The sequence below is a fragment of the Arthrobacter sp. Bi83 genome, assembly GCF_918698095.1.
Lineage (GTDB): Bacteria > Actinomycetota > Actinomycetes > Actinomycetales > Micrococcaceae > Arthrobacter.
Map to the genome: position 1 here is coordinate 1 of NZ_CAKKLY010000025.1, position 57671 is coordinate 57671.

General features: G+C 63.7%; 43 protein-coding genes and 2 tRNA genes (1 of these 45 running past the window's edge). 26 read left to right on the top strand and 19 right to left on the bottom strand.

Going from position 1 to position 57671, the window contains the following annotated elements; all coding sequences use genetic code 11:
* Nucleotide 1: 1 nt before the first annotated feature.
* Nucleotides 2-880, bottom strand: coding sequence for a rhomboid family intramembrane serine protease (locus LQ144_RS12925; protein WP_230119112.1), 879 nt, complete (start codon nt 878-880; stop codon nt 2-4).
* A gap of 7 nt (nt 881-887) precedes the next feature.
* Nucleotides 888-1433: a peptidylprolyl isomerase gene (locus tag LQ144_RS12930; protein ID WP_230119113.1), complete on the bottom strand. Its 546-nt coding sequence runs from the start codon at nt 1431-1433 to the stop codon at nt 888-890.
* A gap of 156 nt (nt 1434-1589) precedes the next feature.
* On the opposite strand from LQ144_RS12930, the gene LQ144_RS12935 reads away from it, so the two are divergent.
* Together LQ144_RS12935 and LQ144_RS12940 are read left to right on the top strand one after the other, a co-directional pair.
* Nucleotides 1590-2546: a hypothetical protein gene (locus tag LQ144_RS12935; RefSeq protein ID WP_230119114.1), complete on the top strand. Its 957-nt coding sequence runs from the start codon at nt 1590-1592 to the stop codon at nt 2544-2546.
* A gap of 159 nt (nt 2547-2705) precedes the next feature.
* A complete protein-coding gene (locus LQ144_RS12940) occupies nt 2706-3578 on the top strand; it encodes a glycosyltransferase family 2 protein (RefSeq protein ID WP_230119115.1) in 873 nt (290 codons plus the stop codon).
* 94 nt (nt 3579-3672) lie between these two features.
* Here LQ144_RS12940 and LQ144_RS12945 read toward each other — a convergent pair whose 3' ends face one another.
* The 12 genes from LQ144_RS12945 to dnaA all read right to left on the bottom strand — a co-directional run bounded on the left by LQ144_RS12945 (nt 3673) and on the right by dnaA (nt 17071).
* On the bottom strand, nt 3673-4596 hold the full coding sequence (locus LQ144_RS12945; protein ID WP_230119116.1) for a DMT family transporter: 924 nt from the start codon (nt 4594-4596) through the stop codon (nt 3673-3675).
* Nucleotides 4597-4767: 171 nt separating this feature from the next.
* Nucleotides 4768-4843: transfer RNA gene (locus LQ144_RS12950), tRNA-Ala, on the bottom strand.
* A gap of 72 nt (nt 4844-4915) precedes the next feature.
* Nucleotides 4916-5038: a DLW-39 family protein gene (locus tag LQ144_RS12955; RefSeq protein WP_354962153.1), complete on the bottom strand. Its 123-nt coding sequence runs from the start codon at nt 5036-5038 to the stop codon at nt 4916-4918.
* Between the two features lie 52 nt (nt 5039-5090).
* A tRNA-Ile gene (locus LQ144_RS12960) sits at nt 5091-5164 on the bottom strand.
* A gap of 99 nt (nt 5165-5263) precedes the next feature.
* Nucleotides 5264-5962 carry a DUF3566 domain-containing protein gene (locus LQ144_RS12965; protein ID WP_230119118.1) on the bottom strand — a complete coding sequence of 233 codons (699 nt, stop codon included), beginning with the start codon at nt 5960-5962 and terminating at the stop codon, nt 5264-5266.
* Entirely contained in the window at nt 5959-8640 is a 2682-nt protein-coding gene (gyrA, locus tag LQ144_RS12970; protein WP_230119119.1) for a DNA gyrase subunit A, read from the bottom strand. Before gyrA ends, LQ144_RS12965 begins: the two co-directional genes overlap by 4 nt.
* A 59-nt stretch (nt 8641-8699) precedes the next feature.
* Nucleotides 8700-10787, bottom strand: coding sequence for a DNA topoisomerase (ATP-hydrolyzing) subunit B (gene gyrB / locus LQ144_RS12975; protein ID WP_290369765.1), 2088 nt, complete (start codon nt 10785-10787; stop codon nt 8700-8702).
* Between the two features lie 407 nt (nt 10788-11194).
* Nucleotides 11195-11755, bottom strand: a complete 561-nt coding sequence (locus tag LQ144_RS12980; RefSeq protein WP_230119120.1) for a DciA family protein — start codon at nt 11753-11755, stop codon at nt 11195-11197.
* Entirely contained in the window at nt 11742-12944 is a 1203-nt protein-coding gene (gene recF / locus LQ144_RS12985; protein ID WP_230119121.1) for a DNA replication/repair protein RecF, read from the bottom strand. The genes LQ144_RS12980 and recF overlap by 14 nt, the downstream gene beginning before the upstream one ends.
* Before the next feature lie 57 nt (nt 12945-13001).
* Nucleotides 13002-13886: a phosphogluconate dehydrogenase (NAD(+)-dependent, decarboxylating) gene (gene gnd / locus LQ144_RS12990; RefSeq protein WP_230119122.1), complete on the bottom strand. Its 885-nt coding sequence runs from the start codon at nt 13884-13886 to the stop codon at nt 13002-13004.
* Nucleotides 13887-13999: 113 nt separating this feature from the next.
* A complete protein-coding gene (gene dnaN / locus LQ144_RS12995) occupies nt 14000-15124 on the bottom strand; it encodes a DNA polymerase III subunit beta (protein ID WP_230119123.1) in 1125 nt (374 codons plus the stop codon).
* A 525-nt stretch (nt 15125-15649) separates the two neighbouring features.
* Nucleotides 15650-17071, bottom strand: a complete 1422-nt coding sequence (gene dnaA, locus LQ144_RS13000) for a chromosomal replication initiator protein DnaA (protein WP_230119124.1) — start codon at nt 17069-17071, stop codon at nt 15650-15652.
* Nucleotides 17072-17539: 468 nt separating this feature from the next.
* Here dnaA and rpmH point away from each other — a divergent pair, with 468 nt between their 5' ends.
* From rpmH to LQ144_RS13040, 8 genes are all read left to right on the top strand, one after another.
* Entirely contained in the window at nt 17540-17677 is a 138-nt protein-coding gene (gene rpmH / locus LQ144_RS13005) for a 50S ribosomal protein L34 (protein WP_011776797.1), read from the top strand.
* A gap of 40 nt (nt 17678-17717) precedes the next feature.
* Nucleotides 17718-18128, top strand: a complete 411-nt coding sequence (gene rnpA / locus LQ144_RS13010; RefSeq protein WP_230119125.1) for a ribonuclease P protein component — start codon at nt 17718-17720, stop codon at nt 18126-18128.
* Nucleotides 18121-18516 carry a membrane protein insertion efficiency factor YidD gene (gene yidD, locus LQ144_RS13015; protein ID WP_230119126.1) on the top strand — a complete coding sequence of 132 codons (396 nt, stop codon included), beginning with the start codon at nt 18121-18123 and terminating at the stop codon, nt 18514-18516. Before rnpA ends, yidD begins: the two co-directional genes overlap by 8 nt.
* 16 nt (nt 18517-18532) lie before the next feature.
* Nucleotides 18533-19510 carry a membrane protein insertase YidC gene (gene yidC / locus LQ144_RS13020; protein ID WP_230119127.1) on the top strand — a complete coding sequence of 326 codons (978 nt, stop codon included), beginning with the start codon at nt 18533-18535 and terminating at the stop codon, nt 19508-19510.
* A complete protein-coding gene (locus tag LQ144_RS13025; protein WP_230119128.1) occupies nt 19510-20103 on the top strand; it encodes a R3H domain-containing nucleic acid-binding protein in 594 nt (197 codons plus the stop codon). Before yidC ends, LQ144_RS13025 begins: the two co-directional genes overlap by 1 nt.
* Nucleotides 20104-20122: 19 nt before the next feature.
* Nucleotides 20123-20773: a 16S rRNA (guanine(527)-N(7))-methyltransferase RsmG gene (gene rsmG, locus LQ144_RS13030; protein ID WP_230119129.1), complete on the top strand. Its 651-nt coding sequence runs from the start codon at nt 20123-20125 to the stop codon at nt 20771-20773.
* A gap of 86 nt (nt 20774-20859) precedes the next feature.
* Nucleotides 20860-21912, top strand: a complete 1053-nt coding sequence (locus LQ144_RS13035; protein ID WP_230119130.1) for a ParA family protein — start codon at nt 20860-20862, stop codon at nt 21910-21912.
* A gap of 67 nt (nt 21913-21979) precedes the next feature.
* Nucleotides 21980-23320: a ParB/RepB/Spo0J family partition protein gene (locus LQ144_RS13040; RefSeq protein WP_230119131.1), complete on the top strand. Its 1341-nt coding sequence runs from the start codon at nt 21980-21982 to the stop codon at nt 23318-23320.
* A 6956-nt stretch (nt 23321-30276) separates the two neighbouring features.
* Here the strand turns inward: LQ144_RS13040 and trxA are convergent.
* The 5 genes from trxA to LQ144_RS13065 form a co-directional block, all read right to left on the bottom strand.
* Nucleotides 30277-30603: a thioredoxin gene (gene trxA / locus LQ144_RS13045; protein WP_230119132.1), complete on the bottom strand. Its 327-nt coding sequence runs from the start codon at nt 30601-30603 to the stop codon at nt 30277-30279.
* Nucleotides 30604-30641: 38 nt separating this feature from the next.
* Entirely contained in the window at nt 30642-31598 is a 957-nt protein-coding gene (gene trxB / locus LQ144_RS13050) for a thioredoxin-disulfide reductase (protein WP_230119133.1), read from the bottom strand.
* 301 nt (nt 31599-31899) lie between these two features.
* On the bottom strand, nt 31900-33678 hold the full coding sequence (locus LQ144_RS13055) for an ABC transporter substrate-binding protein (RefSeq protein WP_230119134.1): 1779 nt from the start codon (nt 33676-33678) through the stop codon (nt 31900-31902).
* 173 nt (nt 33679-33851) lie between these two features.
* A complete protein-coding gene (gene murJ / locus LQ144_RS13060) occupies nt 33852-36002 on the bottom strand; it encodes a murein biosynthesis integral membrane protein MurJ (RefSeq protein ID WP_230119135.1) in 2151 nt (716 codons plus the stop codon).
* 71 nt (nt 36003-36073) lie between these two features.
* Nucleotides 36074-36574: an NUDIX hydrolase gene (locus LQ144_RS13065; protein WP_230119167.1), complete on the bottom strand. Its 501-nt coding sequence runs from the start codon at nt 36572-36574 to the stop codon at nt 36074-36076.
* A 196-nt stretch (nt 36575-36770) separates the two neighbouring features.
* Here LQ144_RS13065 and LQ144_RS13070 point away from each other — a divergent pair, with 196 nt between their 5' ends.
* From LQ144_RS13070 to LQ144_RS13145, 16 genes are all read left to right on the top strand, one after another.
* Nucleotides 36771-38291: a CCA tRNA nucleotidyltransferase gene (locus LQ144_RS13070; RefSeq protein WP_230119136.1), complete on the top strand. Its 1521-nt coding sequence runs from the start codon at nt 36771-36773 to the stop codon at nt 38289-38291.
* Entirely contained in the window at nt 38292-38873 is a 582-nt protein-coding gene (locus LQ144_RS13075; RefSeq protein WP_230119137.1) for a histidine phosphatase family protein, read from the top strand.
* A 742-nt stretch (nt 38874-39615) separates the two neighbouring features.
* Nucleotides 39616-39753: a hypothetical protein gene (locus tag LQ144_RS13080; RefSeq protein WP_230119138.1), complete on the top strand. Its 138-nt coding sequence runs from the start codon at nt 39616-39618 to the stop codon at nt 39751-39753.
* Nucleotides 39754-39930: 177 nt separating this feature from the next.
* Nucleotides 39931-41400, top strand: a complete 1470-nt coding sequence (locus LQ144_RS13085; protein ID WP_230119139.1) for a glycosyltransferase 87 family protein — start codon at nt 39931-39933, stop codon at nt 41398-41400.
* The gene (locus tag LQ144_RS13090; RefSeq protein ID WP_230119140.1) at nt 41393-42832 is read left to right on the top strand and encodes an NAD(P)/FAD-dependent oxidoreductase; all 1440 of its coding nucleotides are present in this window, start codon (nt 41393-41395) and stop codon (nt 42830-42832) included. Before LQ144_RS13085 ends, LQ144_RS13090 begins: the two co-directional genes overlap by 8 nt.
* A 112-nt stretch (nt 42833-42944) precedes the next feature.
* A complete protein-coding gene (locus LQ144_RS13095) occupies nt 42945-44948 on the top strand; it encodes a penicillin-binding transpeptidase domain-containing protein (RefSeq protein WP_230119141.1) in 2004 nt (667 codons plus the stop codon).
* Between the two features lie 124 nt (nt 44949-45072).
* A complete protein-coding gene (locus LQ144_RS13100) occupies nt 45073-46755 on the top strand; it encodes an ATP-binding cassette domain-containing protein (RefSeq protein WP_230119142.1) in 1683 nt (560 codons plus the stop codon).
* Between the two features lie 298 nt (nt 46756-47053).
* Nucleotides 47054-48250, top strand: a complete 1197-nt coding sequence (locus LQ144_RS13105; RefSeq protein WP_230119143.1) for an MFS transporter — start codon at nt 47054-47056, stop codon at nt 48248-48250.
* Between the two features lie 71 nt (nt 48251-48321).
* Nucleotides 48322-49824 carry a bifunctional phosphatase PAP2/diacylglycerol kinase family protein gene (locus LQ144_RS13110; RefSeq protein ID WP_230119144.1) on the top strand — a complete coding sequence of 501 codons (1503 nt, stop codon included), beginning with the start codon at nt 48322-48324 and terminating at the stop codon, nt 49822-49824.
* 141 nt (nt 49825-49965) lie between these two features.
* Entirely contained in the window at nt 49966-50910 is a 945-nt protein-coding gene (locus tag LQ144_RS13115; RefSeq protein ID WP_230119145.1) for an ATP-binding cassette domain-containing protein, read from the top strand.
* Between the two features lie 4 nt (nt 50911-50914).
* Nucleotides 50915-51802, top strand: coding sequence for an ABC transporter permease (locus LQ144_RS13120; RefSeq protein ID WP_230119146.1), 888 nt, complete (start codon nt 50915-50917; stop codon nt 51800-51802).
* 22 nt (nt 51803-51824) lie between these two features.
* A complete protein-coding gene (locus LQ144_RS13125) occupies nt 51825-53120 on the top strand; it encodes a sensor histidine kinase (RefSeq protein WP_230119147.1) in 1296 nt (431 codons plus the stop codon).
* Nucleotides 53117-53824, top strand: a complete 708-nt coding sequence (locus LQ144_RS13130) for a response regulator transcription factor (protein ID WP_230119148.1) — start codon at nt 53117-53119, stop codon at nt 53822-53824. Before LQ144_RS13125 ends, LQ144_RS13130 begins: the two co-directional genes overlap by 4 nt.
* A 95-nt stretch (nt 53825-53919) precedes the next feature.
* Complete coding sequence (locus tag LQ144_RS13135; RefSeq protein ID WP_230119149.1) at nt 53920-54870, top strand: intradiol ring-cleavage dioxygenase; 951 nt, start codon at nt 53920-53922, stop codon at nt 54868-54870.
* A 21-nt stretch (nt 54871-54891) separates the two neighbouring features.
* The gene (locus tag LQ144_RS13140; RefSeq protein ID WP_230119150.1) at nt 54892-56214 is read left to right on the top strand and encodes a M18 family aminopeptidase; all 1323 of its coding nucleotides are present in this window, start codon (nt 54892-54894) and stop codon (nt 56212-56214) included.
* Nucleotides 56215-56472: 258 nt separating this feature from the next.
* Nucleotides 56473-57671 carry the 5' portion of an amino acid permease gene (locus LQ144_RS13145; protein ID WP_230119151.1) on the top strand. Its footprint extends 223 nt past the window's final position, so 1199 of the gene's 1422 nt are visible here — the first part of the coding sequence; its start codon is at nt 56473-56475; the stop codon falls past the right edge of the window.

The following is a 57671-nucleotide window of genomic DNA, read 5'->3' on the forward strand; positions in this document are numbered from 1 at the left end:
GTCAGGCGGTGATGACGCGGTACCAGGAGACCGCTACCAGGAGTGCCAGAACAATGGCCAGCCCGGCCAACTGGATGAGGTGCTGGCGGGGTCCGCGGGGTGCGTAGGCGATGACAGCCGCGCACAGCGCACCGGTGATCAGGCCGCCAAGGTGGGCCTGCCAGGCGATCTGCGGGACCATGAATCCGATAACGCCGTTGATGGCGATGAGCACCCAGAGTTGCCTGGTGTCGCCGCCGCGGTGGCGCTGCACCACGAGCATGGCGCCGAAGAGCCCGAAGATGGCCCCCGAAGCACCCACGACCCCCACCGGGCCGCCCTCCGGAAGAATAGGCGTCAGGAGCAGGTACCCCACGGATCCACCGAGTGCGGAGAGGAGATAGACAGCGAGGAACCGGATCCTGCCCAGCAATGGTTCGAGGGCCTGGCCAAAGATCCATAGCGTGTACATGTTCAGCAGGATGTGGAGCAGGAAGCCCTGGGAATGCAAAAAGGCCGACGTGATCATTCGCCACGGCTGGAATACGCCAAACTCGGGGGTGGCATAGACGGAGGCGTAGGCAAGCGTCCGGAACACGGCGCTTCCCGGAATCACCCACTGCAGGACGTACAGCAGCGCGCACACGGCGATTATCCCGAACGTCACCACCGGTTTCCCGGTGGCCACGGCGCCGCCGTAGACCGTCCGGACTGCCGGCGTCGTACGTTTTGTTTCGTTGACGCAGTCAACGCACTGGAATCCGACGGCGGCCGCCCGCTGGCACTCTGGGCATGCGGGACGCCCGCAGCGCTGGCAGCTCACATAGGAGGGCCGGTCCGGGTGCCTGGGGCACACGGGTACCTGCGCGGACGGCTCTGCCGACGGAATTCCGTAACTCATGGTGGGGTTAGAGCTGCTCGATATCGATGCTGTTGATCTTTACGTCTTCAACCGGGCGGTCGCCCATACCGGTGCGGACAGCCTCAATGGCGTCCACCACCTTCCGGGACTCGTCGTCTGCAACTTCGCCGAAGATGCTGTGCTTGCCCTGCAGCCAGTCAGTGGGGATGGTGGTGATGAAGAACTGGGAGCCGTTGGTGCCCTTGCCCATCTGCAGGCCGGCGTTGGCCATGGCCAGCTTGTAGGGGGCGTTGAAGCTCAACTCGGGGTGGATCTCGTCGTCAAACCGGTAGCCGGGTCCGCCGGTGCCGCGGCCCAGGGGATCGCCCGCCTGGATCATGAAGTCCTTGATGATGCGGTGGAAAATGGTGCCGTCGTACAGCGGCGTGCCGGACTTGTCTTCGCCGCTCTCCGGGTGCGTCCACGGCTGTTCGCCCGTGGCCAGTCCAATGAAGTTCTTAACAGTCTTCGGCGCGTGGTTGCCGAAGAGGTTCACGACGATGTCGCCGAGGCTTGTGTGGATGGTTGCTTTTGCAGTTGCTGTGGCAGTCATACGGTCATTCTTTCACGGCGGGTCAACGCGGGACGGGGCCTGAAACGCAGTTCCGCGCTGGGTGAAATCCGCTCTGAATCCGCCTGAACGATAGCAGGGCAGCTCATCCGCAACGTAGGCTAACTGCAGAACCGTCACATTAATCGGGAGGTAGTTGTGAAGAAATCGGATCGTATTGCCCGTGAACTGGAATTGTCGGTCAGTTCCGCAGTAGAGAACGCAAAAGACCGGATGGAAGCTGCAGTGGACTGGGCTGTACCCCGGCTGCAGCATGGCATCGACACCGCTTCCCCCAAGATCCAGGAAGGGCTCAAGTCGGCAGCCCACAACCTGGCTGGCGGAGTTGCCACCGTGACGCCCCGCCTCCAGGACGGACTGTCGCAGCTGGCGCCCAGGATTCACGACGCCGTTGAGGGCGCGACGCCGAGGCTGCACGAGGCCCTGGACCGGGCCACGCCTGTTATCAACCAGGCCCGTGACCGCGTGGTAGTGGAATACCTTCCGCGTCTCTCGGACCAGATCGGCACGGCGTCGGAAGTGGTCCACCGGACGCTGGAGGGCGCACCGGCCCGGGTGGACGCCGTAGCACAGAGGCTTGGCGACGTCGGTATCATCCACTCCCTCCAGGAGCAGGCACAGGTTGCCGGCAGCCAGTTGAAGTCGGCAGCCTCCGAGGCAAGCCGGGCAGTGACCGGCAAGCCGCTGATCCAGCCGGAGAAGCCCAAAAAGCGCGGTCTCCTGATCGTCGGTGTGATCGCAGCTGCGGTCGCAGCCGGTGTCGCGGCGTGGAAGGCTTCCAAACCGGTGGAGGACCCGTGGAAGACCCCGGCCCCCGTTACACCGGCACCGTCCACCACAGCGCCTTCCGCCCCTGTGGCCGAGACGCCGGCGCCCGTAGCCGCCGCCACGGTGAACGAATCGGCACCCGGATCCGACGCCGCACCGCTGGCCCCTGCCTCCGCAGAGGACAGCGACAACGCAGCTGACAAGGCCAAGCACGTGGCCGAGGATGCAGACGCCGACGCCGGTGCTGTCGCCTCCGATGCGAAGACGGCCGTCAAGAACATTGCGGCCAACATCGACAACGGCGCGGACAAACCGGCCGACAAGTAAACAATCTCCACGCCCACCGGGCGTGCGGTTAGAGGGGTTCCGCCTGGTGCGGGGCCCCTCCAGTCATTTATGGCCAGGTTGCTTGGACCGCTGGAACCTTTTGTGGGTCCGGCTGCGTAGGCCGCGGAAAGAAAATCGATCGGTGCTAAGTTTGAGGTGATGTCACCCGATAGATCCGCCGAGGATTCCTTGCACGACGCTCAGCTGCCGGGCGTATCAATCGTCATACCGGCATATAACGAGGAAAGCGTCATCCGGCAGTGCCTCATCGCGGCCGTTTACCAGTCCGTTCCGGCGCACGAGATTATCGTGGTGGACAACATGTCCAAGGACCGGACTGCGGACATCGTCCTGCAGATGCAGCAGGAATACCCGGAGAGCCCCATCATCCTGCTTCGTCAGGACGCGAGCCAGGGCCTCATCCCCACACGGAACTTCGGCCTCGACCACGCCACCGGTGAAATCCTGGGCCGGATCGATGCCGACTCGGTGGTGGAACCGGACTGGGTGGAGCAGGTCCAGAAAGCGTTCGCGGACCAGTCCACGCAGGCTGCCACGGGACCGGTCGTCTACTACGACATGCCCATGCGGCGTTTCGGCCTCAAGGCCGATGACAAGATGCGCCAACTGATGCTCAAGCTGGCAAAGCACCAATACCACTTTCTGTTTGGCTCCAACATGGCGCTGCGGCGTTCTGCCTGGGAGATCATCCGCGGCGAGACCTGCCGGGATGAGAAGGACGAGATGCATGAAGACATTGATCTCTCCCTCCACCTGGCCGACCACGACCTGCGGGTCCAGTACTGGCCGCAGATGGTCTCTGGAATGTCCGCCCGGCGGCTCGAGGACTCACCCCGTGACTACCGCTACTACGTGACCCGCTTTGACCGCACATATAAGGCCCACAACGTCAAGAAAATGGCCCTCAAGGCCCCTATGGTGGTCTTCTTCTCCGTGTACTTCCCTGCGAAGCTCCTGCGAGCCATTCACACGGTCAACACCAGCCAGCCAGCCCGCCGCGGCGGACAGTAGTCTCAGCGCTGGAAGCCGGCCCTTAGCGCCGGCCCAGGCGCCGCGGCTCCGTCAAACAGCTTCAGCGCCTGCCGGGGGCGGGAAACTTTCCCCCTCAGTCCGTCCCCAGCTCCGCCAAGGGCCGCTCCTGCGGTGTTTTGCCCCGCCCGGCTTTGCCGGTGCGCTGACCTGTGACGACGACGGCGAGCCCCACCAGGATCAGTGCAAGGCCGCCATACGTACCGGCGGGCAGGGTCTCGTTCAGAAAGATGGCCGCAAGCAGTGCTGCGCCGGGAATCTCAAGCAGGATGATCATTGAGACGAGCAGTGGACTCATGGTTGCCAGCAGGTAGTTGAAGGCGGTGTGCCCCACCAGCTGCGCACAAACGGTGATGGCTACGATCCCCAGCCAGCCGCCGGCGTCGAACCCCAGGAGCGGCTGCCTGGTGATGAGCGCCAGCAGCGCCACCAGCGCCGCGCACATGCCGTAGCAGAGCGTGGTGTAGGTTCCCGTTGTCATGCTCTGCCGGGCACGGCCCCCGGCCAGCGTATAAACCCCTGCGAGGAGCCCGCCAGCTACCGCCAGGAGGTCGCCGAGCAGCGCCTCGGGCGATGCGCCCATGTCAAAGCCCGTAATGGCGACGACGCCGCCGAAAGCGATGCCGAGCCCCACGAGGACCTGCCACCGGTGCCTCACGCCGCGGAGCATCTGTATGACGGCGATCCAGGCGGACTGGAGGCAGACCAAGGCGGTTGCCGCAGCAACCGATGTCAGCTGCAGGGAGGTAATGAAGCAGGCGAAATGCAACGCGAGGGCCGAAGCCGCCACGAGCGACCAGCGGAACTCCCGGCCCGTGATGTGGCCGAACTGCCGCGGTTCCCTGATCAGGGTGGGTGTGGCCACGACCGCAGCACCTATCGCGTTGCGCCAGAAGGCGATAGCGAGGGCACTGACCGTGGTTGCACCGAGTGTCGCAGCGATGAGGGGCCCGGAGGAGGCCACCCCCAGTACGCCCAGGGCCGCGAGGAAGAAGTTCACGACTCCACAGTAGTGTGCCCGGGCGGCCCTCCGATTCGGCCAATACGGGCCGCTCGCCGCCCTGTGGCAAGGTCCGAAGGGCCAGATCCCTGTGGCAAGGTCCGCCGGGCGGGGCTACGGCAACCCGCTAAACAAAAAAGTCCCGGCCATCTCTGGCCGGGACTTTCCTTATGGTGGAGGCACGGGGACTCGAACCCCGAACCCCCTGCTTGCAAAGCAGGTGCGCTACCAATTGCGCCATGCCCCCATAAGAAGCAACCCGTCAATCATACCCTAGTTCCGGAGGCCGTCTGACCAGCCTCCGTACCGGGGATCCGGACTATTCAACCGTATCGGTTGACTTACTCCAGACCGTTTTCCGGGCCTCGGATTCCTGCACTTTCCTGTAGAGCAGGACGCCTGCGATCGCAGCTGCAAATGCCAGCAACTTCTTCACACGCACCCCGTTCCGGTCAGTCTTACCTGATCCTTTACTTGAACCTGTGCAGGTTCCGTGGGCGTACCAGGACTTGAACCTGGGACCTCTTCGTTATCAGCGAAGCGCTCTAACCGCCTGAGCTATACGCCCCGATGCCTCATCGGGCCGAGACATGACTTTACAGCACATCCCGGCCCGATCTCAAATCGAGGCATTCCGCGGTGCTAATTCCGCGGAATCACGGGTTTTTTAGTCGTCCGTCAGCGTGACGCCGATGCCGCCCACGAGGGTGGCGGAGATGTTGTACAGCACGGCGGACAGCATGGACAGGGCCGTCAGCAGCACAACGTTGACTACGGCGATGATGACGGCAAAGGATGCCACCTGGCCGAGCGACGCAACCTTCTTCAGTTCAAAACCGCCACCCTCGGAGCCCGCGAGGGTGCCAAGGAGGCTATCCACCTGGTCGAAGATGCCTGTCAGGTCCAGGACGGTCCACAGCACAATGGCCGCAACCACGGTGACGATGCCGAGTGCCACGGAGAGCAGGAACGCCATCTTCAGGACGGACCAGGGGTCCACCTTGCTTACCAGCAGGCGCGCACGGCGGACCTTGGCCTTCGGGGCCGGCTTCACCAGTCCCGGGGCACTCTGGCCCGGCCGCTGGCCGGGTGCCGCGGGCCTCTGGCCCGGGGCCTGGGGCCGCTGCCCCTGGACGGGGCGCTGTCCCGGCGCCGCCGGGCGCTGGCCCTGGGAGGGCAGTCCCGGGGTTGACTGTCCAGGCAGTGACTGTCCTGGCGCCGCGGGGCGTTGCCCCGGAATGCCCGACGCCGTGCCCGGACTCTGCTGCGGACGCACCGGGGCATTCACTCGTGGAGCGGTTGCCGGCTGCCGCATCCCGCCGGGACCATTACTGCTCGGCTTGGGAAATGAGTCGGAATTACTCACTCGTTACCTCCGGTGTTGTCTTCGTTCAGCTCGGTGTCGCTGTCGGCATCCTCGGATGCCGCGGGCATCGCCGGCTCTGCCTCTGCTGTTTCTGCCTCTGCGGACCCGTCTACGGATCCCGTATCTTCAGCCAACGTTACGTCATCCTCCGGAGATTCCTCTCCCTCAAGGCCACGTTCGCTGTTCCGCGCCACCTCAATGATGCGGTCGTTCTTGTCAGGTTTTGCGAAGATGACGCCCATGGTGTCCCTGCCCTTGGCGGGAACCCCTGCCACGGACGAGCGGACCACCTTGCCGCCCTCCATGACCACCAGGACTTCATCCTCTTCCTGGACGATCAGGGCGCCAACCAGGTCACCGCGTTCCTCGGCGAGCTTAGCCACCTTGATGCCCAGCCCGCCGCGGCCCTGGAGACGGTACTCCTCGACGGCGGTCCGCTTGGCGTAGCCGCCTTCGGTGACGATGAACACGAATGATCCGTCGGTGACCACGTTCGCGGCGAGGAGCTCATCATCCTCGCGGAACTTCATGCCCGTCACGCCTGAGGTGGCCCGACCCATGGGGCGGAGTGCATCATCAGTCGCGGTGAATCGGATGGACTGGCCCTTCCGGGATACCAGCATGAGATCGTCTGTCTCGGATACCAGCTGGGCGGAAACAAGCTCATCCTCGTCGCGAAGGTTTATCGCGATGACGCCGGCGGAGCGGTTGGTGTCGTAGTCCTCCAGCCGCGTCTTCTTGACCAGCCCGCGCTTCGTGGCCAACACAAGGTACGGCGAGTGCTGATAGTCCCTGAGGTCCAGCACCTGGGCGATGTGTTCGTCCGGCTGGAAGGCCAGCAGGTTGGCCACGTGCTGTCCCTTGGCGTCCCGGCCGGCCTCAGCCAGTTCATAGGCCTTGGCCCGGTAGACGCGTCCGAGGTTGGTAAAGAAGAGGAGCCAGTGGTGTGTGGTGGTAACGAAGAAGTGTTCCACGACGTCGTCGCCGCGCAGCTGGGCGCCCTTTATGCCCTTACCGCCGCGCTGCTGGGAGCGGTAGTTGTCACTCCTTGTCCGCTTGACGTACCCGCCGCGGGTAATGGTAACCACCATTTCCTCTTCGGGGATCAGGTCCTCCATGGACATGTCACCGTCGTAGCCCATGAGGATCTTGGTTCGCCGGTCATCCCCGTGCTTGGCAACGATTTCCGCCAGCTCGGTGCTGATGATCTCACGCTGGCGCTCCTCCGAGGCAAGGATCGCGTTGAACTCTGCGATCATCGCTTCGAGTTCGGCGTGGCGGTCCTGGATCTTCTGGCGTTCCAGGGCTGCCAGGCGACGGAGCTGCATGTCCAGGATCGCCCTTGCCTGAAGCTCGTCGATATCCAGCAGTTCCATTAGGCCATCGCGTGCGGCTTCGGTGGTGTTGGACGCACGGATGAGGGCGATGACCTCATCCAGCATGTCCAGGGCCTTCAGGAGCGCGCGCAGGATGTGCGCTTCCTCCTCGGCCTTGCGCAGGCGGTAACGGGTACGCCGCGCGATGACGTCCATCTGGTGCGTCACCCAGTGGCGGATGAAGGCGTCTAGGCTGAGTGTGCGCGGCACACCGTCCACGATCGCCAGCATGTTGGCGCCGAAGTTTTCCTGCAGCTGGGTGTGCTTGTAAAGGTTGTTCAGCACCACCTTTGCCACGGCGTCCCGCTTAAGGACAATCACCAGGCGCTGGCCGGTGCGTCCCGAAGTTTCATCACGGAGATCGGCGATGCCCTGGACCTTGCCGTCCTTGACGAGCTCGGCAATCTTGATGGCGAGGTTGTCCGGGTTGGCCTGATAGGGCAGTTCGGTGACCACCAGGCACGTGCGGCCCTGGAGTTCCTCAACGTTGACCACGGCGCGCATGGTGATGGAGCCGCGGCCGGTGCGGTACGCGTCCTCAATCCCCTTGTGGCCCAGGATGGTGGCGCCAGTGGGGAAATCCGGTCCCTTGATGCGGAGCAGCAGCTCTTCGAGGAGCTGCTCGCGGCTGGCGGTGGGGTTGGACAGGTACCACTGGACACCGTCGGCAACCTCGCGGAGGTTGTGCGGCGGAATGTTGGTGGCCATGCCGACGGCGATGCCCGAGGAGCCGTTGACCAGCAGGTTCGGGAACCGGGCCGGCAGGATGGTGGGTTCCTGGTTCTTGCCGTCGTAGTTGTCCTGGAAGTCGACGGTTTCCTCGTCGATGTCCCGCACCATCTCCATGGCGAGGGGAGCCATCTTGGTTTCGGTGTACCGCGGTGCTGCTGCGCCGTCGTTGCCCGGGGAGCCGAAGTTTCCCTGCCCGAGTGCCAGCGGGTAGCGCATGGTCCAGTCCTGGATCAGGCGCACCAGCGCATCGTAAATGGCGGTGTCACCGTGAGGGTGGTACTGGCCCATTACCTCGCCCACGACGCGCGCGCACTTGTTGAACGAACGGTCCGGGCGGTAGCCGCCATCGAACATTGCGTACAGCACGCGGCGGTGCACGGGCTTCAGACCATCCCGGACGTCGGGCAGCGCGCGGCCCACAATAACGGCCATGGCGTAGTCGAGGTAGGACCGCTGCATCTCCGTCTGGAGGTCGACCTGCTCCACGCGGTCAATCAGCAGATCGCCCTCCAACACCGGCTCGGGGAGATCTCCGGAGTCCGCGGGAACCTCAGGGGTTTCGTCACTCATAGTGTGTATTTTCCGTTTCAGGTATATGTCGGCTCGGGAATATCAGTGCGGTAAACCGCTTAGATATCGAGGAACCTGACGTCCTTGGCGTTCTGCTGGATGAAGTTGCGGCGTGATTCGACGTCCTCGCCCATCAGCACGTTGAAGATCTGATCCGCGGCGGCGGCGTCTTCCATGGTGACCTGGAGCAGTGTCCGGTGGTCCGGGTCCATGGTGGTGTCCCACAGTTCCGTGTAGTCCATCTCGCCGAGTCCCTTGTAGCGCTGGATGCCGTTGTCCTTGGGGATGCGTCGGCCCGCAGCCTGTCCGGACACCAGCCTGGAGTCGCGCTCACGGTCGCTGTACACGTAATCATGCGGGGCGTTGGACCATTTGATCCTGTACAGGGGAGGCTGTGCCAGGTATACGTAGCCATTTTCGATCAGCGGGCGCATGTAGCGGAACAGGAGCGTCATGAGCAGCGTGGTGATGTGCTGGCCGTCAACGTCGGCATCGGCCATGAGGACGATCTTGTGGTACCGCAGCTTGCTGAGGTCGAAGTCCTCACCAATTCCCGTGCCGAAGGCGGTGATCATGGACTGGACCTCGTTGTTGCCGAGGGCCTTGTCCAGCCGGGCCCGTTCCACGTTCAGGATCTTGCCGCGCAGCGGCAGGATGGCCTGCGTTTCCGGGTTGCGCCCGCGCTTGGCCGAACCGCCGGCGGAGTCGCCCTCCACGATGTAGACCTCGCACTTCGAAGGATCCTTGGAGGAGCAGTCGGAGAGCTTGCCGGGCATGCCGAAGGATTCCAGCGGGCTCTTGCGGCGGGCGTTGTCACGTGCCTTGCGGGCGGCCATGCGAGCCTGGGCAGCCGAAATGGCCTTGCGGATCACGTCCCTTGCCGGTCCGGGGTTGCGTTCGAGCCAGTCTCCGAGCTGGTCAGTGACCACGCGCTGGACGAATCCCTTGACCTCCGAGTTGCCCAGTTTGGTTTTGGTCTGGCCTTCGAACTGCGGCTCGGCGAGCTTCACCGAGATGACGGCCGTGAGGCCCTCACGGATGTCGTCGCCGGTAAGGTTCTCTTCCTTTTCCTTGATGATGCTCTTCTCCCGCGCGTAGCGGTTGATGAGTGAGGTCATCGCGGCCCGGAACCCCTCTTCGTGGGTTCCGCCTTCATGGGTGTTGATGGTGTTGGCGTAGGTGTGGACGCTCTCTGAATACGCGCTGGTCCACTGCATGGCCATTTCCACCGCAATCTTGCGTTCGGTGTCCTCGGTTTCGAAGGCGATGACGTCCTCGTGGACCACATCGACTTTTTTGCCGGAATTCAGGTGCTTGACGTAATCCAGCAGCCCGTCGTTGTACTGGTAGACAACGGTGCGGTGGTCCGCGTTGACTTCGCCTTCGGTGGCGACGCTGTCAAGGTCCAGATCATCGTTCTCGCCGGAAGCGGTAGTGACGCGCTCGTCGGTGAGGGTGATGCGCAGGCCCTTGTTGAGGAAGGCCATCTGCTGGAAGCGGGCGCGCAGCGTCTCGAAGTCGAATTCAACCGACTCGAAAATGCCGGTATCGGGGTAGAACGTCTGGGTGGTGCCGGTGGTGTCGGTTTCCTCGCCCTTGTCCAGCCCGCCCTGGGGCTTGCCGCCGTCGGCGAAGGACATCCGCCAGACGTGGCCCTGCCTGCGCACCTCGGTGTTTACCCTGCTGGAGAGTGCGTTGACCACCGAAATGCCCACACCGTGGAGGCCTCCGGAGACGGCGTATCCGCCGCCGCCAAACTTTCCGCCGGCGTGCAGGATAGTCATGACCACCTCAACGGTGGGCTTGCCCTCACTCGGGTGAATGTCGACGGGGATGCCGCGGCCGTCGTCCACCACTTTGACGCCGCCGTCGGCCTGCAGGACGATTTCAATATGTGTGCAGTATCCGGCCAGGGCCTCGTCAACGGAGTTGTCCACCACTTCGTACACGAGGTGGTGCAGGCCGCGGAGGCCGGTGGATCCGATGTACATGCCGGGCCGTTTACGCACAGCCTCAAGACCCTCAAGGACGGTGATGTCACTGGCGCCGTATTCCCGTTTGGTCACCGCTTCAGCCGGCGTGTCAGGCGTCGGGGCATCCTCCATTGCGGGTTCCACTGCCTGGATATCTGCATTGTCGTTAGCCACAGGCGCTTTCGACTCCTCTGTAATTGATAGTGGCTGGCCGATGCCGTCTCCCAGGGGAAAGGCGCCCGCCAACAGGCGCGTCACTGATAACGCCGTCTACTTGGTTGGCTTGCGGAACCGTCTTCCGGCCGCTGGAAAAGCGTCGGAAAACGGACTCAGTCAACGTTTCACCGGCGCCCAGTTATCTACAGAGATTCTATCGTGAAAGAGGACCGATCCCCGCATTCCAGGGCGGCGAACGGCGAGCAGTGTGCCTCTCGCAGGCCATTGGCCCCGCCTGCAAGGCCCCAGCGGTACCGTCTTCGGGTTCCTATACGGCTCACGGCGGTTTGAACGCCCTACACGCCGTTTGTGCATTTTTCAATAGATCCGGCCGCGGGCTGGCCGCTGCCACTTGCGGACGGGCTCTATCCGTAGGTGTCCCGGGGCCCGCGGCCATTGACGGTGCGGCCCCCCTTGCGCCAGCTTGGCGCGGCCGGACCCAGCACCTGGATGCTGGTGACGACGCCGTCGCCAAGTTCAGTGCGGAACTTCTCCAGCAGGCTGATGCTCAGCAGCCGAAGCTGCGTGGCCCAGGCCGTGGAGTCGCACCTCACGTGCAGCGTGGTGTCCGTAAAGCTTTCGGGTGTGCAGTGTGCAGCGATCTCCGGCCCCACCAGCGTGCCCCACTCGGCCATGACCGATCCGACCGCCACGGGTGAGGTCCAGCCACGTTCGGCAACAAGGCGACCCACCACCTTTCCCAGTCCCAAGGGATCGCGTCCGGTGGCATGGAACTGGCTGAATCCGCGAGTGTTCCGCGCCGCGGTGCGCTGTTTTTGGGCGCTGCTTCCGGCGCGGGGCGCCGCCCGGCGCACCTCGCCGCGGGCAGCCGCAGCGTCGCGCATCCTGTTCAACGCGGCCTGGGCGGCATCGATCTCATCAGGGTCACGGCCTGGCTGGAGGCCGCCGTCCTTATCCCTGTTCATCGATTCCTCCCGGGATAACCTTCACCCGCCGCCCGGTCAGTTCCTCAGGAATGTCGGCGTCAACAGCGGCGGTTACGAGGACCTGTTCGGCGCCGGCTACTATTGCGGCCAGTTTACGCCGCCGCTGCACATCAAGCTCGGCAAAAACGTCGTCCAGGATCAGGATGGGTGCCGAACCGCCGGTGCGCGCGTCATCGAGCATGACGTAGTAGGAGGCAAGACGCAGGGAGAGGCACATGGACCAGGTTTCACCATGGGAGGCATAGCCCTTCGTCGGTGCCTGTCCGAGGACAAGTTCAAGCTCATCGCGGTGGGGACCGACAAGCGAGATGCCACGCTCGAGTTCCTTGCGGCGGGACGCTGCGAAGGCCCTCACGTAGCGCTCGGTGAGCTCGTCAACGGAAAGCAGCAGGAGGTCTTCCATCTGGTCTCCACCCGCGGAAGGTTCCACGTTCGTTCCGGTGGGTGCGCCGTCGTCGTCAATCATGTTTTGAAGTGTTGACCGGTACACCGCATCGGCGGCCTTGGACCCGTCGGTCAACTGGGCGTAGGCGCTGTTGAGGTGCGGACGAAGCCGCTCTACGAGCTCCAGCCTGGCATGCAGCAGCTCCGCGCCTGCGCGCGCCATGTGCTGGTCCCAAACATCCAGGGTTGTCTCATGGCCAGCCGTGAATTTCCCGGCACGGGCCGACTTCAGGAGGGCGTTACGCTGTTTGAGGACGCGGTCGTAGTCACTCCGCGTGGCGGCGTGCCGCGGAACAAGGCTCACGAGCAGCTCGTCAAGGAAACGCCGCCGGCTGGACGGATCTCCTTTGACGAGGGCCAGATCCTCAGGGGCAAAAAGGACGGTGTGGCAGATGCCCAGAAGATCCCGCGCCCGGACAGGGTTGCTGCGGTTGATGCGTCCGCGGTTGGCCCGGCCGCCGTTGATCTCAAGTTCCAGCACGGTGGACTGTTCGCCGCGCACCAGTTTGGCCCGGATCAGTGCGCGTTCGGTGCCGAAACGCAGGAGCGGCCCATCGGCGCTCACCCTGTGCGAACTCAGCGTTGCAAGGTAGCCGATGGCTTCCATCAGATTGGTCTTGCCGATCCCGTTGGAACCGACCAGGACGGTGACGCCGGGTTCCAGCCGGAGATCCACTTGCGCATAACTGCGGAAGTCGGTCAGTGACAGGTGTTCTAGGTACACGCGCTCTTCAGGATTCTCGGGACACTGGTTCCGGGACTCACGGCCCCGGTGCGGGTGCTACTTTGCCGGACGGGTGGCATGCCCGCCGAACTGGTGGCGCAGTGCGGACACCATCTTCATGGCCGGCGAGTTGTCCTCGCGGGAGGAGAACCGGGCAAAGAGCGCGGCGGTGATGGCCGGGGCTGGAACCGCGTTGGCGATGGCCTCTTCCACGGTCCAGCGGCCCTCGCCGGAGTCCTCGACGTAGTCGTCGATCGAGGCCAGGCCAGGATCCTCATCCAGCGCCTTCACCATGAGGTCCAGCAGCCAGGACCGGACAACTGTTCCCTTTTGCCAGGCGCGGAAGGTACCGGGAAGATCGGTGACGATCTCCTTGGCAGCGAGCAATTCATAGCCTTCGGCATAGGCTTGCATGAGGCCGTACTCGATGCCGTTGTGGACCATCTTGGCGTAGTGGCCCGCCCCGACGCCGCCCACATGGACGAAGCTGTCTGCCCGCTCTCCTTCAGGACGAAGGGCGTCAAAGACCGGCAACGCGCGTTCGATGTCCGCGGCCTCACCGCCGGCCATGAGCCCATAGCCGTTCTGCAGGCCCCAGACTCCACCGGAGACACCGCAGTCCGCGAAGCGGATGCCCTTGTCGGCCAGGGCGGCGCCGTGCTTCTGGTCTTCTGTGAATCGAGAGTTGCCGCCGTCGATCACGAGATCGCCTGGCTGAAGTTTGTTGCCGAGTTCGCTGATGACGGCGTCCGTAATGTCACCCGACGGGACCATCACCCAGATCAGGCGGGGCGAGGGAACGGCGGCGATGAGTTCATCCACGGAGGACACGTCGGTCACGTCCGGATTGCGGTCAAAGCCCGTGACCTCCACGCCTCCCTTGCGCAGCCGTTCGCGCATGTTGAAACCCATTTTGCCAAGGCCGATCAGTCCGATGTGCACGGTGGGAACTCTTTTCTGCGCTGGGGTGGTGGTGGGTCTGTGCAACTGGGTCGCAGCAGATGTCATCTTTAACACTCAAAACGGCGTTAAGTGCGACCTGGTTGGGAAAGTGGCTAGTTGGGAAGGCGGACCGGCATCACGAGGTAGCGGTAGTCATCCTGATCTTCGCCATCCGCATCCATCTGGGCCGTGATCATGGCCGGCTTCGGGGCGGTGGTGAAGGAGAAGCGGACGTACTTTGTTTCGATCACGCTCAGGCCTTCCACGAGGTAGTGCGGATTGAACGCCACGGTGATGTCATCGCCGGAAAGCTGCGCTTCAAGTTCTTCGGAAGCCTGCGCGTCCTCGCCGGTTCCGGCGTCGAGGTGAAGCTGGCCCTGCGTGAAGGCGAGGCGCACGGGGGTGTTGCGTTCGGCAACGAGCGACACACGGCGGACGGCTTCTACGAGTTCCTGGGTCTGCACCGTCGCGTGGATCGGTGTGGAATCCGGGAACAGGGAGCGGATCTTGGGGTAATCACCGTCGACAAGAAGCGAAGTCGTGGTGCGTCCGCCGCTCTCGAAACCGATGAGCCGGCTGTCGTCATCCGCAATGGCCAGGTTGATGTCGCCGCTGCCGCCGAGTGTCTTGGCGACTTCGTTGAGGGTCTTCGCCTTGACCAGGGCGCTGGTGGACATGCCTGGGGTGACTGGTTTCCACGGGACTTCCCGCATGGCCAGTCGGTAGCGGTCGGTAGCAAGGAGGGTGATGAGGTCATCCTCGATCTCCATCCTTACGCCAGTAAGGATGGGGAGGGTGTCATCCTTACTCGCAGCGATGATCACCTGGGACACCGCCTGTGCGAAGGAGTCGCCCGCGACCGTTCCGCTGATGGTGGGAAGTGCCGGCAGCGGCGGGTATTCGGCTTCCGGCATGGTGGCGAGGTGGAAACTGCTGCGGCGGCAGGTGAGCGTCACCTTGTTGCCTTGGGTTTCGATTTCCACCGGGGCGGACGGAAGGCTCCGGCAAATGTCCGCGAGCAACCGGCCAGAGACCAGGATGGTGCCCTCATCCCTGATGTCGGCAGGGATTTCAAGTCTCGCTGACGTTTCGTAATCGAAGCTCGAGAGGCTGACCGTTCCGGCCTCGGCCTTGAGCAGCAGGCCCGAGAGGACCGGTACTGGCGGCCGCGGGGACAACGACCGGGCTGTCCAGGTGACGGCTTCTGCCAGGACGTCCCGTTCGACTTTGAACTTCACGGAAGGGTGCCGCCTTTCATTGCTGCTGCCATTTTCTGAACGGGAACTCCCGCAGGGAGTTCACAAAACCTTTGCGTCCGGACACCGGAACCTGCATGGTCCGCGCTTGCTGAACCACAGACAGACCCGGGGATGGGAGCGCTGCTGACAGCTTAGCCGGAACATTGAGGATTTCCCCATCCCCGGCAAGGACGCTGGCCCTTTGGGGCCATGGCCGCGGAGTCGGGTGAGTAGGGAAACGAGATTGTTGTTTGAGGGATTTCAATTTTTTGGGATTAGTAGTGTTAATAACTGCTGTGGAAACTGTGGATAACTCTATTTCACGGCAGGAATCCGGGGTTAAGCCCTGTTCACGGACTGTGGGCGGGGCAGGTTTTAAACAGGCTGTGGATGGGGATAACATCTTTGGCCGTTTCGGCGATCCACAGACACCTTAAGGGTTTTAAGCCCATTAACCGCGGTTGTCCCCTTAACTGTCCACAGGGTTATCCACATGCACCTGTTAATAAGGTAAGGAAGTGCGGCCTACGAGTCCCGCTGCTGCTGCTTGATCCGGTTGGTCAGCTCAGTCACCTGGTTGTAGATCACACGTCGCTCGGCCATGAGCTCACGAATCTTGCGGTCCGCGTGGATCACCGTGGTGTGGTCGCGGCCGCCGAGCTCCTGTCCGATCTTCGGCAGCGACATGTCCGTCAGTTCCCGGCAGAGGTACATGGCGATCTGCCGAGCCGTGACCAGGGTCCGGGTCCGTGACTTGCTGCAGAGCTCTTCCATGCTGAGCTTGAAGTAATCCGCGGTCTGCGTGAGGATCTGGCTGGATGTGATTTCCTGCGCACCGTCGTCGGTGATGAGATCCTTGAGAACCATCTCGGCCAGCGCCACGTCCACGGGCTGGCGGTTCAGGCTGGCGAAGGCCGTGACGCGGATGAGGGCGCCTTCGAGCTCGCGGATGTTGCTGGAAATCTTGGAAGCGATGTACTCCAGCGCGTCGTCCGGAGCGGAAAGGCCTTCGCTGAGGGCCTTCTTCCGGAGGATGGCGATGCGGGTTTCCAGTTCCGGCGGCTGGATGTCGGTCAGCAGGCCCCACTCGAAGCGGGACTTCATGCGGTCTTCGAATCCTGCCAGCAGCTTGGGCGGCTGGTCCGAGGTGATGACAACCTGCTTGTTGTTGTTGTGCAGGGAGTTGAACGTGTGGAAGAACTCCTCGAGCGTCCGGTCCTTGCCGGCGAGGAACTGGATGTCATCGATGAGGAGGACATCCACATTCCGGTAGGTGGTCTTGAAGCTGGCGCCTTCATCGTCACGGATGGAGTTGATGAAGTCGTTGGTGAATTCCTCAGAGTTCACGTAGCGCACGCGGATGCCGCTGTAGAGACGGCGGGCGTAGTGGCCGATCGCGTGCAGCAGGTGGGTCTTGCCGAGTCCGGAGTCGCCGTAGATAAACAGCGGGTTGTAGGCCTTCGCCGGCGCTTCGGCCACGGCCACGGCTGCTGCATGGGCGAACCGGTTGGACGAGCCGATCACGAACGTGTCAAAAACATACTTTGGATTCAGCCGGCCGAATTCGTGGGAGGTGCTCGGCAGCATCGGCTGCGGCTTCAGTTCAACTGACTGGTCACTTGCGAGGGAAAGTTCGACGGCGGGTTCCGGCTCCTTGTGGAGGGGCACCAGATCTGTGTCCACGTCGATCGCGCACCGGATGTCGTCAGAGAAGACGTTGTGAAGCGCGTCGTCGAGTGCGTCCTTGACCTGGGTCTGGAGAACTTCCCGAGTGAGTTCGTTGGGCACTGCGACCAGGAGCGTGGAACCGATGAGGCCCTGCGCCTGGGCGAGGATAACGAAGCCGCGCTGTCTTGGGGATACCCGGTCGTCCTGCTCAAGAAGAGTCACCACGCGCCGCCAGGAACTTCCGACAGTATTGGCGTGGTTGGCTTCGTCTACTGTCATCAATCCGGTTCCTCAAAGCTTGCTTACCTGCATTACATGCAGCCACAAGCCCGGATCCGGGGTACCGGCCCGGCTTAATCCACAGGTTTATGCACAGTCCGTGGATAATTGGCTACTGAGCCACTCTAGGGGATGAAAAGGCTAGAAGATAGCTGGGAAGTAGCTTGTGGATAATTACACCGGTGTGGTTCGAAAAGGGGCCCTGTGAGCCACTTCATCCACAGGTTGGGACAAGGAGTTAGCCACAGCTGGGGAAAGATGGCGGCAACCCATCCGGTTTGACTCAAGGACGCGGTCTGGCCTAACGTTGTGGAGTCCTTTGTGCCTGCTTTCTGACCCCATTTTGGATCTTTCGAACGCCCAGCGTTGCGGAAAACCGGGGGAAGCAGACATATACAAAACTTAGCGTCGGCCAGTTCTTCCCCTTTGATCGGGTGGGCGCACCTTTGATCCACTGGAGTAACTAACGTGAGCAAGCGGACTTTTCAGCCGAATAACCGCCGTCGAGCCAAGAAGCACGGCTTCCGCCTTCGTATGCGTACCCGTGCCGGCCGCGCCATCCTGGCTGCCCGCCGCGGCAAGGGCCGCGTCGAACTGTCGGCCTAAATACTGACTCGTCGGTTAACTTTCCTTTGCGAGTTTAACGGTGCTGGCCACCAGGAACCGTCTGAGGACCTCAACCGATTTTTCAACAACTGTACGTTCCGGCGTCCGCAATGGACGCCGGAACGTAGTGTTATATACGGCAACTATCGGAGCCGATGAACCTAGCCGGATCGGGTTCATCGTTTCCAAGGCTGTCGGGAACGCTGTTGCCAGGAACCTCGTTAAGAGGAGACTTAGGGAAGCCGGTGCTGTCTCGCTACGCGAGTACGGTACCGGGTTCGCTATTGTGGTACGGGCGTTGCCCTCATCGGCGACCGCCAGCTGGCAGGAACTGCTGACGGATTACAACGCTGCCTTGGAAACCACCACGAAGCGGTTGGAAAGCCGCCATCAACGGTCGGCTGGAACTGGTTCGAACGGAACAACACGGGAAGGGACACAGCGTGCTTGACCTGACTGCCGCCGTCGTCCGTTCGCCAAAGTCCGCAGCAGCGGCTGCCGGCAGATTCGTCTGGAACCTGCCGCGCAACATCCTCATTCTTCTGCTGATGGCCTACCGCAAGGTGATTTCGCCCTTGTACGGACAGGTCTGCCGCTTCTTTCCTTCGTGCTCGGCCTACGCGCTTGAAGCCATCACCGTCCACGGCGCGGTAAAGGGAAGCTGGCTCGCTGCCAGGCGCCTCGCGCGCTGCCATCCATGGAATGCCGGCGGTGTGGACCACGTCCCCGCCGGCCACCGGGAATGGCCGGAAGACCAGACCCCCACAATTGTTGTGCTGAACAATCCGGACAAGTACCTGGCTGCTCAGACTGATGGAGAAGGCCGCCTTGCGGCCTAACGAATAGGGATATCGCATGGACATCTTTGGAACAATCATGGCTCCGTTCAAGTGGCTGGTTTCAGTCATTATGGTCGGCTTCCATGACGGACTGAGCTTCATCGGCCTGCCAGCCGCGAACGGCTGGACGTGGACGTTGTCCATCATCGGGCTGGTGCTGGTGATCCGTGCCGCCCTGATCCCCGTGTTTGTCAAGCAGATCAAGGCTCAGCGAGGCATGCAGCTGCTGCAGCCCGACCTGAAGAAGATGCAGGACAAGTACAAGGGCAAGACGGATCAGCTCTCCCGCCAGGCCATGGCGCAGGAGCAGATGGCCCTGTACAAGAAGCACGGCACCAACCCGTTCTCTGCCTGCCTTCCGATGCTGATCCAGATGCCGTTCTTCTTCGCGCTGTTCCAGGTGCTTTCCGGCATCAGCTCGGCCAAGGCGGGTGGCCAGGGCATCGGTGCCATGAGCATCGAGCAGGTCAAGCAATTCGACGAGTCAAGCATCTTCGGTGCACCGCTCTCCGCGTCGCTGCTACACGGCAGCACTGCCGGCGGTGAGGTTGCCGTTTGGATCCTGTCGATCGTGATGATCCTTGCCATGACGGCCTCGCAGTTCATCACGCAGAAGCAGATCATGGCCAAGAACATGTCCGAAGAGGCCATGGCGAGTCCCTTCATGCGCCAGCAGAAGATGATGCTCTACATCCTGCCTCTCGTCTTTGGCGTCGGCGGCATCAACTTCCCCATCGGTGTCCTCATCTACTGGACCACCACCAACCTGTGGACCATGGGCCAGCAGTTCTTCGTTATCCGCCGCATGCCCACGCCGGGATCCCCCGCCGCCAAGGCCCTCGCCGAGCGCCGTGCCGCCAAGGGCCTTCCGGCCCTCCCCATTCTGGGAGGCAAAAAGGTCGATGCAGCGGCAGAGGCCGCCGCTGCAGCTGCGGTCGCGGAGGCCAGGAGCCAGCGCGTCCAGCCACAACGTAAGAACAGGAAGAAGAAGTAATGTCTGTTGAAAGCTCCGAGCACGCACTTTCCGCTGAAGTCAGCGAAGACCAGGACAACGACGCCGAGGCCGTGACCGCCGAGGGCACGAATGCCGGGGCTGCGGCCGCCGACAAGGGCACGTCCGCGAGCCGTCTGGAAGAAGAAGGCGACGTCGCAGCTGACTACCTCGAAGAACTTCTCGACATCGCCGACATCGATGGCGACATCGACATTGAGGTCCGCAACGGACGTACCTACATCTCCATCGTCGCCGAGGAAGAATCCGCCGGCCTGGAGAGCCTCGTGGGTCGCGACGGTGAAGTCCTCGAGGCTCTGCAGGAACTGACGCGTCTGTCCGTTCTGTCCGCGACGGAAAACCGGTCCCGCCTTGTGCTCGACATCAACGGCTACCGCAAGGAACGTGCCGGACACCTGCAGAAGATCGCCGAAGACGCCGTGGCCACCGTCAAGGAAACCGGCGACGCCGTTGCCTTGGAGCCGATGAGCGCCTATGAGCGCAAGATCGTTCATGACGCCGTAGCCGATCTGGGGTTTGTAAGCGAGTCCGAGGGCGAAGGCGCCGGACGCCACATCGTTGTCTCCGCCGACTGAACCGCCGGCTGACAGACTGATGGTTGAAATTACGGAAGCTGAGCACCGGGCGGCGGAGAAGATCTTCGGCGACCGCCTGGGCCTGGCCGAACGGTACGTCGAACACCTGGCGACGTCGGGAACTGAACGAGGACTGATCGGGCCGCGGGAGATTCCGCGCCTGTGGGGACGGCACGTACTGAACTGCGCTGTCATCGAAAGTGAGATCGCCCAGGGAAGCCACGTGGCCGACGTTGGCAGCGGCGCCGGGCTGCCCGGCCTCTGCCTGGCCATTGCCCGTCCGGATCTGGAACTGACGCTCATTGAGCCCCTGGAACGCCGGGTCATCTGGCTCCAGGAAGTGGTTGATGACCTCGGTTTGGACAATGTCACCATCATGCGCACCCGCGCTGAACTTGCCGTCGGCATGGTCAAGGTCAACGTTGTCACGGCGCGCGCAGTGTCCGCCCTGAGCAACCTGGCCGGACTTACCATTCCACTCCTTGACGGAGAAGGCGAAGTTGTTGCCATCAAGGGACGCAGCGCCGCTGAGGAACTTCAGAAGGCCGCTAAATTGATCCGCAGGCTTGGCGGCGTGCAGACGTCGGTCGTCACAGTCGGGCAGGACCTGCTTGACGAGCCCACCACCGTGGTGCGCATCGTAGTGAAGAAGTCCCGAAAGATCGCCTAGTCCAGGCCCGGTGCCGCAGGTCTTGATGATGGACCGGTTAGGCTAGAGAGCGGCAGCGAAAGCCGAACGAGAGTGAGTGTGTCCCAGTGACCAGTAGCGAAACCTCCACACAGCGGATCCCCCCGTTTGTGTCTTTGGGGTCGGCACGGGCCGTTGCTGCGCCCATCGCTACGGCCTCAAATCACCTGAATCCGTTTGCAGGCAAGGCAAGTGTCGCCAAGGTTTCACGTGAAACACCGGGTGCATCCAATGTTCTGGACACCATGGATGACTCCAGCCCTATAGCCCGCGAGCTGGCACACGAGAACAAGCGCCGCGAAAGGCTGCTGGGCCGCAACCTTCCGAAGCCGGAGAAGACGCGCGTCTTCACAGTGTCAAACCAAAAAGGTGGTGTTGGTAAGACCACCACCACCGTCAACATCGCTGCTGCCTTGGCTGCGGCCGGACTGAATGTCCTGGTTATCGATATCGATCCCCAGGGCAATGCCTCCACGGCGTTGGGCATTGAGCATCATGCCGACGTGGACAGCATCTACGACGTTCTGATCAACGATGTCGCGCTAGAGGATGTTGTGGCACCCTGCCCTGACATCAGCAACCTCATCTGTGCGCCGGCCACCATTCACCTTGCCGGCGCTGAGATCGAACTCGTTTCCCTCGTTGCCAGGGAACAACGGCTCCGCCGTGCGATCGACGTTTACGCGAAGGCCCGGGAGAAAAAGGGCGAACCGCGCCTGGACTACATTTTCATCGACTGCCCGCCGAGCCTCGGGCTGCTGACGGTCAACGCGTTCTGCGCCGCCGGTGAAGTGCTGATTCCCATCCAGTGCGAGTACTACGCTCTTGAGGGGCTGAGTCAGCTTCTCAAGAACATCGAGATGATCCAGAAGCACCTAAATGCCGACCTGGTTGTCTCCACGATTCTGCTCACGATGTACGACGGCCGCACCAACTTGGCAGCGCAGGTGGCTGCCGAGGTGCGCCAGCATTTCCCTGAGCAGGTGCTGGGTGCGGTTGTCCCCCGCTCCGTGAGGATCTCCGAGGCGCCGAGCTACCAGCAGACTGTCATGACTTACGATCCGTCCTCCAGCGGTGCACTTTCCTACCTGGAAGCCGCAGCGGAAATCGCTGAGCGTTAGAATTTTCCAAACACTGCAACAGCCGGAGCCGGGCATAGCCGGGCTCTTCCAATGGAGGGATTTATCCATGAGCGATAAGCGACGCGGGCTCGGTCGCGGTCTTGGCGCACTCATTCCAAGTTCCGCCGCAAGCGCTTCCGGTAACGGAGCGGCTCCGTCGCGTCCAGTGGACCTGTTCTTCCCGGAAGCACGCAAGACTGCCCGCGCTGACACGCCGGTTATTTCTGACGCCGACGCTCCTGCCGTCTCTGAGTCTGTCTTCGCGGGGTCCGCTGCCCCTGAGTCCGTTGCTTCTGAGACCGCTGCTAAGGGGGTAGCTTCCAGGCGCACCCCCGGTACCACGGCCGCTGCTGAGCCTGCGGCGAAGGCTTCTCCCGTAAAGCCTGCCGGCGCACGGTCCGCCGGCAACAAAGCTGGCGTGAAGGACACCGAGGCAGCTGACAAGGAACAGGTTGCTACGTCTGGCACAAAGGCTGAGTCTCTTTCAGCCGAGTCCCGCGCGAAGACTGACGTGACTGACGTTGACTCCGGTCCGGCTGCGAACGGCGGTGGCGGATCATCGGCTTCAAACGATGTCGAGCTGGTTGAGGTCCCCGGAGTGCGGTTTGCCGAAATCCCCGTCTCTGACATCCATCCGAACCGAAAACAGCCCCGGACCGTCTTCGATGAGGACGACATGGCGGAGCTTGTTCACTCCGTACGTGAAATCGGCGTCCTCCAGCCAATTGTGGTGCGTACCTCAACCGAAGAAGGTGGAGAACCCTACGAACTGGTGATGGGCGAACGCCGGTGGCGTGCCGTTCAGGCTGCCGGACTGGAGACCATCCCGGCAATTGTCCGCGACACCACGGACGATGACCTCCTGCGCGATGCACTGCTGGAAAACCTTCACCGTAGCCAGCTGAATCCCCTGGAAGAAGCGGCGGCGTACCAGCAGCTGCTCGAGGACTTCGGAACCACCCACGAGCAGCTGGCAGATCGAATCGGCCGGTCCCGCCCGCAGGTGTCCAATACGCTTCGGCTGCTCAAGCTGCCGCCGCTGGTTCAGCGACGGGTGGCTGCGAATGTTTTGTCCGCCGGTCATGCTCGTGCGCTTCTCGCGTTGCCGGACGCCGCCGCCATGGAACGTCTGGCGCAGCGGATTGTTGCCGAGGGAATGTCGGTGCGCGCCACCGAGGAAGCCGTGACGCTACACCGGGAACCGGCAACTGCGCCGAAAAACAACATTCCGCGGCCGGGGGCGCGCCACGAACGCCTGGACTACCTCGCGTCGTCGCTGTCGGACCGGCTGGATACCAACGTGAAGATTTCGCTGGGCGCGCGAAAGGGACGCGTCAGCATCGAGTTTGCGAGCGTTGAGGACCTCAACAGAATCATGGATGTTTTGGCTCCTGGCTCTGAAAGCTAAGTTAGAAAGAACTTCGGGGTCCGTTTCACGTGAAACGGGCCCCTTTTTTGGTCCCAAGGCGGGTTGGCGCTCCGGTTCGGTGGCTCGCGTGCATCACTTTTGACTGTCGGCTTCGTGGAGCCGCGTGAGGCAACTATCTTGCTTGTCGGCTTCCTTACGGTCCCGGGATGGACCGTATCCAAAGCTAGATAGGGTCAAACACTTGGCGTAGACACCCCTGCCGCTGTCCCGGTTGGGGTCGAACTGTCGGACAAAACCGTTCGATTTGATGCACGGCAGATCGTCGGTGGCCAGAAGACTTTGGCTTCACGTTGTGTAAGCCGATGCATGGGAAGATTTGTCCCTGTCCGCGGGCGCGATTGAGCTTCGAATTCAGTTCGTTCGCTAGCCCTACGTCTCGGGCCAAGTTCGGCGCCCAGCGAAGCTGCTGCCCAACCCAGCCTCGCACGTTCCGGACTGGATTCCACCCGACAGGGTCAAACGGCGTTCAAATGGCCCATGGCAGGTCTGCGGAGCGGCAAAGACCACAATCGAACACTCCTAGGGCTCCTAAGGCGCTGGCCGTCGTGCGGACTCAGATCGCGATGAATGTGGTTGGTATGCCGTCTATAAGGGTGCGGCCGTGTGGCTCGTGGGGCTTCCTTTGGGCTTCGTGCGGACAAGGGACTGTCCGATGGGACGTCTTTCGTCTGCTGGGGCCTAACGTGGCCCGCTCAAACGACTCCCTGGAGCAGTTGGCCGCGCGCTGCCGGCGGGCATTCAGGAGCCCCCTAGCCGTTGCACAGCCTGAATCAAGAGCAAGGGCGAAGTGTTTGCCCCGCCATGGGTTCCGGGCCCCTCAGCGGCTCGGGATGAGCTTGGTACCGCCCTGGGGACGCCGCGGTCCCCTAGGAACAGCAGCTGATGGCCAGACAATGATCGGCTGCGACGGACCCGCTGGTACTGCAGCCCGCAGCGATCATCGGCAGGTCGCAGGCCCGAAGGACGTACGGACCCGATCCGAGACGAACGGACCTTCCGCGTGCAGAAGAGGTGTTTCACGTGAAACGATCTGTTGGGCTGTGCAGTTCGGGGTGCCATTCCCTGCGCGGACCGTATTCTGCGCGTCATGGGTGGCCTGGCGTGAACGGAGTATCCACAATCGCGACATATCCAGAATCGCAACACATCCAGAACGGTGAATCTAGAACTGAGTCCACCGAGATGCCCCCGTATTGATTGACCACCCCGATCACGGCCATGTTTCACGTGAAACTTCCACGTACGCCTGACATGAACGTTCAGAGGAGATCCAGTGTTCCACCTCCTTTGTTCCACCTCCTTGCCGGATCCGACCCCCTGCCGGCTGGCGGCCGGGGTTTCGCAGTGGCTCCGTTGACTGCGGCGCGCAGGATGAGCAGCAGGAAGCCCGCCCCATTGGAGTGATGCCGTGTCGCGAGGCAGTACGGAGCGGAACCCTCTCCCTTGGGCGCCAAGCCTTAGCTATTCGGCGTTTGATATTTGATTGGGACTCAGCGGACGAGCTTTCCGGAGAGCTATCTGTCAGCGTGGCGTCCGGCGGGACCGCTACTTTCCCCACCATCACTGTCACCGAACGCCCGATCCTGTCAGGAATCCTAACCCTATTGGAGTCCGTACATTGGATGAACGTGGTCCGGCGAACTCCAACGGTGGCCTCGACTATCGTTGAACGGTTTGTCGGCGACTCAGAAGGCCGATGCCGCCAGATCGTCGAGATATCTAGGGCGTCCAGACCATGGGCCCCGGGCTCACATGTAACGACGACTGAGAGGCGAGTGGGCATCACTCCCCACAAGGAAGCAGGCGACCCTAAAAACAGGCTCGCTGGAGTGGCGGAGTACCGGCCTTCCCTCACCACCCTCCCCCTGACCACCTTCCCGGACTACCTGGTGAGTACCGCGGCGCACAACGTCTCAAGTGCAATACTGCCGACGTCGTTTCACGTGAAACATGAAAGGGTGCGGTGGTGCCCCGTGCGTCGAATAGAGCGGTGGGCAAACGTTGGGTCGTTGTCCTCCATTCGCACAGGCTCCGCCAAGGGTCCTGCCGACATCACCAGGCTAGGCTGGTTACATGGCTCTGAGGCGCGAAGCGTCGGTTACGTATGGAAGCGGGATCTGTGGCGAGACCAGCTGTCCGGCTTTCTGACAAGCCAGGTCCCCGCGAGCCAGCGGTGGCGTCTCGACAACGCACAATACGGAGCAGGTCAGCAGCGCCCTGATTGTCTGGCCGTTTTCTCTAACTTCGGGCGAGATCTCCGTGATCGACCGTCGAGCGTATCGACCAAGACGAGCGCGGCGACGATCAGGATGTCGATAGCGACCAAAGATATCGTGGCACTGCCCCCAACGGAAGGCTCTTCAGCGTGCCTCCCTGGCCAATGACTTCCCACCGACGGCCCGCCGAGACCACAGGTTGCCCAGTCGCGGGTAGCGGTCTATGTCGTTCCCCGTCAGACTGGTCCGGTCCCACTGCATCAAACTTTGCGAAGGGTGACCCGCCTCATGTCCCCCTGGGCGAATGGGCTTCCCCTAGCGTGGCACCCACAATAAATGGGGCCCGTTGCTCAAACCCGGCCGCCGACTTGCTGACAGCTTCCCGCACGTCTGTGAATGCCCCGGGTTGACGCCGGTTGATCCCTTGAGCGCAGCCCCCATCCAGGAGGGGTGTGACTGTGGATACACCGGTGGATACTGCAGTGGAAAACCCTGTGGATAACTCTGGGGATACTTGGTCTCCTTTTGTCGACCCCAACGGCTGCTCCCCTGATTCCTTTCGTTGGGTCGCACCGTTGCATGGTGACAGCGGGCTAAGAAGAAGCGCATCGTTTCACGTGAATCAATGCCCAGCCATTCACGTTGGGGTGGACACGGCGAAAGGTTGCGCTATTTTGCGTGTGATTAAGCGAATATGGTTTAGCATGAGCGCTGTACGGTGGTCACATATTGCTGTGGCAGTCGGTCGTCAGGTTCTGTTCCACGCTTCTCTGAAAGATGCCATTCGTCGACGGTGATCGACAAGACGAGACGCATTCCGAAATTTCAGGCTAATGTCCTACGCTGCTGTGGAAAAGCCTGTGGATTTCGATGTGGATAACCATGTGAATAATCTCATGTCTCTTCGGCCAAAAGTTGGCGGATATATCACGTTCGCCACGTCCCCGCTGCCTCAATGCGTCTTCGGTCGATGGCTTCAGGACGGTAAATGGGCTAGCCGCCCGTGGCAATGAAGTCATGTGGAAGTTGCGTGGGGTGTCGGATGCCCGGGGCCCAAGGCGTTCCAGAGGACCTTTTGTACCCTGCCGGCATGCCGGAGCCGGGCGGTATCTTCATCGAGTGGTTCAGTGGCCGTCCTACCGAGGGGTCTCCACACACATCCCGCAACGGCTAGGAATGGGGCCGTGCCCGAGGAACACTGGCTCCAGGTGGCAGCAGGAGGCGCCTCCAAAGCAAGACCGAGCTGTGGCCGAAGCTTGGCCTGGTGCGATGACGCATTCTGCTGCGAACGTGCCTACAGCGACTGCGGCCTGTGCAGTTCCATGAGCGTACGTGGCGCGGCCTCGTCCGTGAGTTTCGCGAATGGCCGAGGGGTCGGTGCCACGCACATGGTGGGTCATTGCAGTATGCCGCGGCTGCACAGTCGAGGCCGGGATGCCGCACTGCCGTCGCATTGTCTCCCGCGTCGTAGTACGTCGCCAGGCAGGGTCCTGAGGTTCTTCCGAGCTGCGCCTGCTCACTCAGGTGGCGACGTCGTGGGGCAGCGACGGCAGACGAGTCGCGGGAGCCGGTGACGGTGAACGAGTCTTGGGGGCGGCGACGGTAAGCGCCAGGGTCTGCTGAGCCATGTCGTGGCTGATGGGGCGGGCAGCGCGAGTGCATTCCACCTGGGCTTGTGTGTATAGATTGGTGCTGGGTGTAGATCTGCAGGCTGTTGGACTGCCGGATCCTTTCCCCGGCCGTCCGCCTGACCCCAAGCCAGGCGTCTGGTAGCTAAGCGCACTGGTAGCTAAGCCCGTCAGAAGTACTCATGGGGATGTCCGCACTCGCCACAATCTTGGGCGACGCGAACGGACACTCACACGTGGTTTCCGTTGGATCTGTGGTGCACCGTCGACGCTTCGGTGCCCGCGCGTAGAGGTTTCACGTGAAACACCCCGTGTACGACGTCGCCGACGTTGCTTCGTTGGGCCGGCCCGAATAGACAATCCTGAATTAAGTCGAATCGACGGCCGCTGCCTTGTCCACTCCTCTGGGGCCGCGGAGCAGAATGATATGTCAGCGTGGCAGGCTACTTCGTGCGTTAGTGCGTCCATCCCTTGTCCGAGTTGCAGTCTTGTCCGAGTTGCAGGCTCCGCGCGGGACGTCCTTGGCTGTGGGCGAAATCATTGATCTCACGCGGGAATAGCAGGTTTGACGGGACATGCCCACTAACAACAACCCAGCGACCCGATCACTCGCTTGCCTAAGGATCGCCGGGCGGCGAAACAGTTGACGCTGTTTCACGTGAAACATCGTCCATCGTTCGACCTCATCACCACCCCGAGGTGGGGCAGGGGCATCCGACAGCAGGACGGCGGCGCAATCGGACAGGCATCATCGCGCCTGTTGGAACGAGGGGTGGCGGCCGCCTTGAGGAGCCGGGCCCTGTCCAGACACCCTGTATATAGGCACACAGATCGCCAGGGCGGTTGACTGCGCTGATCCTGGCACGTTGGGGAGGGACGTTCGGTTGCGAGGTGTTTCACGTGAAACAACGTCCATGGCGGGCCCCCGCGCGGATCGCCAGTACGGCGGGGAAACCAAAGTAGCGCACAGTCGGGTTTCGGCGCTTCGTATCCGTGGATGCCTCGGAACTCACGGTGTTTGGCCGGCGTTAGCACTAGCCCACTTCATCCTTAGTGCCGCGCAGGCTTGTTTGGACGCCCCAAGCTTGCCGCAGCAGGACAAAGCCAATACTCATGTCCGCGCCCGACTGCCCCCGTCTTCTCAGTCCTCATCAGGTTCTGCAGGCTTCTGCGTGTGACAACCGGCCCTCAGCAAGCTGTAGGACTCAGCAAGGTGCAGGTGTTTCCGGGCCTTCTTCGGCCCGGGAAGCCGGAAAAGGATCGCGGGAGTCGCGTTCTGCAGTGGCCGGAAATCTAGGGTTCGTCGAGCCGAGAGGTCAATGGGCAAGTTTTCGCTTCTGTTCCCTCCTCTCCTATCCGGCGAGTGTCTGCGGCGCGCGGTCGGTTTTCAGCCAGCGTCCCGTCTTTCCGCCAGCGTCCCGTCTTTCCGCCAGCGTCCCGTCTTTCCGCCAGCGTCCCGTTCGCTCTCCTGTGGGCGCTGGTTCTCCCCACGTCTCCTGGCCTGAACACCCAGGCGGTTCTTGTTTGGCCGACTGTCTCAAGGGACGATGGCGATATCTTCCCAAAGCACCGTTGGATCCCTCGGCGGTCTCGATCGCCCGGTCGCATGCGGGCGTTGACTGCTTGCAGTGGCAGTTCGGCGACAAAAATGGGGCCTTCAGGGGGAAGGTAGAGAGGGGGTCCATAGTGCATCCGCCAGTTCACTCGCGTCAGTGGGTTGTTTACTCATGTGTTCTTAAGTTTCCGAACGATGCTTGTTGCTCGTCCACCGACATCGGATCGTCTTCTTGCACAGTGGTCCAGCTAGGCGACAGAGGTGCAGTTCGCCGGCAAAGGAAGGCTCATAGGCACAAGAGTGCATGGTCAATGAAGAAAAAGACGATCCGGGATCCTGAGCGAAGGCACGCTGTACGACGGTTGTGGGTTGTAGGGCTTGCCTGCGAGCAGACGGGTTTGTCGGGCAGCCGGCGCCTGGGGACGGACGCGGGTGCGTCGTCAGGCCGCTGAGTCGCCAATCCGCTGTGTCGCGAGCATGGAGGTCGGAAAATGCAATGACGTGTTTCACGTGAAACACGACATCAGGCTGTCCGGCAACTCAATGCGCGTGAATCCGGGCAGGCACAGCAGTATTCGGGCCTTGGTACCCCATTGCCCAGCAGACCTTGGTAGTCGGCAAATTCACTGCCAAGAGGAATAGCCGTATGTAGCCTGCTGGAACCGCGCGGCTTACCCGGTCCCCACAATCAAAGGAAGGCAGTCGATTGCCCCGTGATCCGATCCCCTGTTTCCCAAACGATATTCCGGCCAATGGCTGTCGAGAGCAGTTCCAAGTACTTCGGGGTGTTGGTGCGTGTTGTTGCAGATAACATCCCGTTTGGACCAAAGGGTTTCACGTGAAACATGGGGCGTCAGGCACAGCGTGGTGCTACCTGAATAGACACCCGGGCCCTACCGCCGCGTCGCAAGCCACGTACCGGTCACCTACGACGCAGGGGTCCTACGACGGCGCGCGCGTCCATCGTCCGAGGCAGTGAGCAGACGGGGAAGGGTGCAGCCTTCTGTCGGAGTACTCGATCCGCTCTGCGCTGACGAGTGTCCTAGAGCCGGCGCACATCCTGAAGCAAGTGTCCGGCCAGCATGGCAGGCAGGAGACCAAAGGGGCCAGCCTGTGATCGACTCCCAGCGGGATTGATTCCCACGGGTTACTGAGCCGAACGGCGTTGGTCCGCCGGTGCAGCAGTGCTGCCTCGTCCCACAGAAGATTTCAGGGAACAGTGCCCATGTTTGATACGGATGTCGGTTGTTATGCACACTCGAGGGTATGCGGACAGTCGCTGGTGCGGACCACTGCACCTCTCTCCGTGCCCGACTTTGCCCCAATACGCTCGCCGACCGCCGGGATCGGGACGCCGGCACCAACAAACGGCTAAGGATTACCTGCAACTGTGGCAAGCAGTCCACACCTGGACAAAGAGCGTGAGGCAGCGATCGACAAGGGCCATTCAGGCTGCAAGCAAAACAAAAGTGGCCACCGCTCCCTTAGGAGTGGTGGCCACCGGTTTGCCGTCAGGCGGCAGGCGTCGTGCTCTTGTTAGGAAAGAACGTCCGCGAATTCCTTCTCGAAGAACTGCTTCGGCTTGGCGCCGATGACGGTGCTCTTCACTTCGCCGTCCTGGAACAGGTAGACGGCAGGAATTGAGGTGATTCCGTATTGGGCTGCGATGTCGGGGTTATCGTCCACGTTTACCTTGACGACGTTCACCTTTTCCCCGTACTCCACCGAGATTTCGTCGAGGATGGGGCCGAGCTTACGGCAAGGACCGCACCATTCAGCCCAGAAGTCCACGATTACCGGTTTGTCAGCGGCGAGTACGTCCGTGCTGAAGCTTGCGTCTGTTACATCTTTTGCGTTGCTCATAACCCTTGTCTCTCTCTTCGAATGGTGTTCAGCGCCGGTCAGGCGTGAAGGTCAGCGAGGTAGTGCTCAACGTCGATCGCTGCGACGCAGCCCGAGCCGGAGGCCGTGATGGCCTGGCGGTACGTGGGGTCCACGACATCGCCGGCCGCGAAGACCCCCTTGATGCTCGTTCGCGAGCTGCGGCCCTCGACGGCGATGGTTCCGGCGTCGGTTATCTTCAGCGTGTCCTTGACTAGTTCGGTCCGGGGATCGTTGCCGATCGCCACAAAGATACCCGTTACGGGCAGCTCGGATTCCGTACCGTCGAGAAGGTTTTTCAGTTTCAGGCCGGTGACCTTGTCGTTCCCGAGTACGTCCTCCACGGCCGTGTTCCAGACGAATTTGATCTTCTCGTGCGACTGCGCGCGGTCGCCCATGATCTTTGACGCCTTCAAAGTATCGCGGCGGTGAATCACCGTTACGGACCGGGCGAACTTGGTCAGGAACAGTGCCTCTTCCATCGCGGAGTCACCACCGCCAATGACGGCAATGTCCTGATCCTTGAAAAAGAAACCGTCGCAGGTTGCGCACCAGCTAACGCCATGGCCGGATAGGCGCTTCTCGTTCGCGAGGCCAAGCTCCCGGTACGCGGAACCGGTGGAAAGAATAATCGACCGAGCGCGGAAGGTCTCCCCCGTTGCGATGGTGACAGACTTGACGTCGCCGTCGAGGTCCAGCGCCGTGACGTCCTCGAACTGGACCTCCGTGCCAAAGCGGACAGCCTGCTTTTCGAAGTTTTCCATCAGATCCGGACCCATGATGCCTTCGGGGAAGCCAGGGTAGTTCTCGACGTCGGTGGTGTTCATCAGCTCGCCGCCCGCGGTGACGGATCCGGCCAAAAGCAATGGATTGAGGTTGGCGCGCGCCGTGTACACGGCGGCCGTGTAGCCTGCCGGACCGGAGCCGACGATGATGACATCACGTACTTCTGACGCGCTGTTTTCTGCGTTGCTCACTGAACGGTGAACCTCTTCCTTAGTCGATGCGCCAGCCTTGCGGCCGGCCACATGGCACAACTGATTCGTGGTGCCGAATATTCCAGACGTAGTGGGAGGCCTGGTGCAGCCGGTTCGGGGCTGCACGCACACGCCATCACAAGACGTCCCCTAAGGTTACCGTCTTGGGTTGTGTCAGGGCGTGCGCGTTACCTTGCAGCGACCGTCCAGGGGAGGCCGTGCCAACTGGATCTCATGCCGACAGGCCCTGCCAAGAGCAGGCGGCAGCAGCTCTGTGACTCGCTGCTACTGAACCTTGCTGCTACTGAACCTTGATTTCTGCGAGGCGCAGGCCGAAGCCGTAGCGGGTCTTCGGGGCAGCGAGCCGGGGTAGGTTCTTGATGGTGACGATCACGTACTGGGCGGTGACGGGTTCAGCCAACGGCATGGTGAGGTCAGTGGACGTGAAGCTGTTGGTGCCGACCTGCTTGGCGCCGTCCAGGGAAGGACGGTCGTTGGTTAGGACGCTGATGCTGCCGCCTGACGCACCCAACTGGTTCAGGGTGATTGAAGATACCTTCGACGGGCCCTTCAGCTTGACCACGAGGGGAACGCCGTCCGGAGCCAGGCCACCCCAGTCCTCGGTGGCGAACTCCATGTCAGACCAGTAGCTGGCCGCGTTGCCGTCAAACGTCTTGGTGAGGTCGTTGTCATACGTGGAGGCAAAATCGAAGGTGCCGAGACGCGTAACACCCTCCACGGCGGGCGGACCCGCCGCAGGGGCCGTGCTCTGGGTCGGCGAAGGCTTTGCGGTGCCGGACTGCCCAGCGGCCGACGAGGCCGCTGCCCCGGGGGTTGCCTCGGCTTGCGGGGCACTCTTGAAGAGGCTGCCGAGGTTGGTGACGGCGAAAATGAGGCCGACGATCAGCACAGCTGCCAGCAGCCCGCCAACGAGCCAGCGCATGGAGCGCGGTTCCCGCCGGGGCTCGTCATCTTCTTCGTAATAGTCGCCTGCAGCGGCAGGGCTGCTGGTCTTGGCGACGGCAGGGAAATTACCGGCCCGCCGGTCCGTGGGCCGAAGCTGGGTGTCCCCATCGTCGGCAAACTCGTCCTCGGCGAACCCGTCGTCGGCGAACTCGTCCCGGGCGTCCCCGGTGTCCTGGTCCCCGGTGTCCTGGTCCCCAGGGCCGTAGTCGTAGTCGTCCTGAGACCACAAAGACACCTTGGGCTTCTCCTGGCCGCCTACGACGCCGGCAGCTGCTCCCTCCCGCGAGCCGGCAGCCACGTTTGCGGAGCGGTTGCCTTCGCGCTGGAGCAGTGCCTGTTCAACGTTCTCACGCTGGACGGGCTGCGGTGCCGTGTTCTCGGGGGCTTCAGTCTGCTGTCTGCCTTGGGCGGTTGCTGCGGCGCCGGCTGCAACACCGGCACCTGCCGCGATACCGGCGCCTACGCCAATGTTGCGGGCACCCGCGGACGGCACGGCAGCCGGGCGGCTTTGCGGAAGCGGCGGAACAACGGGTGCCTTACGCACCGGTGCACCCGCAGCGTTGGCGCCGGCCGGTTGGTCCGATGAGCGCTCACCGGGCGTACGGTCACCGGAACCGCGCCTGGATGCAGGACTGTCTGCAGCCGCCGGATAAGGGTCGACCTGCCGCGCGTGGGTGCCGCCGTAATTGATGTAGCCGGCGTCAACCTCTTCCTCGTCGTCATAGACTTCCGGCTCGTGGGAGCGGGCCTGGCCGAAAATTTCGCTGCCCAGGGTGTCCGTAAAGAACGGCTCGACGTAAGGAGGGTTAGAGGCGACCACCAGGTCCAGCAGGTCAGCGGCGGACGTGTGGTTGGTGATGAGGTACGTGGTGGCTTCGCTGACGCCAAGGTCGAGGATCTGCACGCTGCCCGGGCGTTCGCCTGTGGCCACCTCGCGCGCACTCTGGGCCACCTGGTCCGCGTTGTGGGGACCGGCCACCAGGATGCTGACCGGCCGGTTGAGCACCTGGTCCACACCGTCCAGCACCAGATCCTGGTCATGTGAGGTCAGTACTGTGGCCGTGACCTTGTAGCGGCCGCCAAGTACTGATCCGACATCGATCGGGTGGGACACGTGTTCCTCCTAGGCTGTCCGGGAATTGCGCGGGCCGTGGTGATTTCGTCACCGCGGGAAGACCTCCGGCAAGCCGGCTGACCCTGACCTGCAACTACCCTTGTTCTTTTTCGATCCTAGCCGATGCTGCGCAACGGCCGGGTGAGACGGGGCTGGACAAGTCGGGTACGCGGTTATTTTTTCTTCTTGCGTCCGGACTTGAAATACGGATTTTGCCCGGTCTTTCCCTGGAACGTCCTCCGGCCGGGGAGGGGGATCTCGTCGCGCAGGGCGTGGCCGCGGGCCGTGCTGGGCACCTCTTCCTCCGGCAGGTAGGAAACAACATCGCCGGAAGGGTGAACGTCCGGTTCCGGCAGCGGTGCCGGTCCCGCGCGGAAGGAAGCGGAATCGAATTCGCCCGAGATCCGTGGAATCAAGCCGGTGTCCATCGACACCGTGGCGCGTTCCGCCGTCGGACGCCCTGTTAAAGCGTTGGCAGCAGGGGCGCCGGCCGCCGAAGCCGTTCCGGCGGAAGCGCCGGCCGGACCCCCGGCCGGACGTCCGGGCGGCGCAGCAGCTCCACGGCCAAGCCGCCCGAGCAGCGGCCGCAAAAGGTCGCGCAGTTCGGTGACACGGAACAGCTTGAGCAGGAGCAAGTAGACGGCCAGCATGACCGGACCGACGACGACGATGGTCACCAGTGCGGCAGGCCGGCTGCTCCACGCGAAGCCCACCGGACTGTAACTGCCCAGCAGCCAGAGAGCGCCGACACCTGCCACAGCTGCGCCGAGTGCGGCATAGCCCATCCGTATATATGAGTTGGCGATCCTCGGCCCGTCCAGATGGCCCAGGAGGCGGCGCAGGAAGGACGCACTCACGATCACGGAGAGGATGTTTCCGCCGGTGTAGAGGATGGCGATGGCGAAGATGATCTGGTCGAACGGGAGGAACTGGATGAAGAACGCCGACACGACATTGACCAGCGCCAGGACCAGCTGGATGTAAAACGGAGTCCGGGCGTCCTCGTTGGCGTAGAAGACCCGGGACATCATGAAGTTCGCGCTCATGAACGGCGTGCTGAGAGCCAGGATGGTGAGCGTCTGGGCCAGCATGACACCGTCCGTCCGCAGCCCGCCGGAGAAGAACATGCCCAGCGGCCCCGCCAGGGCGAAAAGCGCCAGGGCACCGAACACGGTGGCCACCGCCATGGTCCGCAATCCCTGTGACAGGGCATCGCGCAGTTCGTTCCGGTTGCCATCCTGCGAGGCGCGGGTCATGCGGTTGAACAGTACTGTGGCCAGGGAGAGGGCGATGATCGAGTGCGGCAGCAGGTACAGCTGGCTGGCCACCTCAAGCACGGCATTGCCGGGCAGCATGGCCGCGCCGGCGAGGTCGCCGGCTTTCTCCAGCCGGAGCCGCTCGGCGCCGGGGATGGTGGCGATGCGCATGACGTACAGGAAAGCGAGCTGCCCGACGGCGGCGGTCAGGAGCGTCCAGACGCTCAGCTTTGCCGCCTGGCCGAGTCCCACTCCCCGCCAGCCGAAGCGCGGACGGAGGCCGAGTTTCAGCCGGAACACCGGGATCAGCAGGATGGCCGTCTGGGTCATGACGCCAATCGTGGAGAAGCCTGCCACGAAAAACGTCTGTGAGGCGCCCCAGTTGTCCAGGGAATGCGGATTGGCGACGTTGGCACCGAAAAGCCAGATGAACATGCCCAGGCCGGTGATGGCCACCACGTTGTTAAGGATGGGTGCCCACATGGCCGGGCCAAAGGCGCCGTTGGCATTGAGGACCTGGGTCAGCAGGGCGTACAGGCCGTAGAAGAATATCTGCGGCAGGCACCAGAAGGCGAAGGCAACGGCCAGCGACTTCTGCTGCGGCGAGTAACCCTGGGTGGTCAGTTCGATGACCGATGGTGCGAGCAGGGTCACCAGCAGGGTGAGGGACAGCAGCACCAGCACGGCCAGGGTGAGGAGCCGGCTGATGTAATCCGCTCCCCTGTCCGGCGCCTTGCTTGCCTTGATAATCTGCGGCACCAGCACAGCATTGAAGACACCGCCCGCCACCAGCAGGAAGATCAGGTTTGGCAGGTTGTTGGCGTTGATAAACGTGTCGTTGACCGTGGAACCCAGGCCCAGCGCGGCGCCCAGCATCCAGGTCTTGCCGAAGCCCAGGATGCGGGAAACCAGCGTTCCGGCAGCCATGATGGCGCTGGAGCGGGCCTCCCCGGGCTGTGCGCCACCGGAATTGGCGGCGCCGGAAGCAGCCCCACTGGCGGGCACCACACCGGAAGGTGCTTCGCCTGGCTGCGCGGGCTGTTCGGACGCTGGATTGGCTGCTGACATCGTCTTCATCGTCTCACCCGCGCGCGCATAATGCCGCAATCCGCGGGGACCAGGCACGGGTCCGTGGGCCGTCAGAGGTGTTCGGGGAGGACTTCGCGGGCCAGGTCCGCGATACGGCGCTCATTGGGAAAGGACAGTTTCCGGGCGAGCTCGTGGATCGGTACCCAGGCAACATCCACTGCTTCCTTGTCAGGATCATTTTCGATGGTGAGCTCGCCACCAGTGGCGCGCAGCAGGTAATGGTGGACGGTCTTGTGCACACGGTGCCCGCTGACGGTGAACCAGTAGTCGATGCTGCCCAAGGGGGCCAGGATGTTGCCGTCGATGCCGGTCTCCTCGGCGATCTCGCGCACGGCGGCTTCCTCGTTGTTTTCCCGGCCTTCCGGATGGCCCTTCGGCAGGCACCATTCCAGCCGTCCGCCCCTATTAAGGCGGGCGATAATCGCAACCCTCAGTTCGTCGTCGGACGTGTCCACCACGACGCCGCCGGCGGAGATCTCCTCGACCGTGGGGAGGGAGGCCGGAGCCGAGTGCGGGGCAGGCGCGATATGGGCACCGATTGCCGACGGCAACGGTGGGTTTGTCCTCCTGCCGGGGGCGCTCGGTACGGGATGGGCCATGCAGTCCACTCTAACGACTCTTGCCCCGTGGTGATGACCGGAACATGGCTTCAAGATGGACTGCATGTGACGCACTTTGCATCCTCATCCCTGCAATCCCCGTGATTTGGTGTGGTTGGGAGTGGTTTTCTGACAAGCTTAAGTAACTATGGCGCACGCACATGAAAAGACTGATCTCCACACCGTTGACTTCCAGGTGGACCCGGTGGTCCTGGAGCTCGGCCAGCGCTTCGTGGACGCCGGTCATGAGCTGTCGCTCGTGGGCGGTCCGGTAAGGGATCTGTTCCTTGGCCGCACGTCCCCGGACCTCGATTTCACCACCGACGCCACGCCTGACCAGACGGTGGCGCTGATTAAGAAGTGGGCGGACAACTTTTGGGAGATCGGGCGCGCCTTCGGAACGATCGGGATGCGCAAGGCCGGCTTCCAGATCGAGATCACCACGTACCGCGCCGAGGCATACGACCCGGAATCCCGGAAGCCGGTGGTCGCGTTCGGATCCTCACTGACGGATGACCTGCTCCGGCGGGATTTCACCATTAACGCGATGGCGCTGCGGCTGCCGTCCATGGAGCTGATCGACCCTTTCGGCGGTGTCCGGGATCTGCACGCCTCCGTCCTGGCAACCCCCGGTGCCCCCGAGGCCTCCTTTTCGGACGACCCCCTGCGCATGATGCGTGCGGCGCGCTTTGCGTCCCAGCTGGGCGTGGCCGTCCATGACGACGTCCGGCTGGCCATGACCCAGATGGCCGAGCGGATTACCATCATCTCCGCCGAGCGGGTGCGCGATGAACTCGTCAAGCTGATCTGCGGGCGCCACCCGCGCGTCGGCGTGGACCTGCTGGTGGACACCGGCCTGGCCGAGTTCGTGCTTCCCGAGGTGTCCGCACTGCGCCTCGAATCCGACGAGCACCACCGTCACAAGGACGTCTATCAGCATTCCCTTCAGGTCCTCGAGCAGGCGGCCAGCCTGGAGACCGACGAGGAAGGCCCCGTGCCGGGTCCCGATTTTGTTCTGCGGTTCGCCGCCTTGATGCACGACGTCGGGAAGCCGGCTACGCGGCGTTTCGAACCGGGCGGCGCGGTCAGCTTCCGCCACCACGACATGGTGGGCGCCAAACTCACCGCCAAGCGGATGAAGACCCTTCGCCTCGACAACGACACCATCAAGGCCGTCGCCCGCCTTGTGGAACTTCACATGCGCTTCTACGGCTACGGCGAGGCCGGGTGGACCGACTCGGCCGTCCGCCGCTATATCACCGACGCCGGACCCCTGCTGGAACGCCTGCACCGCCTGACCCGCTCGGACGTCACCACCCGAAACCAGCGCAAGGCTGAGCGGCTGGCTTTCGCCTACGACGACCTTGAAACCAGGATTGCCGCCCTTCGAGAGCAGGAATCCCTGGACGCCGTGCGCCCGGACCTTAACGGCGCCCAGATCATGTCCCTGCTAGGCCTAAAACCTGGGCCCGTGGTGGGCAGGGCCTACAATTTCCTGCTGGAGGAACGGATGGAGAACGGTCCGCTCGAACCGTCCGACGCCGAGTCACGGCTTCGCGTCTGGTGGGCGGCCCAGCCCGAATCAGCAGCTGAAGCACCTCAGCCCACGGCGACCGACTCCGCAAAGTCCCCCGCCGACGTCGAACCTTCCCCAACCGAGGAGTCCTAAGTGAACGCTGCCAACATCCCCCGTCCCCAGCTCTGGATCCTGCGGCACGGCGAAACTGAGTGGTCCAAGAGTGGTCAGTACACAGGGCTCACCGACCTCCCGTTGACCGTGGAAGGCGAACAGCAGGCGGTGGAGGCCCGCAAGGTCCTGGACAGTGTGGATTTCGACCTCGTGCTGACCTCCCCGCTGCGGCGCGCCCGCCGGACCGCCGAACTCGCGGGATTCCCCGACGCCGTCCACGAGCCCCTGGCCGTCGAGTGGGATTACGGCGACTACGAAGGCATCAGCTCGGACCTGATCCGCAAGGACAACCCGGATTACCTGATCTGGACCCACGGGGTTCCCAACGGGGAGAAACTGCAGGACGTGGCGGCCCGCGCGGACAAGATAGTGGCCCGGGTCTTGGAGTCTGGCCTCGACAACGTCCTGATCGTGGCGCACGGCCACTTCTCCCGCATCCTCACCGCCCGATGGCTGGAACTCGACCCGGAGGAAGGCCGGCACTTCATTTTGGGTACCGCAAGAGTGTGCACCCTTGGCTGGGATAAAAGGACACCGGCTATTGTCCGCTGGGGGCTCTAAGAATGCTTTGTTCGGGATTCTAAAACTTCGTTTGAGAATTAACTAGTCAACTGCATCATTCCTGGTGTATTTTTATTTCTGACCCCAGAGCGACTTTGCCAGGGTCACGGCGCGCGTTGTCCGGCCATTCGGCTTGTACACCGGCAGAGCAGAAAAGGAGGTTGGGACAATGATTACTTTGACTAGCGGATGGACGTTGACCATCACCGCGTTCCCGGCCTTCGTTGCTGGCCCGCGCCCTCATCACGGACTCGCCGTCTCCTGACCCTTCGCTCCCGGTGCCCGCACCGGCGCTGCGATAACAGGACGATAATCCTGCTTCTTCGGAGGACTTTCTGACCTCGGCGGTCTGATATGGCGGAGCCACGCGCTTGCGCCGCACCCCCATGATTCAGAACCCTGGCTTCTTGTTGGGGGGGTCTGCCTCGCCACCGCTTCGGGGCCACTCACCCGCTTTTACAGATTTCCCTTCATTAGCCCGGGCATTTCTTTGCCCATTTATGGCCATTCTCTGACAAATTAGATGGCTCTACTTGTCATGCCCGGAATTCTGCTTGATTTCCCTGTCTGAATTTACCGAACCCGAATCAAAGGATCCACCGTGACTCCCAGTAGTAGCAGCGCCGCCCCCGCCGGCGCGGCGTCCCCCGTAGCGGCCCCGGCTGCGAACGTGTCCGCCAGGGGAAGCACCCGCCCCCGCCTCACCCGCCGACTGATCCGACACCGAAAGGAGGTGAATGCCATGCTTCGCCAGCTTCAAGAGCTTCTTTCCAGCCGAAACGAAGAGCTGGAGCAACCGCAGTTCAACGGCCAGCTGCTGGACCAGAACCGGGAAGACGTCTACACGCTGATGCATCAGCAAATGAGCAGCATGCGCTGAGTCCACGTCGGCACGATCCCTCCAATACGTTTCCGGTAAAGGGAGGTACTGATGGACTGCACTGCCCACAGCATTCGGCAGAGAGCCCGCGCGGCCACGCGCGGGCTTTCGCAGTTAAGCTTCACCCGCTCTTGAACGATCCGCTAAGAGGTACACGGCCCCGGTAAGCTCGAACCCATGCAGGAGACACAGCCGCCGCCCCATCGAAAGCGTGCGCGCGTGGTGGTACCCAGCCGCAGCGACCGTCTGCTGAAAAATTTCACTGAACTTGTCGGCGGCCCCTTAGGACAGCGGTCAGCACCGGGTATCGTCTCCCCCGGCTTTTTCACGGTGGAACGCGTGCTGATCATCCTCACCGTGGTGGCAGCCCTCGCCGGGATTCTCATCAAGGACTATTGCCGGGTCAACGGATGGGCAACCCCATCGCAGTTTTACTCCACCTGCTATTCCGACTTTCCGGAGCTGTTCCGCAACCGAGGACTGGGCGACGGCGCCTTCCCCTTCTTCACCCAGGGCACCCTTTTTGAGTACCCGGTCCTGATGGGACTCATCGCCGGAGCAACGGCCTGGCTTGTCCCGGGCAGAGGGGCTACGGATTCGCGCGTCCTGGGCTACTTCGATGTCAACGCGACGCTGATTGCGGCCGTTTGGATCGTCACTGTCCTTGCAACGGCCCGGATGACCCGCCGCCGCCCGTGGGACGCCGCCATGGTGGCCTTGGCGCCGGGAATCGTCTTGGCCGGTGTGATCAACTGGGACATGTGGGCCGTGGCAATGCTGGCTCTCGGCATGTACTTCTTCTCGAAGGAGCGGCTGGTGCTCGCCGGGATCCTGATAGGCCTGGGGACTGCCACCAAGCTGTACCCGGTGCTGGTCTTCGGTGCGATCCTTCTGCTGGCCCTGCGCACCGGAAAGATCCGGGCTTTCGTCATTCCCGCAGCGGCGGCCGCGGCTGCCTGGCTGGCCGTCAACGTTCCCTTTGCCGTGAAGGACCCCGCCGGCTGGAAGTATTTCTTCGAGTTCACGCAGGACCGCCCGGCCGGATTCAGCTCTCCCTGGTTCGCATACAACCTCGTGGCAGAGCGTGTCCGATGGACCATACTCACGCCCGAGGCCATCAACACCCTAGCCCTGAACCTGTTCCTGCTCGCCTGTGTTCTCATCACTGTTCTGGCGCTCACCGCACCCCGGCGTCCGCGTATCGCGCAACTGACGTTCCTGATCGTGGCCGCCTTCATCCTGACCAACAAGGTGTATTCCCCCCAGTTCGTGATCTGGCTGGTCCCGCTGCTGGCCCTGGCTCGGCCCCGTTGGCGGGACTTCCTGGTCTGGCAAGGGATCGAAGGGCTGCACTGGGCTGCCATCTGGATGTATCTTGGCCAAGTGACCAGTGGCGGCGTTTCACAGCACAACATCGACATGCCTTACTACGTTCTGGCCGTGGCGGGACATATGCTTGCAACGGCATATCTTATGGCGCGCGTGGCAATGGATGTCTGGGACCCCCGATACGACCCTATCCGCCGCCATTTCATGGATGACCCTCACGGCGGGCCTTTCAATAACGCCATTGACCGGCTTCGGCTGGATCCCCTGCGTCCCTCAGTATCTCTGCTGCCTTGGCGGACGGCTGCGCGCGATGCCTGACGTCGCCGTCGTCGGTTCCGGACCCAACGGCCTCGCAGCAGCCGTGGTGATGGCCCGCGCCGGGCTGAAAGTGCAGGTCTACGAGGCTGCGGCGGAGATTGGCGGCGGAACCCGGACATCGCAGGTGATTGAGGCCGATCACTGGCACGATGTCTGTTCTGCCGTCCATCCCATGGCGCTTGCTTCCCCGTTTTTCAAGGCCTTCGAGTTGCCACGCCGCATCGAGCTTGCCCTGCCCAAAGTCCAGTTTGGCTCGCCGCTCGACCGCGGGCGGTCAGCGCTGGCCTACCGCTCCCTGGACCGTACCGCTGACGAACTGGGCCGAGATGGCCACGCCTACCGCCGGCTCATGGCTCCGCTGGTCCGGCACCTCGACGGCATCGTGGAAACCACCTCGGACCAGTTGCTGCGCATCCCGGCTCATCCATTTTCCGCCGCAATCCTGGGTCTTAGGACGTTGGAACAGGGCTCACCGCTGTGGAACCTGCGGTTCAGAGGGGATCTGGCACCTGCTTTGGTCAGTGGTGTGGCGGCCCATGCGGTGGCGCGGCTGCCGTCCCTAGCCGCGGCGGGCGCGGGCCTGCTACTGAATGCCCTTGCGCATGCGGACGGCTGGCCCATTCCAGTGGGCGGATCAGCGGCGATTGCCGCTGCCATGGCCGAGGATATTCGCGCGCACGGGGGCGAAATCCATACTGGGGTCACGGTGTCCTCACTGGCGGAGCTACAACCTGCCAAGGCCGTCCTGCTGGACGTGGCGCCACCGGCCCTGTCCAGACTCGCGGGCAGCAGGTTGCCGGCATCGTATCGCCGCGCCCTGGAGTCCTTCCGCTTCGGCAACGGTGCCTGCAAAGTGGACTTCATCCTCTCAGGACCTGTTCCGTGGGCCGCCCCGGGACTGGCCGACGCCGGCACAGTCCACGTAGGCGGCACGCGGGCCGAGACGGCACAGGCTGAACACGACGTCGCCGTCGGCAGGCATCCGGAGCGGCCGTACTTGCTCGTGTCACAACCCTCCCCCTTTGACTCCAGCCGTGCCCCCGGCGGCCGGCAAATCCTGTGGAGCTATTGCCACGTTCCTGCAGGCTCCACGGTGGACATGGGCGAGGCCGTGATAAATCAGCTGGAGCGATTCGCGCCGGGGTTCAGGGACGTGGTGCTCAAATACAAGGTGACTACTGCCGCCGAATTGGCCGCGTATAACGAGAACTACGTCGGCGGCGATTTCAGTGCTGGGCTTCTGGACATCCGCGGACTGCTCCAGCGTCCCGTGGTGTCACCGGTCCCGTGGCGGACCCCTGCCCGCGGCGTCTACCTGTGCTCCTCGTCCACGCCGCCTGGCCCCGGCGTCACGGGGATGCCCGGTTTTCATGCAGCAAAGTATGCCCTCAAGGACATATTTGGCTTGGATGTACCGGCGCTGGGCGTCTGACAACGCTCACCGCGCCTCACGCGCGCCTTGGGGGTCGAGGGTTGAGTCGACTCCTGCCCGCCCACCGGCGGTGTGACAGGCGGTGGGCTGCCGGAAGGGGCATAATGGCGCAGTGGGGAACTCAAAAAAAATTTCACTTGCTCTCATCGGTCTTATTCTTGGCACGTCGTTGGTGGCCTGCGATGACGGCCGCGGCGGTGCCGAAGCGGCCGCAAAGCAGCTGGCATCGGCCGTGGCGGGGCTGGATCTCCGCCCCGTTGCATTCGATGGCCGGGACTCTTCCGTGGCCAACGACCAGCTGAAACAGGTATTCAAGGCCCTCGAGCCTGCCAAGCCGTCCGTGGAAGCGGGAGAACTCAAGCTTGACGGAGACACGGCCAGCTTTCCGCTGAGCTACAGCTGGAAGATCGACTCCGGCGAATGGAAGTACACCGTTTCTGCCGGGCTCCGGAAGTCCGCAGACAAGTGGCTCACGGTCTGGTCCCCGGGCATGCTTGTGCCGGACCTCGTCGAAGGGGAGATCCTCAGCAAGTCCACACAGTCCCCGCAGCGCGCGGACATCCTGGGCGCGCAGGATGCTCAACTCGTCACCTACCGGCCCGTGGTCAACGTCGGCATCGACAAACCACAGCTCGGCACCGCGGCTGCGGCCGATTCAGCCACCAAGCTGGCCAAACTCGTGGGTATCGACCCCGCGGCCTACGCCCAGCAGGTTGAGGCCTCCGGACCGGAAGCCTTTGTTCCCGCCATCACCCTCCGGGACACCAACAGCCGCACCGTCACCGACGCCCAGATCGAGGCCATTCCCGGCGGCCGCGCCATCCCCGACAAGCTGCCGCTCGCCCCCACCCGCAACTTTGCCCGCGCCATACTCGGCACCGTCGGCGAGGCCAGCGCAGAACAGATCGAAAAGTCCGACGGCGCCCTGACCGCCGGCGACGTCACAGGCACCGGTGGTTTGCAGCAGCAGTACGACGAGCAGCTCCGTGGAACGGCCGGCCTTGCGATCAGGGTGCAGCGCGCGGATCTCACGAGGGAAGAGATCCAGGCCGCCCCGACCGATCCGCGCCGCACCGTCTTCGAGATCAAGGCGACCGCCGGAACGCCGCTCAAGACTACTCTCGACCCAAAGCTGCAGCAGCTCGCGGAAGACACCCTCGCGGACATCAAGCCTGCCTCCGCCATCGTGGCCCTCCGTCCGTCCACGGGAGCCGTGCTGGCCGCGGCGTCCGGCCCCGGGAGCAACGGCTACAACACCGCAATGCTCGGCCAGTACGCACCCGGCTCCACCTTTAAGGTGGTGGACTCCCTGGCCATGCTGCGCAACGGGTTCACCCCAGATTCAACGGTGGAATGCACGCCGACGCTGACGGTGGATGGACGCAAGTTCAAGAACGCGGAAGGCTATCCCGCCGATTCGCTGGGCTCGGTGACACTGCGCGACGCCTTTGCCCACTCGTGCAACACGGCCTTCATCTCAGTACGGGAGAAGGTGTCGCAGGCGCAGCTTGAATCAGCGGCAACGTCCCTGGGCGTGGCGGTTGAGGCCCCGAAGCTGGGGGCTGATGCCTTTCTTGGTTCCGTTCCCGGTGAGGCCGAGGGTACCGAGCACGCGGCGGCCATGATCGGCCAGGGCAGGGTGCTGATGTCCCCGCTTTCCGCTGCCATCATGGCCGGCTCAGTCGCCAAGGGCGCACCGGTGTCGCCGGTGCTGGTCCTCAACCCGGACGCCACCCCGGGTGCCTCACCCGCCGCCAGCGGAGCGGCAGGCACGCAACCCGCAGAAGGCGCGTCGCCGTCGTCGACCGTCACGGCAGAGGCTCCCGCGAAAAATGCGCAGACTCCGGTGACCAAGGCGGAGGCCGCTTCCCTCGCCGACATGATGCGCGCGGTGGTGACCTCCGGACATGCGGGCTTCCTGGCTGATGTGCCGGGCGAACCCGTGGGCGCCAAGACCGGCACAGCGGAGTTTGGCGACGCCAAGCCGCCGAAGACGCACGCCTGGATCATCGCAGTACATGGTGACCTGGCTGTGGCGGTCTTTGTTGAAGACGGCGGGCTGGGCGCCACCACGTCCGGGCCACTCCTAAAGAAGTTCCTGACTGCCGCCGGCTGATCCGAACGCTCCCGCAGCTCCCGCAACGTTCCGCGAAACCCTCCTGCAGCGAACGCAGGAGGGTTTGGCCGTCTGGTGACGGGACGTGCGGGAGCGTAGGAGTCAGCCATGGGAAGATTGCCGGGTGGCCCATATTGACGTTTCCGGCATCGACTACTTCCTCTCCGACGGCACCCAGCTGCTCAACGGGGTGACCTTCAAGGTCCCCGACGGCACCAAGACAGCCCTGATCGGCCCCAACGGCACCGGAAAAACCACACTGTTCCGCATCATCGCCGGCGATCTCATTCCGGACGAGGGCGTGATCGGCCGATCCGGCAACATGGGTATCATGCGCCAGTTCGTGGGCCAGGTCCGGGATGATTCCACGGTCAAGGACCTCTTGGTTTCTGCCGCCCCGGCGGCACTGGCGGCCGCTGCCCGCGCCGTGGACGACGCCGAGCTCGCCATGATGGAGCACGACGACGAACCCACCCAGATGCGGTACGCCCAGGCGATCGTCGACTGGGGAGACGCCGGCGGCTACGACGTCGAGACCGTCTGGGACGAAGTCTGCATGGCCGCGCTGGGACTGCCGTTTGACCGCGCGCAGCACCGCCCGGCGTCGAGCCTTTCCGGCGGCGAGCAGAAGCGCCTGGTGCTGGAGGCGCTGTTCGCGGGCCCTGATGAGCTGCTGCTCCTCGACGAACCGGACAACTACCTCGACGTCCCGGGCAAGCGGTGGCTCGAGGGAAGGCTCAATGAGTCGAAGAAGACCGTATTCTTCATCAGCCACGACCGCGAGCTGCTGAACAACGCTGCCGGCCGCATCGTCACCCTTGAGCCGGGCATCAACGGTGCCGGTGCCTGGGTACACGGCGGCGGCTTCGGGTCGTACGTGGAGGCACGCGCCGACCGCAATGCCCGCTTCGAGGAGCTCCGCAAACGCTGGGACGAGGAGCACATCAAGCTCAAAGAACTCGTCAACATGTACAAGAACAAGGCGGCATTCCGCTCGGACATGGCCAACCGGTACCACGCCGCCCAGACGCGCCTCGCAAAGTTCTTGGAGGTCGGGCCGCCCGAGGCGCTGCCCATCGAGCAGAACGTGCGGATGCGTCTCAAGGGCGGCCGCACGGCCAAACGCGCCATCGTGGCCGAAAAGCTCGAACTGACAGGCCTCATGAAGCCGTTCTCCACCGAAATCTGGTTCGGGGACCGGGTGGGCGTGCTGGGCTCCAACGGCTCCGGTAAATCCCACTTCCTGCGGCTGCTCGCCACCGGGGGCACCGACCCGGAGCGCGAACACCTGCCCGTGTCCGACGTCGAAATCGCCGAAGTGCCCCACGAAGGAACCGTAAAACTCGGCGCCCGCATCCGCCCCGGCTTCTTCGCGCAGACCCACGTGCGGCCGGACCTGCTCGGCAAGACCCTGCTGCAGATCCTGCACCGCGGCGACGAACACCGCTCCGGACTGGCGCGCGAGGCCGCCGCCGGAGCGCTGGACGGCTACGGGCTCGCAGGCCAGTCCGAGCAGAAATACGAGTCGCTCTCCGGCGGGCAGCAGGCGCGGTTCCAGATCCTGCTGCTGCAGCTCTCCGGTGCCACGTTGCTGCTGCTGGACGAGCCCACCGACAACCTGGACCTGCATTCCGCAGAGGCCCTCGAGCGGGCCATCGACCACTTTGAGGGCACAGTCCTCGCTGTCACCCACGACCGCTGGTTCGCCCGGACTTTCGACCGCTTCCTGGTGTTCGGTTCCGACGGGCGCGTCTACGAATCCGCGGAGCCGGTCTGGGACGAAAAGCGCGTGGAGCGCGCCCGCTAAGCACGACGCTCTCTCACTTTCTGCACGTTTTGTGCCAACGCTCTCTCACACGGTGAGGGAGCGTTTGGCGTTATTTGCGACAAGTGAGAGAGCGTTGGGGATGTGGCTGCAGGGAGTGAGAGAGCGTTCGGGATGCGGCGGCAGGAAGTGAGAGAGCGTTCGGGATGCGGCGGCAGGAAGTGAGAGAGCGTTGGGGATGTGGCGGCAGGAAGTGAGAGAGCGTTGGGCACCTGCTGAATCCCGAGGTGGACCCGGGTTTCGGCACGCCCAGCCAGCGACCTTTGGCTAGAGTTGTCGAATGACTTCCACCCAGCAGATCGCCGGCCGGCAGGTCTCCGCCGCTGCCGTTGCCACGTTCATTATTTTCGGCGCCAACGGCCTGGTCTTCGCCAGCTGGGCGGCCCGCATTCCGGCTGTCACCGAAATCCTGCACATCTCGTCCGGGCAGATGGGCACACTTCTGCTGTGCACCGCCGTGGGCTCGCTGATCGCGCTGCCCACCGCCGGGCATGTCATCAGCAGGATCGGCACGGCCAACAGTGTCCGGGCAAGTGGCTTGCTGGCGGCGATGGCGGGTGTGGGCATCGCGATCTCGCTGCTCGCGGAGTCTGTTCCGGGTACTGCGGTCGCGCTCTTCTTTTTCGGCATGGGCGTCGGTCTGTGGGATGTTTCCCAGAATGTCGAAGGGGCCGACGTCGAGCATCGCCTCCGCCGGACGATCATGCCCAAGTTCCATGCGGCTTTTAGCGGCGGGGCTTTCTTGGGTGCACTCATCGGTGCGGGGCTTTCCGGAGTCGGCGTGGGCCTGCCCCAGCACCTCCTGGTCATCGCAGCCGCCGTTGCCCTGCTGACCTTCATCACGCCGCGCTACTTTCTTCCCCATGAAGCACCGCAGGTGCCGGACGCCGGTGAGTCCAAGCCGGCCCGCGGTCCGTCCGCCTGGCGAAATTCCCGCACTTTGCTGATCGGGGTAGTGGTTCTCGGTGCCACTCTGACCGAAGGGGCGGGCAACGACTGGATCGCCAAGGCATCGGTGGACGGCCTCGGCACGACGGAGTCCACCGGGGCGCTGCTCTTCGCACTCTTTGTCCTGGCCATGACAGCCATGCGCTTTTTCGGAGGCGGCGTCATCGACAGGTACGGGCGGGTGGCCGTGCTCCGGGCGAGCATGGCCGCGGCGGCTGCCGGCCTCGCGCTGTTCGTCTTCGCGGGCGACGTTTGGCTTGCCGCCGTGGGCGCCGCCCTGTGGGGAGTCGGGGCAGCCTTGGCGTTCCCCATGGGAATGTCCGCCGCCGCCGATGACCCCAAGCACGCCGCTGCGAGGGTTTCGGTGGTCTCCACCATCGGCTACGTGGCGTTCCTCGCCGGCCCTCCGCTGCTCGGTTATCTGGGCGACCTCACCGGTATCCACCTGGCGCTCCTTGCCATCGCCGCACCGATCCTGGTGGCGCTGCTGCTGGCCGGTGCCGCCAAGCCGCTGTCCTCGAGGGAATGAACCTCGAGGGAGCGAACCGCGGCCCGGGCGGGCCAATGTCCAGCCCCGCACCCCGGCGGTAGGGTGGGCTGATGCGAAGAATGCTGCGACGGGGCCCGGGCTGGGTGGCGGGGATGGACCGCACACTGATGCGGGCGGTCTCGGGATTTCCAGGCGGGCATCATGACACCTTCTTCCGCCGGCTTTCCGCGTCAGCGAACAAGGGTAAGCTCTGGTTCGGTGTGGCCGCCGTGGCCGCCCTTGTTCCCGGACGCACAAGGAGGGCCGCCGTTCACGGGCTGCTCGCACAGGGTGTGGCTTCTGCCGTCACCAACATCGTCTTCAAGACCCTGCTGCCCCGCACCCGCCCGCTGCCCGAGCACCTGCCGGTTTTCCGTTTCGTCCATCCCCAGCCCACCAGCTCCTCCATGCCGTCCGGCCATTCTGCGTCGGCAGTGGCTTTCGCCCTCGGGACAGGACTCGTCCAGCCGGTTCTGGGCGCGGCGGTGGCGCCCGTTGCTGCCGGAGTTGCATACTCCCGGGTGCATACAGGGGCCCATTGGCCGTCAGACGTCCTCTTCGGCTCGGCCATCGGAGCCGGGGCCGCCCTCATCACCAGGAAATGGTGGCCCGTCCGGCCCCCGTTCCCGCCCACTACCCGCACGTGGATCAAGACGGCCCAGGTGCCCAGCGGCGAGGGCCTGAGCATCGCGGTGAATTCGTTGGGAGGTTCTTTCACGGAGGAGACCGCGGATGCCCTTCGGGAAGTATTCCCTCTTGCACATATAACCACGATCGCGCCGGACCAAGACCTGGCCGAACAGATAGAAACGGCGGCGACGCGGCCCGGGACGCGTGCGCTGGCGGTGTGGGGCGGTGATGGAACCGTGGGCACGGCTGCTGCGGCCGCCGTCGGACATGACCTTCCCCTGCTGGTACTGGCGGGCGGCACGCTCAACCATTTCGCCAGGGACGCCGGAACGCCCTCGCTCCAGGAGGCGGTCGAAGCAGCGGGAAAGGGCGAGGCGGCGCAGGCCGACGTCGGGATCGTGGCCGTGGAACGAGGGCTGGCGGACGACCCCGAAATGGTGGAGCTCATCATGCTCAACACCGCCAGTATCGGGCTCTACCCCAACCTGGTCCGCCGCCGCGAACAGCTGCAGCCGGCCCTGGGAAAGCCGCTGGCAGGGGTCGCGGCGATGTTCCGCACGTTCGCGGTGGAAAAGCCCGTCACGCTGATTGTGGACGGCGTCCGCCACAAACTGTGGATCATGTACCTTGGCCGGGGCCGCTACTACCCCAGGGACCATGCCCCGCTCTTCCGCCCGGTGCTCGACGACGGAGTGCTGGATGTCAGGATGATCACGGCCGACGAATCCTTTGCGCGCCTCCGCATGCTCTGGTCCGTGCTGACAGGCACCGTGGCCACCTCCAAAATTACCCACCTCAGGGAGGCCAGCCACGTGCGGCTTGAATGCGGAACGGTGCCCATGGTGCTCGCTGTGGACGGTGAAACCATGCCGGGTGTGCGAGCAGTTGAAATCACTCTCAAGCGCGGCGCACTGAAGTACTACTCGCCGCGTCCGAAGGACTAGGGGCTCATCCGTCCGGACTACGCCGGACAACCCTGATTCGCCCCTGAATCATCCCTGAGACCGGCGAATTCGACCGTCCGCATCGGTAGCGTGGAACGTGCAGACCAATCAGCACTCCGCAGCTAGGCAAAGGACCGCTCCATGATCGAGGCACAAGGCCTGACGAAGGTCTACGGCGACAAAACCGCCGTCGGCGGCGTCGACTTCACCGTCCAGGCCGGACGGGTCACCGGCTTCCTGGGCCCCAACGGGGCCGGCAAATCAACCACCATGCGCATGATCATGGGACTGGACCGCCCGACGGCGGGAACGGTCACCGTGAACGGCGTCCCGTTCGCCCGGCACGTGGCCCCGCTCCGTGAGATCGGCGCCCTCCTGGACGCGAAGGCTGTCCACACGAGCCGGTCGGCCTACAACCATCTCCTGGCCATGGCCGCCACCCACAGCATCCCCAAGAAACGTGTCCACGAAGTCATCGAGATGACGGGCCTGGCCGACGTGGCCCGAAAAAAGGTCAAGGGTTTCTCACTTGGCATGGGGCAGCGCCTGGGCATCGCCGCCGCGCTCCTGGGCGACCCGCAGACCATCATCCTGGACGAACCGGTCAATGGCCTCGACCCCGAAGGCGTGGTGTGGGTCCGCAATCTGGTCAAGTTCCTGGCCTCCGAGGGCCGCACGGTGTTCCTGTCCAGCCACCTCATGAGCGAGATGGCGCTGACCGCCGACCATCTCATCGTGATCGGCCGCGGCAAGATCATCGCCGATGCACCCATCAAGGACATCATCACCGGCAAGGGACAGACCCGGACGCGGGTCCGCACGGACCAGCCCGACCAGCTTATGAACGTCCTCGCCGGAACCGGCGTCTCCGTTGAAGTCCAGGACCACGAACTGCTCGAGGTCAAGGGCCTGGACCCCCGCCAGATCGCACGGGCGGCGCTCGACAGCCGCGTCATGATCTACGAACTCACTCCGCTGCAGGCCAGCCTCGAAGAGGCGTACATGGAGCTGACCAAGGATGAGGTCGAATACCACTCGCTGATTACCACGGGAGTCCCCGTCCCCGTCCAGTCCGGAGGCAACTAAAGCCATGAGCACATCAACCGTCGCCCAGCCCGGCCCCCGCAGCGCCGGCCCCGCGCACTCCAGCAACGCCCGTACCGCCAGCCCGGGTCCTGGACCCAGTTTCTTCCGCGTGCTGAACTCTGAATTCATCAAGTTCCGGACGCTTCTGTCCACCCTGATCCTGCTCGCCGCCACGGCCGTGGTGATGGTGGGGTTCGGCGCCCTGTCCGCCTGGGGAACCGGCCAGTTCGCTGATGCGGCCGGCTCCGATCCCCAGGCGGCGGAAGCACTGGCGGCCCAGGGCGGGGACCTCGCAGTCACTGTCCCCACGTCCGGCATCGCCTTCGCCCAGCTCATCCTTGGCTCGCTGGGCGTGCTGCTCATGAGCTCCGAGTTCACCACAGGAATGGCCCGCTCCACGTTTGCCGCCGTGCCCAAACGGATCCCCGCGTTCGTCGCCAAGCTCGCCGTGGTGATGGTCAGCGCCTTCATCCTGACGGCCGTATCCACCTACGTTGCGGGCCTGGTTGCCGTGCCGATCCTGGACAACTACGGCCTGAAGCTGGATCTGGCCAGTTCCCAGTCAATCAAGCTGCTGCTCGTCAACAGTGCCTATGTGGCTGCCGTGGCCGCGATCGGCATGGCCCTCGGGACTCTGGTGCGGAACTCGGCCGGAGGCATCATGAGCCTCGTGGGACTGTTCTTCGTGGCACCCATCGCCTTCCAGCTGATTCCGGGCGACTTCTTCGTGGAAGCCCGCAAGTACCTGCCCGGCAACACGCTGACGCCCCTGACGGCCGTAGAGCACGTCCCGGACACCCTCGAAGTCTGGCAGGCCGGACTTGTGCTGGGCGCCTGGGTAGTGGTGCCGCTGGCCCTCGCCACGATCCTGCTGAAAATCCGCGACGTCTAGGGTCAGAGCCTAGGCTCGTTTCATGACTGAAGCTGTTCCACTGAAGGACGCGCCGGCCGGCCAGGGCGGCGCGTCCTTCGCCGAGATAGCGGCCAGGCGCCGCGGCCGCCTGCGCCGCTACCTGCACCAGCATCCGCGCGTCATGGATGCCGTGGTGGTTCTCTGCTATCTCCTGCTGGTGACACCCACCATGGTGGACGCCGTACGCGCCGGGGTTTGGCTGGCAGCCGGGCTGCTCACCGCCGTCGCCCTGTCCTTGTTTCTCCGGCGACGTTATCCGGTTCCTCTTGTGGCGTTCATTGCGGCCGTGGAGGTGGCTGTCACCGTGCTGCATCCCTGGGGGACCAACGTTTCCGCCGGGCTCTGGTTCTCGCTTTACGCCCTCGCCGTGGTGCGCACCAGGCGGTTCGCCCTGGTTACGCTTGCGCTCGCGACGGCACCGCTGGCGCTGCTCTACTTCTTCGCGGCTGTGGGTCCGCTGGAGAGGGAACTGCCCGCCTCTGCAACGTCGCCCGAAGAGTTCCAGCTGATCTCAAGCATCGCGGCGGGCACAACCATCGCGCTCTCAAACGTTCTCGCCACAGGCATCGGAATATCGGTTCGCCAGCGCCGGGAACACGAACAGGAGATTGCCGCGTGGGCGGCCCAGGCGGCCAAGCTCGGCTCCGTCAATGAACGGAACCGGATCGCACGGGAAATGCATGACGTCGTGGCGCACTCGCTGACCGTCATGGTCACACTTTCGGACGGGGCCGCCGTGGTGGTCCGGAAGGATCCCGAACGCGCGGCAGAGGTCTTGGCAGAGATGTCCCGGACCGGGCGTACCGCCCTGGCGGATATGCGCCGCGTTCTCGGGGTCCTGCGCGACGACGCGTCCGCGGGGCAGGCGCCGCGCGAGCCGCTGGCTGCCGGGGACAACCTCGCCAAGCTCCTGGACGGGTTCCGTGCGGCAGGGCTTCCCGTGCACTACTCGCACACCGGACCCGCGCTGCCGGCGGATGCCGCGTTCCAGCTGACCGTCTACCGCATTGTTCAGGAGTCGCTGACCAACGTGCTGCGATATGGCAGGGCGCTGAGCCGCGTTGACGTTACGGTGGTCCGTGACCCGTCCACGGTCACCATCGAAGTAGTGGATGACGGCCGGGGCACCGGCTCCGCACCCACCGGCACAGGCGCGCTTGGTTCGGGGCAGGGATTGACGGGCATGAAGGAACGGGCCGGGATCTACGGGGGTACCGTGGAGGCTGGGCGGACCACCAGCGGCGGCTGGCGGGTGAAGGCTGTCCTGGCACTCAACGGCAACAAGGGGGAAGAATGAGCGATGCCGGACGCATCCGGGTTTTGCTGGTGGATGACCAGCCGCTACTGAGGATGGGCTTCCGGCTCATTCTGGAGGGCGAAGACGATCTGGAAGTGGTGGGCGAAGCCTCGGACGGGGCCGAGGCAGTCCGGGAGGTCCGCGAGCTCAAGCCCGACGTCGTTCTCATGGACGTCCGGATGCCGGTCCTGGACGGGATTGAGGCCACCCGCGCCATCACCGTCTCCGGCTCGTGCGCCAGGATCATCATCCTGACCACCTTCGACCTCGATGAGTACGCTTTTGCCGGGCTGCAGGCCGGAGCGTCGGCCTTTCTGCTCAAGGACGTGGCGCCGTCCGAGCTGGTCCAGGCCGTGCGGGTGGTGGCCAGCGGTGACGCCGTCGTCGCGCCCCGCGTTACCCAACGGCTCCTGGAAACCTACGTCCGTGGTGCGGCTGCCAACGCGCCGGCCGCGGCTGCCGCCACCCCCGCCCACCGGGATCCGCTGCTGGAAGCTCTGACTCCGCGGGAAACCGAAATGCTGGAGGCAATGGCCGAGGGCCTGTCCAATGCCGAAATCGCGCACCGGTACTTCCTCTCGGAGGCCACGGTGAAGACCCATGTCCGGCGGATCCTCACCAAACTCCACCTGCGGGACCGGGTCCAGGCCGTGGTCTATGCCTACGAAACAGGACTCGTGACCCCCAGCAACCCGGACTACTGAACCGGCCGCCGGCAGGTACCGCCAGGCGCCCCGCGCACAGCTTCCGCACAGGATTGCCCTATGCGGGCCATAGCTGCCTGGCGTTTCATGGATCCATGAGCACATCACCCCGCACCCCCGACGTGCAGCACTCCCCGCACAGGCCGCATCCCGACCACGACCGTGGCCTCCAGTTCGACCTCACGACGCTGATGAGCAGGCGATCCCTGGGCATGTTCTTTGGCGCCGGCACGGCGGCTGCTGCGCTGGCTGCGTGCACGCCGGGTGGGTCGTCCGGTTCTGCGGGCACCACCGGAACCTCGGCGTCCGCGCCGGCCGGATCCACGGGCACGACGACGGCGCCCGCGGCTTCCGCCGCATCCTCCGCCAGTGCATCCCCCACAGCTTCCCCTACGGTGACCCGGGCGATCGCCGAGTGCGGTGTGGAGATCCCGCAGGAAACGGCCGGTCCCTACCCGGGCGACGGGTCCAACGGCCCGAACGTCCTCGAGGCCTCCGGCGTGGTGCGGCAGGACATCACGTCCAGCTTCGGTACGTCAGCCACGAAGGTCGACGGCGTACCGCTGACCGTCACGCTGACCCTGCTCGACAACGCCAACGGCTGCGTTCCGCTGGCCGGCGCCGCCGTCTACGCCTGGCACTGTGACCGGGACGGAAAGTACTCCCTGTACGATTCCGGGTTGGAAAACGAGAACTACCTCCGCGGCGTGCAGGAAGCGGACGCTAACGGGCAGGTCACCTTCAAGACCGTCTACCCGGGTGCCTACAACGGCCGCTGGCCGCACATCCACTTCGAAGTCTTTGAATCCATGAATAACGCCACAGCGGCCGGGCAGGTGCTGGCGGTCTCGCAGATCGCGATGACCGATGCGGCCTGCAAGGTGGTCTACACGTCCCCTGGCTATGAGACCAGCGCCCAGAATTTCCCCAACACCACCTTGCAGTCGGACAACGTCTTCGGCGACGACGGCGGCATCTACCAGCTCGCCACCATGTCGGGTTCAGTATCGGCCGGCTATACCGCAGGTCTCAACGTCACTGTCTAACGCGGCGCTAGACTCGGAGCCATGCCTCTCCACACCTCTGCCGCAGACCACATCCGGGACCTGGGCGACTATGTCAGCGCATCGCCGTCGAGCTTTCACGCCGTCCACGAAGCGGCGCGGAGGCTGGACGGGGCGGGCTTTACCGGGCTGGACGAGCTTGAGCCGTGGGAAGCGGCGGCAGGCAAGTTTTATGTGATCCGCGACGGCGCACTGATCGCCTGGGTGACCCCCGATGGTGCCGGCCCCACCACCGGCTTCAACATTCTGGGCGCGCACACGGATTCGCCGTCTTTCAAGCTCAAGCCCAAGCCCACCACCGGCAGGTTCGGCTGGCTGCAGGCCGGCGTGGAAGTCTACGGCGGACCCCTGCTGAACTCGTGGCTGGACCGCGAACTGCAGCTTGCCGGACGCCTGGTCATGCTCGACGGCACCCAGCACCTCACCGCCACCGGTCCGCTCCTGCGCTTTCCTCAACTCGCCATCCACCTCGACCGTGCCGTGAATGAGGGCTTGGCCCTGGACAAGCAGCAGCACATGAATCCGGTGTTCGGCCTCGGCGATCCAGCCGGGGAGGACCTGCTGGGACTCCTGGCCCAGCGTGTGTCCGGCGCCGGGACTGTTGACCCTGCGCAGATCGGGGGATACGACGTCGTCATTGCGGACACGCAGCCGGCTGCCGTTTTCGGGGCCAAGGGCGAGTTTTTCGCCTCCGGCCGGCTGGATAACCTCTCCGCGACGCACGCCGGGCTGATGGCCCTTATCGCCCTCGCGTCACGGCCGGGGGGCGGTTCCTCCACCACCGTACCGGCCCCGATTGCCGTGCTTGCTGCGTTTGATCATGAGGAAATCGGTTCGGCGTCGCGCTCGGGCGCCTGCGGGCCCGTGCTCGAGGACGTCCTGGTCCGCATTTCGGACGGGCTGGGGGCGTCGGTGAGCCAGCGGCGGCAGGCGTTTGCGGCGTCGTTCTGCGTTTCCGCGGATGCCGGACACGCTGTCCACCCGAACTATCCCGAGCGGCATGATCCCGTCAACCATCCCCTCCTCAACGGGGGGCCGTTGCTCAAGATCAATGCCAACCAGCGCTATGCCACGGACGCCGCCGGTGCCGCCCTCTGGGCACGGCTCTGCGGCGAAGCCGGCGTTCCCTACCAGGAATTCGTGTCCAACAACGTCATGCCGTGCGGCTCCACCATCGGGCCGCTGACGGCCACCCGGCTGGGCATCAGGACCGTGGACGTGGGGGTGCCCCTCCTGTCGATGCACTCCGCGAGGGAACTGTGCGGCGTGGAGGATCCGCACCGTCTTGCTAAGGTGACGGAACGGTTCTTCGCGGTTCCGGCATAGATGTGCCCGCTGGGCGAAGATTTCCGCTCCGTTACAAAAGTCCGCCCCAGAAAACTTGCGTTGACTATTAGTACTTCCCGTTGGAAGTCTGCCCGTTTTCCGGCGAGGCAAACTGTGCGACTGCATAAGTCTCTGCCCTTAGCTGCTCGCCTAGTGTGAAACGCATCATGTGGGACGCATCATGTGGGACGCGGCACACGCTCCTGCCGGCTCCGGCCCACACCCAAGATCTGAAATCAACAAGAGGACGGCGCATTCATGCACGCTGACCAGCAACTCTCGAAATCCCTGAAACCCCGCCACCTGTCCATGATCGCCATCGCCGGGGTCATTGGCGCAGGGCTGTTCGTCGGCTCCGGTGCCGCAATCCAGCAGGCAGGACCGGGCATCCTGCTTGCCTACACGGCCGCCGGAATCGTGGTCATCCTGGTGATGCGGATGCTGGGTGAGATGGCTGCCGCCAATCCCGAGACCGGATCCTTCTCCACGTACGCCGACAAGGCTCTGGGCAGTTGGGCAGGCTTCAGCATCGGCTGGCTCTACGCCTGGTTCTGGATCATCGTGCTCGGAATCGAGGCGACCGCCGGTGCCGCCATCATGCACCGCTGGGTTCCCGGCATCGACCAGTGGATCTGGGCCCTGCTCCTCATGGTCCTGCTGACACTGACCAACCTTGGCTCGGTGAAGTCCTACGGTGAGTTCGAGTTCTGGTTTGCCTCCATCAAGGTCGCGGCCATTGTCCTCTTCCTGCTCTTTGGTGTGGCAGCCATCCTGGGCCTGGTCCCCGGCGTTCCGGCACCGGGACTGAGCAACCTGACCGACAACGGCGGCTTCCTGCCGAACGGGCCGGGAGCGGTGCTCGCCGGCATCCTCGTGGTGGTCTTCTCCTTCTTCGGCGCCGAAATCGCCACCATCGCCGCCGGCGAGTCCGAGAACCCCGTGGATGCCGTGAAGAAGGCCGTGAAGTCCACCGTCTGGCGCATCTTGGTCTTCTACATCGGCTCCATTGCCATTGTTGTCACCCTGCTGCCGTGGAACTCAGCCAACGTCGCCAAAAGCCCGTATGTTGCGGTGATCGAACTGTTCGGCATCCCCGGCGCCGGCACCATCATGGACATCGTTGTGCTCACGTCCGTGCTGTCCTGCCTGAACTCCGGCCTCTACACGGCCAGTCGGATGCTCTTCTCACTCTCCCGGCGCGGGGATGCCCCGAAGTCCTGGATGAAGATCTCCCGCCGCGGCGTGCCGGCCGCGGCTGTTCTGGCCTCCACCGTGGTGGGCTTCATTACCGTGGGCCTGAACTACATCGCTCCGGACACCGTGTTCCTGTTTCTGGTGAACACCTCCGGTGCCATCGCGCTGTTCGTCTGGCTGGTCATTGCAGTGTCGCAGCTGATCCTGCGCCGCCGGATGGGTTCCGCCGCCAAGGACCTTGCCCTGAAGATGTGGCTGTTCCC

What these genes read in the sequence shown, in the direction of transcription:
- LQ144_RS12925 (WP_230119112.1), bottom strand. Translation starts at nt 880, where the DNA reads ATGAGTTACGGAATTCCGTCGGCAGAGCCGTCCGCGCAGGTACCCGTG.
- LQ144_RS12930 (WP_230119113.1), bottom strand. Translation starts at nt 1,433, where the DNA reads ATGACTGCCACAGCAACTGCAAAAGCAACCATCCACACAAGCCTCGGC.
- LQ144_RS12940 (WP_230119115.1), top strand. Translation starts at nt 2,706, where the DNA reads ATGTCACCCGATAGATCCGCCGAGGATTCCTTGCACGACGCTCAGCTG.
- gyrA (WP_230119119.1), bottom strand. Translation starts at nt 8,640, where the DNA reads ATGAGTGACGAAACCCCTGAGGTTCCCGCGGACTCCGGAGATCTCCCC.
- LQ144_RS12980 (WP_230119120.1), bottom strand. Translation starts at nt 11,755, where the DNA reads ATGAACAGGGATAAGGACGGCGGCCTCCAGCCAGGCCGTGACCCTGAT.
- dnaA (WP_230119124.1), bottom strand. Translation starts at nt 17,071, where the DNA reads ATGACAGTAGACGAAGCCAACCACGCCAATACTGTCGGAAGTTCCTGG.
- yidC (WP_230119127.1), top strand. Translation starts at nt 18,533, where the DNA reads ATGGACATCTTTGGAACAATCATGGCTCCGTTCAAGTGGCTGGTTTCA.
- LQ144_RS13025 (WP_230119128.1), top strand. Translation starts at nt 19,510, where the DNA reads ATGTCTGTTGAAAGCTCCGAGCACGCACTTTCCGCTGAAGTCAGCGAA.
- rsmG (WP_230119129.1), top strand. Translation starts at nt 20,123, where the DNA reads ATGGTTGAAATTACGGAAGCTGAGCACCGGGCGGCGGAGAAGATCTTC.
- LQ144_RS13040 (WP_230119131.1), top strand. Translation starts at nt 21,980, where the DNA reads ATGAGCGATAAGCGACGCGGGCTCGGTCGCGGTCTTGGCGCACTCATT.
- trxA (WP_230119132.1), bottom strand. Translation starts at nt 30,603, where the DNA reads ATGAGCAACGCAAAAGATGTAACAGACGCAAGCTTCAGCACGGACGTA.
- murJ (WP_230119135.1), bottom strand. Translation starts at nt 36,002, where the DNA reads ATGTCAGCAGCCAATCCAGCGTCCGAACAGCCCGCGCAGCCAGGCGAA.
- LQ144_RS13070 (WP_230119136.1), top strand. Translation starts at nt 36,771, where the DNA reads ATGGCGCACGCACATGAAAAGACTGATCTCCACACCGTTGACTTCCAG.
- LQ144_RS13080 (WP_230119138.1), top strand. Translation starts at nt 39,616, where the DNA reads ATGCTTCGCCAGCTTCAAGAGCTTCTTTCCAGCCGAAACGAAGAGCTG.
- LQ144_RS13085 (WP_230119139.1), top strand. Translation starts at nt 39,931, where the DNA reads ATGCAGGAGACACAGCCGCCGCCCCATCGAAAGCGTGCGCGCGTGGTG.
- LQ144_RS13090 (WP_230119140.1), top strand. Translation starts at nt 41,393, where the DNA reads ATGCCTGACGTCGCCGTCGTCGGTTCCGGACCCAACGGCCTCGCAGCA.
- LQ144_RS13105 (WP_230119143.1), top strand. Translation starts at nt 47,054, where the DNA reads ATGACTTCCACCCAGCAGATCGCCGGCCGGCAGGTCTCCGCCGCTGCC.
- LQ144_RS13110 (WP_230119144.1), top strand. Translation starts at nt 48,322, where the DNA reads ATGCGAAGAATGCTGCGACGGGGCCCGGGCTGGGTGGCGGGGATGGAC.
- LQ144_RS13115 (WP_230119145.1), top strand. Translation starts at nt 49,966, where the DNA reads ATGATCGAGGCACAAGGCCTGACGAAGGTCTACGGCGACAAAACCGCC.
- LQ144_RS13120 (WP_230119146.1), top strand. Translation starts at nt 50,915, where the DNA reads ATGAGCACATCAACCGTCGCCCAGCCCGGCCCCCGCAGCGCCGGCCCC.
- LQ144_RS13125 (WP_230119147.1), top strand. Translation starts at nt 51,825, where the DNA reads ATGACTGAAGCTGTTCCACTGAAGGACGCGCCGGCCGGCCAGGGCGGC.
- LQ144_RS13130 (WP_230119148.1), top strand. Translation starts at nt 53,117, where the DNA reads ATGAGCGATGCCGGACGCATCCGGGTTTTGCTGGTGGATGACCAGCCG.
- LQ144_RS13135 (WP_230119149.1), top strand. Translation starts at nt 53,920, where the DNA reads ATGAGCACATCACCCCGCACCCCCGACGTGCAGCACTCCCCGCACAGG.
- LQ144_RS13140 (WP_230119150.1), top strand. Translation starts at nt 54,892, where the DNA reads ATGCCTCTCCACACCTCTGCCGCAGACCACATCCGGGACCTGGGCGAC.